Annotated in this window: 56 protein-coding genes and 3 pseudogenes (1 of these 59 running past the window's edge); 18 read left to right on the forward strand and 41 right to left on the reverse strand. The window is 65.3% G+C overall.

Annotation, left to right across the window (positions count from 1 at the left end; translation table 11 throughout):
* A partial coding sequence (locus BKN37_RS29700) for a class I SAM-dependent methyltransferase (protein ID WP_341271923.1) occupies positions 1–209 on the reverse strand: 209 nt, incomplete at its 3' end.
* A 302-nt stretch (positions 210–511) separates the two neighbouring features.
* Positions 512–1,558 (reverse strand): annotated as a pseudogene (locus BKN37_RS27540) (RNA-guided endonuclease InsQ/TnpB family protein); the annotation flags it as partial.
* A 22-nt stretch (positions 1,559–1,580) separates the two neighbouring features.
* Between BKN37_RS27540 and BKN37_RS02795 the strand changes: the two are divergent.
* Complete coding sequence (locus tag BKN37_RS02795; protein ID WP_071021066.1) at positions 1,581–2,621, forward strand: MFS transporter; 1,041 nt, start codon at positions 1,581–1,583, stop codon at positions 2,619–2,621.
* 424 nt (positions 2,622–3,045) lie between these two features.
* Here the strand turns inward: BKN37_RS02795 and BKN37_RS02800 are convergent, their stop codons facing one another.
* On the reverse strand, positions 3,046–3,612 hold the full coding sequence (locus tag BKN37_RS02800) for a hypothetical protein (RefSeq protein WP_242657057.1): 567 nt from the start codon (positions 3,610–3,612) through the stop codon (positions 3,046–3,048).
* Positions 3,613–4,259: 647 nt separating this feature from the next.
* On the opposite strand from BKN37_RS02800, the gene BKN37_RS02805 reads away from it, so the two are divergent.
* On the forward strand, positions 4,260–5,141 hold the full coding sequence (locus BKN37_RS02805; protein WP_242657058.1) for an SDR family NAD(P)-dependent oxidoreductase: 882 nt from the start codon (positions 4,260–4,262) through the stop codon (positions 5,139–5,141).
* Positions 5,142–5,267: 126 nt separating this feature from the next.
* Here the strand turns inward: BKN37_RS02805 and BKN37_RS02810 are convergent, their stop codons facing one another.
* The 8 genes from BKN37_RS02810 to BKN37_RS02845 form a co-directional block, all read right to left on the reverse strand.
* Entirely contained in the window at positions 5,268–6,761 is a 1,494-nt protein-coding gene (locus tag BKN37_RS02810; protein ID WP_071021074.1) for an amidohydrolase family protein, read from the reverse strand.
* Between the two features lie 189 nt (positions 6,762–6,950).
* Positions 6,951–7,862 (reverse strand): LLM class flavin-dependent oxidoreductase, encoded by a 912-nt coding sequence (locus tag BKN37_RS02815; protein ID WP_131823512.1) that lies wholly within the window; start codon positions 7,860–7,862, stop codon positions 6,951–6,953.
* A 23-nt stretch (positions 7,863–7,885) separates the two neighbouring features.
* On the reverse strand, positions 7,886–8,722 hold the full coding sequence (locus BKN37_RS02820) for an enoyl-CoA hydratase (protein ID WP_071021080.1): 837 nt from the start codon (positions 8,720–8,722) through the stop codon (positions 7,886–7,888).
* Between the two features lie 2 nt (positions 8,723–8,724).
* Positions 8,725–10,221 carry an aldehyde dehydrogenase family protein gene (locus BKN37_RS02825; protein WP_071021084.1) on the reverse strand — a complete coding sequence of 499 codons (1,497 nt, stop codon included), beginning with the start codon at positions 10,219–10,221 and terminating at the stop codon, positions 8,725–8,727.
* Entirely contained in the window at positions 10,218–11,888 is a 1,671-nt protein-coding gene (locus BKN37_RS02830; RefSeq protein ID WP_071021087.1) for an AMP-binding protein, read from the reverse strand. Before BKN37_RS02830 ends, BKN37_RS02825 begins: the two co-directional genes overlap by 4 nt.
* A complete protein-coding gene (locus BKN37_RS02835; RefSeq protein WP_071021091.1) occupies positions 11,888–13,585 on the reverse strand; it encodes a thiamine pyrophosphate-requiring protein in 1,698 nt (565 codons plus the stop codon). Before BKN37_RS02835 ends, BKN37_RS02830 begins: the two co-directional genes overlap by 1 nt.
* A 21-nt stretch (positions 13,586–13,606) precedes the next feature.
* On the reverse strand, positions 13,607–14,554 hold the full coding sequence (locus BKN37_RS02840; RefSeq protein ID WP_242657059.1) for a TIGR03620 family F420-dependent LLM class oxidoreductase: 948 nt from the start codon (positions 14,552–14,554) through the stop codon (positions 13,607–13,609).
* Positions 14,551–15,705 (reverse strand): amidohydrolase family protein, encoded by a 1,155-nt coding sequence (locus BKN37_RS02845; protein WP_165618284.1) that lies wholly within the window; start codon positions 15,703–15,705, stop codon positions 14,551–14,553. The genes BKN37_RS02840 and BKN37_RS02845 overlap by 4 nt, the downstream gene beginning before the upstream one ends.
* Before the next feature lie 250 nt (positions 15,706–15,955).
* On the opposite strand from BKN37_RS02845, the gene BKN37_RS02850 reads away from it, so the two are divergent.
* Positions 15,956–16,345 carry a PPOX class F420-dependent oxidoreductase gene (locus tag BKN37_RS02850; RefSeq protein WP_071021097.1) on the forward strand — a complete coding sequence of 130 codons (390 nt, stop codon included), beginning with the start codon at positions 15,956–15,958 and terminating at the stop codon, positions 16,343–16,345.
* Positions 16,346–16,351: 6 nt separating this feature from the next.
* Here BKN37_RS02850 and BKN37_RS02855 read toward each other — a convergent pair whose 3' ends face one another.
* Entirely contained in the window at positions 16,352–16,960 is a 609-nt protein-coding gene (locus BKN37_RS02855; RefSeq protein WP_083341538.1) for a TetR/AcrR family transcriptional regulator, read from the reverse strand.
* Positions 16,961–17,112: 152 nt separating this feature from the next.
* On the opposite strand from BKN37_RS02855, the gene BKN37_RS02860 reads away from it, so the two are divergent.
* The 3 genes from BKN37_RS02860 to BKN37_RS02870 all read left to right on the forward strand — a co-directional run bounded on the left by BKN37_RS02860 (position 17,113) and on the right by BKN37_RS02870 (position 19,049).
* Positions 17,113–17,448: an NIPSNAP family protein gene (locus BKN37_RS02860; RefSeq protein ID WP_071021101.1), complete on the forward strand. Its 336-nt coding sequence runs from the start codon at positions 17,113–17,115 to the stop codon at positions 17,446–17,448.
* 120 nt (positions 17,449–17,568) lie between these two features.
* Entirely contained in the window at positions 17,569–18,336 is a 768-nt protein-coding gene (locus BKN37_RS02865; protein ID WP_071021104.1) for an SDR family NAD(P)-dependent oxidoreductase, read from the forward strand.
* Positions 18,337–18,527: 191 nt separating this feature from the next.
* The gene (locus tag BKN37_RS02870; RefSeq protein WP_071021106.1) at positions 18,528–19,049 is read left to right on the forward strand and encodes a VOC family protein; all 522 of its coding nucleotides are present in this window, start codon (positions 18,528–18,530) and stop codon (positions 19,047–19,049) included.
* A gap of 78 nt (positions 19,050–19,127) precedes the next feature.
* On the opposite strand, the gene BKN37_RS02875 is transcribed toward BKN37_RS02870, so the two are convergent.
* The 4 genes from BKN37_RS02875 to BKN37_RS02890 form a co-directional block, all read right to left on the reverse strand.
* Positions 19,128–19,664 carry a flavin reductase family protein gene (locus BKN37_RS02875; protein WP_071021109.1) on the reverse strand — a complete coding sequence of 179 codons (537 nt, stop codon included), beginning with the start codon at positions 19,662–19,664 and terminating at the stop codon, positions 19,128–19,130.
* The gene (locus BKN37_RS02880; RefSeq protein ID WP_083341539.1) at positions 19,661–20,740 is read right to left on the reverse strand and encodes an NADP-dependent oxidoreductase; all 1,080 of its coding nucleotides are present in this window, start codon (positions 20,738–20,740) and stop codon (positions 19,661–19,663) included. Before BKN37_RS02880 ends, BKN37_RS02875 begins: the two co-directional genes overlap by 4 nt.
* A gap of 66 nt (positions 20,741–20,806) precedes the next feature.
* Complete coding sequence (locus BKN37_RS02885) at positions 20,807–21,682, reverse strand: SDR family NAD(P)-dependent oxidoreductase (protein WP_071021115.1); 876 nt, start codon at positions 21,680–21,682, stop codon at positions 20,807–20,809.
* 89 nt (positions 21,683–21,771) lie between these two features.
* Positions 21,772–22,311 carry a VOC family protein gene (locus BKN37_RS02890; RefSeq protein WP_071021118.1) on the reverse strand — a complete coding sequence of 180 codons (540 nt, stop codon included), beginning with the start codon at positions 22,309–22,311 and terminating at the stop codon, positions 21,772–21,774.
* Between the two features lie 174 nt (positions 22,312–22,485).
* Here BKN37_RS02890 and BKN37_RS02895 point away from each other — a divergent pair, with 174 nt between their 5' ends.
* The 6 genes from BKN37_RS02895 to BKN37_RS02920 all read left to right on the forward strand — a co-directional run bounded on the left by BKN37_RS02895 (position 22,486) and on the right by BKN37_RS02920 (position 28,251).
* Positions 22,486–23,682, forward strand: a complete 1,197-nt coding sequence (locus BKN37_RS02895; RefSeq protein WP_071021232.1) for an acyl-CoA dehydrogenase family protein — start codon at positions 22,486–22,488, stop codon at positions 23,680–23,682.
* Positions 23,675–24,862, forward strand: a complete 1,188-nt coding sequence (locus BKN37_RS02900) for an acyl-CoA dehydrogenase family protein (protein WP_071021121.1) — start codon at positions 23,675–23,677, stop codon at positions 24,860–24,862. Before BKN37_RS02895 ends, BKN37_RS02900 begins: the two co-directional genes overlap by 8 nt.
* A gap of 112 nt (positions 24,863–24,974) precedes the next feature.
* Entirely contained in the window at positions 24,975–26,027 is a 1,053-nt protein-coding gene (locus tag BKN37_RS02905) for an alcohol dehydrogenase catalytic domain-containing protein (RefSeq protein WP_071021124.1), read from the forward strand.
* 22 nt (positions 26,028–26,049) lie between these two features.
* Positions 26,050–26,850, forward strand: coding sequence for an SDR family NAD(P)-dependent oxidoreductase (locus tag BKN37_RS02910; protein ID WP_207547204.1), 801 nt, complete (start codon positions 26,050–26,052; stop codon positions 26,848–26,850).
* A 67-nt stretch (positions 26,851–26,917) separates the two neighbouring features.
* A complete protein-coding gene (locus tag BKN37_RS02915; RefSeq protein WP_071021127.1) occupies positions 26,918–27,853 on the forward strand; it encodes a quinone oxidoreductase family protein in 936 nt (311 codons plus the stop codon).
* A complete protein-coding gene (locus BKN37_RS02920; protein WP_071021131.1) occupies positions 27,853–28,251 on the forward strand; it encodes a nuclear transport factor 2 family protein in 399 nt (132 codons plus the stop codon). The genes BKN37_RS02915 and BKN37_RS02920 overlap by 1 nt, the downstream gene beginning before the upstream one ends.
* A gap of 75 nt (positions 28,252–28,326) precedes the next feature.
* Here BKN37_RS02920 and BKN37_RS02925 read toward each other — a convergent pair whose 3' ends face one another.
* Positions 28,327–28,845, reverse strand: coding sequence for a hypothetical protein (locus tag BKN37_RS02925; protein ID WP_071021134.1), 519 nt, complete (start codon positions 28,843–28,845; stop codon positions 28,327–28,329).
* A 470-nt stretch (positions 28,846–29,315) separates the two neighbouring features.
* On the opposite strand from BKN37_RS02925, the gene BKN37_RS02930 reads away from it, so the two are divergent.
* A complete protein-coding gene (locus BKN37_RS02930) occupies positions 29,316–30,308 on the forward strand; it encodes an acrylyl-CoA reductase family protein (protein WP_071021137.1) in 993 nt (330 codons plus the stop codon).
* 131 nt (positions 30,309–30,439) lie between these two features.
* Positions 30,440–30,961 (forward strand): nuclear transport factor 2-like protein, encoded by a 522-nt coding sequence (locus BKN37_RS02935; RefSeq protein ID WP_131823513.1) that lies wholly within the window; start codon positions 30,440–30,442, stop codon positions 30,959–30,961.
* A gap of 195 nt (positions 30,962–31,156) precedes the next feature.
* Here BKN37_RS02935 and BKN37_RS02940 read toward each other — a convergent pair whose 3' ends face one another.
* The 3 genes from BKN37_RS02940 to BKN37_RS02950 all read right to left on the reverse strand — a co-directional run bounded on the left by BKN37_RS02940 (position 31,157) and on the right by BKN37_RS02950 (position 34,092).
* A complete protein-coding gene (locus BKN37_RS02940; RefSeq protein WP_083341541.1) occupies positions 31,157–31,783 on the reverse strand; it encodes a TetR/AcrR family transcriptional regulator in 627 nt (208 codons plus the stop codon).
* 348 nt (positions 31,784–32,131) lie between these two features.
* A complete protein-coding gene (locus BKN37_RS02945) occupies positions 32,132–33,127 on the reverse strand; it encodes a hypothetical protein (protein WP_071021238.1) in 996 nt (331 codons plus the stop codon).
* Between the two features lie 56 nt (positions 33,128–33,183).
* Positions 33,184–34,092 (reverse strand): alpha/beta hydrolase fold domain-containing protein, encoded by a 909-nt coding sequence (locus tag BKN37_RS02950; protein WP_242657060.1) that lies wholly within the window; start codon positions 34,090–34,092, stop codon positions 33,184–33,186.
* 268 nt (positions 34,093–34,360) lie between these two features.
* On the opposite strand from BKN37_RS02950, the gene BKN37_RS02955 reads away from it, so the two are divergent.
* Together BKN37_RS02955 and BKN37_RS02960 are read left to right on the forward strand one after the other, a co-directional pair.
* Complete coding sequence (locus BKN37_RS02955; protein ID WP_071021152.1) at positions 34,361–34,897, forward strand: glutathione peroxidase; 537 nt, start codon at positions 34,361–34,363, stop codon at positions 34,895–34,897.
* 19 nt (positions 34,898–34,916) lie between these two features.
* Positions 34,917–36,044, forward strand: a complete 1,128-nt coding sequence (locus tag BKN37_RS02960) for an epoxide hydrolase family protein (protein ID WP_083341545.1) — start codon at positions 34,917–34,919, stop codon at positions 36,042–36,044.
* Between the two features lie 156 nt (positions 36,045–36,200).
* Here BKN37_RS02960 and BKN37_RS02965 read toward each other — a convergent pair whose 3' ends face one another.
* The 15 genes and pseudogenes from BKN37_RS02965 to BKN37_RS28780 form a co-directional block, all read right to left on the reverse strand.
* Positions 36,201–37,142 (reverse strand): alpha/beta hydrolase, encoded by a 942-nt coding sequence (locus BKN37_RS02965; RefSeq protein ID WP_242657061.1) that lies wholly within the window; start codon positions 37,140–37,142, stop codon positions 36,201–36,203.
* Between the two features lie 241 nt (positions 37,143–37,383).
* A complete protein-coding gene (locus BKN37_RS02970) occupies positions 37,384–37,725 on the reverse strand; it encodes a DUF732 domain-containing protein (protein ID WP_071021162.1) in 342 nt (113 codons plus the stop codon).
* Between the two features lie 26 nt (positions 37,726–37,751).
* Complete coding sequence (locus tag BKN37_RS02975; protein WP_071021165.1) at positions 37,752–38,423, reverse strand: hypothetical protein; 672 nt, start codon at positions 38,421–38,423, stop codon at positions 37,752–37,754.
* A gap of 42 nt (positions 38,424–38,465) precedes the next feature.
* Entirely contained in the window at positions 38,466–39,329 is an 864-nt protein-coding gene (locus BKN37_RS02980; RefSeq protein WP_242657062.1) for an MlaD family protein, read from the reverse strand.
* A gap of 116 nt (positions 39,330–39,445) precedes the next feature.
* Complete coding sequence (locus tag BKN37_RS02985; RefSeq protein ID WP_083341543.1) at positions 39,446–40,450, reverse strand: MlaD family protein; 1,005 nt, start codon at positions 40,448–40,450, stop codon at positions 39,446–39,448.
* A complete protein-coding gene (locus BKN37_RS02990) occupies positions 40,447–41,541 on the reverse strand; it encodes an MCE family protein (RefSeq protein ID WP_095406986.1) in 1,095 nt (364 codons plus the stop codon). The genes BKN37_RS02985 and BKN37_RS02990 overlap by 4 nt, the downstream gene beginning before the upstream one ends.
* Positions 41,542–41,573: 32 nt before the next feature.
* On the reverse strand, positions 41,574–42,518 hold the full coding sequence (locus tag BKN37_RS02995; protein WP_242657063.1) for an MlaD family protein: 945 nt from the start codon (positions 42,516–42,518) through the stop codon (positions 41,574–41,576).
* Between the two features lie 20 nt (positions 42,519–42,538).
* A complete protein-coding gene (locus tag BKN37_RS03000; protein WP_071021176.1) occupies positions 42,539–43,570 on the reverse strand; it encodes an MlaD family protein in 1,032 nt (343 codons plus the stop codon).
* On the reverse strand, positions 43,567–44,688 hold the full coding sequence (locus tag BKN37_RS03005) for an MlaD family protein (RefSeq protein WP_242657064.1): 1,122 nt from the start codon (positions 44,686–44,688) through the stop codon (positions 43,567–43,569). Before BKN37_RS03005 ends, BKN37_RS03000 begins: the two co-directional genes overlap by 4 nt.
* 29 nt (positions 44,689–44,717) lie before the next feature.
* Positions 44,718–45,515 carry an ABC transporter permease gene (locus BKN37_RS03010; protein ID WP_083341546.1) on the reverse strand — a complete coding sequence of 266 codons (798 nt, stop codon included), beginning with the start codon at positions 45,513–45,515 and terminating at the stop codon, positions 44,718–44,720.
* A gap of 71 nt (positions 45,516–45,586) precedes the next feature.
* The gene (locus tag BKN37_RS03015; RefSeq protein WP_071021179.1) at positions 45,587–46,507 is read right to left on the reverse strand and encodes an MlaE family ABC transporter permease; all 921 of its coding nucleotides are present in this window, start codon (positions 46,505–46,507) and stop codon (positions 45,587–45,589) included.
* A 259-nt stretch (positions 46,508–46,766) separates the two neighbouring features.
* A complete protein-coding gene (locus tag BKN37_RS03020; RefSeq protein ID WP_071021184.1) occupies positions 46,767–47,210 on the reverse strand; it encodes a hypothetical protein in 444 nt (147 codons plus the stop codon).
* Between the two features lie 394 nt (positions 47,211–47,604).
* Positions 47,605–48,591, reverse strand: a pseudogene (locus BKN37_RS03025) (alpha/beta hydrolase); the annotation flags it as partial.
* Between the two features lie 14 nt (positions 48,592–48,605).
* Positions 48,606–48,929 carry a hypothetical protein gene (locus tag BKN37_RS03030; RefSeq protein ID WP_071021187.1) on the reverse strand — a complete coding sequence of 108 codons (324 nt, stop codon included), beginning with the start codon at positions 48,927–48,929 and terminating at the stop codon, positions 48,606–48,608.
* Positions 48,930–49,178: 249 nt separating this feature from the next.
* On the reverse strand, positions 49,179–49,385 hold the full coding sequence (locus BKN37_RS28780) for a hypothetical protein (protein WP_105368909.1): 207 nt from the start codon (positions 49,383–49,385) through the stop codon (positions 49,179–49,181).
* A 525-nt stretch (positions 49,386–49,910) separates the two neighbouring features.
* Here BKN37_RS28780 and BKN37_RS03040 point away from each other — a divergent pair.
* Positions 49,911–50,486, forward strand: a complete 576-nt coding sequence (locus tag BKN37_RS03040) for a TetR/AcrR family transcriptional regulator (protein WP_158260295.1) — start codon at positions 49,911–49,913, stop codon at positions 50,484–50,486.
* A 12-nt stretch (positions 50,487–50,498) separates the two neighbouring features.
* On the opposite strand, the pseudogene BKN37_RS29495 reads toward BKN37_RS03040, so the two are convergent.
* Positions 50,499–50,609 (reverse strand): annotated as a pseudogene (locus tag BKN37_RS29495) (VapC toxin family PIN domain ribonuclease); the annotation flags it as partial.
* Positions 50,610–50,662: 53 nt separating this feature from the next.
* The gene (locus BKN37_RS03045) at positions 50,663–50,839 is read right to left on the reverse strand and encodes a type II toxin-antitoxin system VapB family antitoxin (protein ID WP_071021197.1); all 177 of its coding nucleotides are present in this window, start codon (positions 50,837–50,839) and stop codon (positions 50,663–50,665) included.
* Positions 50,840–50,907: 68 nt separating this feature from the next.
* Here BKN37_RS03045 and modA point away from each other — a divergent pair, with 68 nt between their 5' ends.
* The gene (gene modA / locus BKN37_RS03050) at positions 50,908–51,666 is read left to right on the forward strand and encodes a molybdate ABC transporter substrate-binding protein (protein ID WP_071021200.1); all 759 of its coding nucleotides are present in this window, start codon (positions 50,908–50,910) and stop codon (positions 51,664–51,666) included.
* A gap of 3 nt (positions 51,667–51,669) precedes the next feature.
* Here modA and narI read toward each other — a convergent pair whose 3' ends face one another.
* The 4 genes in view from narI to BKN37_RS03070 are tightly spaced (at most 2 nt apart) and all read right to left on the reverse strand, a layout consistent with a single transcriptional unit that may run on beyond the window.
* A complete protein-coding gene (gene narI / locus BKN37_RS03055) occupies positions 51,670–52,410 on the reverse strand; it encodes a respiratory nitrate reductase subunit gamma (RefSeq protein ID WP_071021204.1) in 741 nt (246 codons plus the stop codon).
* A gap of 1 nt (position 52,411) precedes the next feature.
* Complete coding sequence (narJ, locus tag BKN37_RS03060) at positions 52,412–53,065, reverse strand: nitrate reductase molybdenum cofactor assembly chaperone (protein ID WP_071021207.1); 654 nt, start codon at positions 53,063–53,065, stop codon at positions 52,412–52,414.
* Entirely contained in the window at positions 53,062–54,696 is a 1,635-nt protein-coding gene (narH, locus tag BKN37_RS03065; RefSeq protein WP_071021210.1) for a nitrate reductase subunit beta, read from the reverse strand. The genes narJ and narH overlap by 4 nt, the downstream gene beginning before the upstream one ends.
* A 2-nt stretch (positions 54,697–54,698) precedes the next feature.
* Positions 54,699–57,671, reverse strand: partial view of a nitrate reductase subunit alpha gene (locus tag BKN37_RS03070; protein ID WP_071021213.1) — the 3' portion only. It continues 714 nt past the right edge of the window; 2,973 of the gene's 3,687 nt are visible here — the last part of the coding sequence; its start codon lies beyond the right edge, outside the window — the gene reads right to left on this strand; its stop codon occupies positions 54,699–54,701.

Raw genomic sequence — 57,671 nt, forward strand, 5'->3', positions numbered from 1 at the left:
TCCCAGAACCGGGTGCGGACCACGATTTGCAGTGTGGATCGTTCACCGGTTTCGGCGATGGCCGCGGCAAGCATCCGGCGGCCCGGCTCCCCCGCCAGTTTGGCGGCGAACGGATCGCTGAACAGCCGGTCGTCGCGGGCCGATTCCCGCGCCCGGATCGCCGCGACCAGGATTCCGGTGCCGGCCACCGCGTCTGGTGTCGTGTCCATTCCGCCATGATGCGGGACCAGGCCCACGGCTGGCTTGGATATTTTTGCCGCCGCTTACCGCGTTGCGTCGGCCGCAAGTCCGACGCAGGAATCCTTGACGTGCTCCCCGCCGTGAATGGCGGGGATTCCCGTGCGGCTATGCCGCTGTTGGGGGCGCTTCCTGCTTCATCGCCCTGTGCCTCCCGAGTGGTGGGAGGACTTAGCGGGGCTCCACAGGCGTTTCGTCTCTCCGCCCGCCCGGCGGCGAGAATGACTTTGGCGGCGTTGTGGTCGCGGTCGTGGACGGCCCGGCACGCCGGGCACGTCCACTGCCGGATTTGCAGCGGCAGTTCGTCGAGCCGATTCCCGCATGCTGAGCATGTTTTGCTCGACGCCAACCACCGCGACACCGTGTGCATGGTGCGCCCGTAGCGGTTGGCTTTCTCGCCGATGATCCGCACGAACTGGCCCCACCCCGCATCTGAAATCGCCCGAGCGAGGCGACGGTTTTTGACCATGCCCACAATGTTGAGGTCTTCGACGTGGATTACTTGGTTCTCGCGCACCAACGTCAAAGCCTGCTTGTGGTGGTAGTCCCGCCGGGCTCGGGCGACCTTGCCGCGCGCAATGGCGACCTTGCGCCGCGTTTTGTTCCTGTTGTTCGATCCTTTCTGCCGGCGGGACTTCTCCCGCTCCAACCGTGCGAGTTTTCGCTGTTTGCGGCCCAAGTGCTTCGGGTTCGCAACGTCGGCTCGTTGCTCGTCGGTGGTGGCGATTGTCGCCAGGCGGGTAATCCCCACATCCACCCCAGCCTCCCGGCCGATTGCCGGCAGCGGCATGGCGGGCACTTCGACGACGAAGCTCGCGTAGTGGTGGCCGTCGGGTTCGCGGATGATCGTGACCGACGATGGTGTGCTGGGCAGCTCGCGTGACCAGCGCACCCGGACCTCGCCGACCTTGGCCACAAACAACCGGCCGTTGGGCTTCAGGCTGAATCCGTTGCGGGTGAGCCGAAACGACTGCCGGTGATCCTTGCGCGATTTGAACCGTGGCCGGCCGACCTTGCGCCCCCGCCGCTTGCCGGACCGGGAGTCGAAGAAGTTGCGCCAGGCCCGCCGGGAGTCGTTGACCGACTGCACCAACGCCACACTGGGCACCTCGCATAACCAGCCTCGCTCCTCGGTGGTCTTCGCCTGGGTGGTCACCCGGCGCTGGATCTCGCTGTCCGACAACTTCACCCCCGCCCGATAGGCCTCGGCGCGCACCCGCAGCGCGTCGTTGAACACCACCCGGCAGCATCCGAACACCCGCGCCAGCATCGACTGCTGGGCCGGTGTCGGATCGATGCGATACCGGTAACGCATCTGCATGACCCGACCGTAAGGCCTGCCTATGACAACCCCGAGCTATCGCCGCGCCCGGCACCGCGTGTTGCTGCTGCACGCCCACCTCGTATTCGTGACCTGGGCCGCGACGATCCTGGGGCCGCCGCTGGGTGGTGCCGCCATCGCCGTGCTCGGCCCGGCCTGCACGGTGCTGACCAATGCGGTCAGCTTCCTGGTGTCGGCGGTCGGAATCGGCGCGATCGGCGGCACCGAAGCGCGCCCGCCGCGCGCGGGTGGGCACCGGGCCCGCGACCTGCTGGAGGGGTGGCGCATCATCGCGGCCCACCCCACCCTGCGACCGCTGTTCGTCAACACCGTGGCGGTCAACGGCCTGATCATGGCGCCCGCCCCGCCGCTGGCGGCGCTGATGCTCGGGCCGCTGAGCTTCCCGCCCTGGCAGTACGCGCTCGCGTTTGCGCTGCCCTGCCTGGGCGGCATCGTCGGTTCCCGGCTGGCCCACCCGCTGGTGGCGCGTTTCGGCCAGTCCACCGTGCTGCGCAGCACCGGCGTCCTGCGGACATGCTGGCCGCTGGGTCTGGCCGCGGTGGTACCGGGGTTGCCCGGACTCGTCCTGGTCATCGTTGTGCAGCTGGGCCTGGTGACCTGCTGCGGCATCTTCAATCCGGTCCTCGCCACCCACCGGCTTGAGCAGCTGCCGACCACCCACGCCACCCGCGCCCTGTCGGCGTGGTCGATCAGCACCAAGGTCAGCATTGCGGCGCTGACCGCCGCGTGGGCCGGGCTCGCCGCGCTGGCGGGGCCACGCCTCGCCATCGCTGCGGCGGGTTATTGCTGCTGGCAACACCGCTGCTACTTCCGCAACGATCCCCATCCCGGGACTCCGAGAAGACGCTCACGAAAGCGCGCGCCGGTTGAAGCGGCGAGCGCCACACCGGGCCAGCCGTTAGGCGACCTGCCAGTGGCCCGCACCATCTCGGTAGAAAAAGTAGGACGGGCAATACTGCGCGTTGGTTTCCCCGGGACAGGGCGTGCCGTTATAGGTAACGGTGGTGGTGTGGACAAAGCTGCTGGGCGGCAATGCACTTGACTCCAGGCCTTGCGTGGTCGTGACCGACACGAGCGCCTCCACGGGGTACATCGGGCTCGCGCCCTGGTCGGGGCGAGCACAGCGAACGCACCACGGCTGCGGTGGAGGATTCGGGTGCACCTCCGGGTGGCCGACAAGGATCGGACCCACGAATTGGACATCGACCGTCGAGTCCGGTGGATGCCCGGCGTTGTAGAAATCCATCAGGGCCTGCTTGATCTCCGACTCGACGGGAGGCGGCCCCAGTTCGCCGACGTCGGCATGAGACTCGCCTACACCGAACGCCGTCATGGCGACGACGCACGCGGCCAGCAAGTCCCCCACCAGCGAAAGTCGGCCGACCAAACGAGGCGCCGACTGCGCAAACCCACGCCTGGATAGCTGACGTGCGGCACCCACTACGCCTCCTCTGAGGATTTGGCCGTTAGTCACAAACGTGCGATCGCTCGATCTGGCTGGCCCAGCGTTTGACGCGCTGCTGTGACGGGCCGTACACCCACGCGGTGTTGCGCGCCCGGATCCCAACTCCAACATTGGACAACTCTTGCCAGAGCCGATAAAAGGGTTCCGCCTGGTAGAGCGGAAAGTACATGTCACCGGCGAAGTCCTGGCTTATCGTGAACGCCTCGGCGCGCGGCGCGAGGAAAGCCACGGCCTGTTCGACGTTCGAAGCCACGTTGTCCGCCTGCGCCTGGATCGTGCCGACCGTCCAATCATTGTTGGCCTGCAGCAGGTTGAATCCGAATTTGTCCATCTGGCGCCGCAATTCGAGATACTGCGCGTTGAACCACTGACACATCTCCCGCTCCGCGTTGATGTCGGCATCGGTGACGTTCTTGCGCGTTTGGTCATAGGGATACGGGAACTGGGGGGCCCAATTGCTCACGTGCGGGGTGAACTCCGGCATCAGCGGGGGCGGCGGATCCGATGGATCAGCGCTTGCTGGACCTCCCGCCATACCGACCGCCACCACGACCATCAGCCAAGTCACGACCGCGTATGCACGGCGCCTTACCGCGGTCGACGACGATCCGGCTGCGGCATGCGATCGTCGACCACTATGAAGGGCGCGTGTGGCTACCATCCTCGTTCGACCAGCCGACGCGCCACGTAGGTCCGAGAACCGCCGAGGACCATGGGTAGTGCCTCAGAGGTGGGCAACGCGAGCCCTAGCCCGCTGCCTTCGACACAATGGGCCTGCGCGCCATACGGTCCCACCGCCAACGCGAGTGTGCCGCCGGTGCGCTCACGCCGCTCGAGAGGATCGCGAAAGCACCACGTCCACGAGCCCTCATCCGTCGCGAAGCACAGCTCGATGTAATCGGCCCGGGCGGGACACCGGCGGACAGATTCGAGGGCAGCCGGAATGAACCACTTGTCCTCCAAATGCGAACTGCAGCACAGGGGCTTCGGCATGCCTGACTCCCTCGTCTTAAAGGCCAGCAGACCGGACACCGAACCTCCTCGTATCCAAAGTCACCCCGGGTCGCGCTTGTGATCTATCTGACACTTGCATATGTCAGTTTGCCGCGGGCGGCCGCCCCCGTCAAGGGTCGAATTTGGCCGACTCCCCCTGCACTTGTGGCCAACGGCCGAATTCTGACATTGCCACATGTCAGACTGAGCTATCCTGCTGTCATGACTATGAACTGGCCTGCAGGACAGGCGGCATTCGTTACCGGGGCGGCGTCGGGAATCGGACTTGGCATCGCCCGGGCGCTCGTCGCCGCGGGCGCCAAGGTGGCACTTGCCGACATCGACGACGCGCGTCTCGCCGACGTAACCGAGGAGTTGACTGCTGCCGGCGGCACCGTGGTGGGCGTGCAGCTCGACGTGAGCGATGCCGACCAGTGGTCGGCCGCGGCCGATCGGGCCGAGGAAGCCCTCGGCCCGATCTCGATTCTGTGCAACAACGCAGGCGTAAACGGGGGCGGACTGATCGATGAGACTCCGCTGAAGGTGTGGCGCTGGATCTACAGAATCAATATCGAGGCGCAGTTCATCGGGGTATCGACGTTCCTGCCACGATTCAAGGAGCGCGCGGGTCGTGCCCAGATCGTGAACACAGCCTCCATGGCGGGCCTGGTGCCGATGGCTCGCGCCGGCGCCTACTCATCGTCGAAGTTCGCCAGCGTCGGTTTCTCGATGGTGCTGCGCGATGAGCTGGCGGGCACCGATATCGGGGTATCGGTGCTATGCCCTGGCACGGTGGCCACCCGAATCAACGCGACCGCCGGAGCGGCAGAGGCCCAGCTGCTTGGACAGGCGATAAACACCGCCGCAGTCGAGGGCAACGGCGCACTATTGGCGCAGGGAGCGGATCCGGACCGCGTTGGCGAGCAGGTCGTGGAAGCCATGCAGCATCGCCAGTTCCTGATCATCACCCACCGCGACTGGGAGCCCCTCGTCACCCGCGTGCACACCGAGATCGCGCGCACCTTCCGGGAGTTCGACAACCGCCACGGCCCCGATCACACCGCGCAGATCCTGGCCCAGGGCACCAGCCCGGTGGTGACGTAGCTGCGAGCCCGATGGACGCTGTTTGGGCGTCCGCAGTGGCTGAGTCACTGCGGACGCCCAAACATACTGTGGTGGCGGCGTTTTCATCGGCATTGTCGCTCCACCTGGACCGCCACCCGGGCTGCGTTACGCACTCTTCCCGGCGGCCAGCGCCTGGGTCGCCCCGGCCCGGTCCGCCTCAAACGCCTGGTTCATTTGATCGACATCAAAATTGACCGGCTTGTTGATCCCGGCCCGGAATTCGAAGTGCCTGATCAACTTCGGATCCACCGGCTGGCCGTTGAACAGCTGGCCCGGCAGCGGGCCAACACGCTTGGCCGTCTTCTCCAACAACGCCCGGTCCAACCCGTAGAAATCGATGGCGTTCTCCCCCAGGATCGCGCGCGCCTCAACCTCGGGAACCGAGCCCAACGTGGTCCGGATCCAATCGTGCGTGTTCGGCCAGGTCCCCTCGAAATGTGGGAAATCGCTGCCGAACATCATCTTGTCCAAGCCGACCTCATGGCGCACCGCCACATCGCCATACCGCATCAACGACGTCCCGACCGCGCAGTGGCGGGCCCAGTATTCACTCGGTGTCAGCTTCATCGGACCTGGATTGGCCGCATGCGCACGATCCAAGTACGCCAGCGTCGCCGGCACCCAATCGGCGTGGATCTCCTGGAAGGCCACCTTGAGCTTCGGGAAACGGTCGAACACCCCACCCCACATCAACTGCCACAGCGGCCGCCGCTCTCCGAACGTCTCGAACAACTCGCTCAAAAACGAGTTCGTGCCGCCCGCGTCAGCGCTGGCGTCCGGGTCGAACTTGGGCAGGAGGTTAGGGTCGATCGCCGCCAAGCCTTCCTTGCCGGCGGTGTCGGCCGAGTCCCCTTCGGTACGGCTGAACACGCTGCGCACCATCTCGACAACACCGCCCTGCGGGTTGCCGAAACCGGCGTGGATGTGCACGACCATGCCCAGGTCCTGGCACGCCGCCCACATCGGGTCCCACCACCCGTCGTACAACGCCGGCAAATCGTCTGGCGTCCCCGGCATCATCGGCGGGAAAATCGCGTGGAAACCCGCTTGCCGGGCGCGCGCGATGTCGGCCACCCCGGCATCCCAGTCCGGCCACGGATAGATCAGCGGCACCCCCAACAAGCGGCCCGGAGCCTCCGAGCAGAACTCCTCCAAGAACCGGTTGTGTGCACGGGCGCCCGCTACCCGTAACTCGTGCGAACACCGGGAATTCTGCACATCGTTGAACGGCACGAAACCGAGCGGGCCGAACGGATGCAAAAACTCGGCCGCAATGCCCTCGGCCTCGACCTGTCGAAGCCGCCATACCGGATCGAAATAGCCGACCTCACCCGCCGCGGACACCACACCGCGCTTGTCGTAAATCTTCAGCGCGTCAGCGGGGGCCGGATACCCGGTCAGTTCGACGACCTTGTTGATAACCGCGACATCGTCGAGGTAGCCGCCCCACGAGTCGTGGTATTGCGGATCGAGATAGTTCTTGTACATCTTCGGCGGCAAACACACATGCGAGTCCGCCGACACCATCGTCAGCGGCCGCAACTCCGGGCGTGACAGGGTGTCCGCGTCGGCGTCCCGCACATCAAAACTGACCCGCATCCTGAGTCGCCTTTCCTTGTTGTGATTTATCTGACATTTGTATATGTCAGTTTGTTGCATTGAACAAGGCCTGTCAAGCGTTATCCGTGGTGTAGCCCACTCATTCGTCAAATACCGCCGCACAACACAAGATTCGGCGGGCCTACACCGCAGCAGGATTCAGATGTTGTCCATGCCAGGCGGCAGCAGTCATGCGAGCATCCGGGTAGCTTCGGCGAGCAACTCAACCTGCCGAGACCAGTTACCCACCAACGTGACAGTCACCCGTTCAACTCCGGCCTCGCGTAGGGCGGCCAGCTCCTTGGCGATTTCAGCCGGAGATCCCGTCACCACCATCGCGTCAGCGACCTCGTACGGGAACCCGTACATGCCGGCCGGGTCTGCCACGGCTTCCACCGCGGCCCGGCGGTCAGGCATCGCCGGGTCGCCGGAGATGGAAGCCATCACGAACCCGGTGATGGTCGGCGTCGGCCGGCCGCTCGCCGCGGCCAGTTCCGTTAGCATGCCGCGGACCCGAGCGATCTCGGCCGGCGGTAACGGCAGGCCGAACCAGCCGCCAGCCTCGACGGCCCGGTTGAGGGCCGGTTGCGACAGCCCGCCCACCAGAATGGGTGGGACGGTGGCGCCGGGCAACAACCGGAACTCGATACCATCCGGCCCCTGCGAACGACGGCCCGAGATCAGATCAGGAAGCGCACGTAAGGCCGTATCCGTCAACCGTCCCCGCTCGCGTCGGGAAATTCCTACCGCCCCCCAGGAACCCGGATGTCGGTCCTCACCGATGCCGACACCGAGGATCACCCGGTTACCGGACAGATGCTGCAGCGAGGCGATCTGCTTGGCTACCCAGACCACCGGCCGCAGGGGAAGCACCATGACGCCGAAGCCCAGCTTGACCCGTTCGGTGGCCGCGGCTACCGAAGCCAGAACCGTGGTGCTCTCGAGGAAGGCCATCTGGCTGCCGACAACCAGTTGGTCGATCACCCATACCGACTCGAAACCAAGGTCCTCAGCCTGTCGGGCGGCCGCGACGACATCCTGGGGCACTGTCGTGGCCGGACTCATGCTGGGCAGGAAAACCCCGATGGTCGGTCCAGACACGCTGTGTTCCTTGCTTTCCAGAGTCAGAAACGAAACGTCTTCGCCATGAAGTCTGGATCGATCAGCATCCCGTGCACCTGCTGATTGTGGCTGTGGCAGAGCTGGTGGTACGCGAACGATGTCTGCATAGCGTTGACGCGCCCCTGGTTGTCCTGGGCGACGTTGACCGCCTCCTTCGCCAGCTTGAGCGCAAACAGGGGCTTGTCGGCGATCCGCGACGCCAATTCCAGCGTGAACGATTCCAGCTCGCCAAGCGGGACAACATGGTTCACCATGCCGAGGCGGTGGACCTCCGCGGCGGTGAGGAAGTCCGAGGTAAACAACATCTCCTTGGCCTTCCGGACACCGACCTCGAAGGGGTGATTGAAGAACTCAGCGCCGGATACGCCCATCGACACCGTGTTGTCCTGGAACAGTGCATCGTCGGTGGCGACGATCAGGTCGCAGGGCCACACGAGCATGAGGCCACCGGCGATCACCTTGCCCTGCACGGCGGCGATCGTCGGCTTGGGGAGGTTGCGCCAGCGCTCGGACAGCCCGAGGTACATCTCCTTCTCGACAGCCATCTGCGACTCGGCGCCGGCGCAACCGAAGCCGCACCAGGTGCCGATCCGCTGGTGGTCGGTCACCACCTGCAGCGCGTCATGCTCGCGCAAATCATGTCCCGCTGAGAAGTGCGGACCGTTCGCAGCAAGGATGACAACGCTGATTGAATCATCCTGCGCAGCATGGTCGAACGCGTCGTTGAGTTCGTACAACATGCGCATGCTCTGCGCGTTCCGCGCCTCAGGTCGATTGAGCACGATCCGGGCGACCTTCTCGGCCGGCCGCTCGTAGACGATGGTCTCGAACTCGCCCACGGTCAGCCGGCCCCGCCCTGATCCTGAAGTTGGGCGGTGGTGCCGGCCAAAACGGCGGCCGCGGTGGCAGCAACGCCGTCGGCGCGCTCGGGTGTCAGTGGTGGAACGAAGGCGCTGGCCAAGACGTTCGGCAAGTCGTGCTGGGCGACGGGGCGCTGGTGGGAGAACGTGTCGAAACCGGCCTTGCCGTGGTAGGCGCCCGAACCGCTCATCCCGACACCGCCGAACGGCACCGCGTCATTGACATACGCCAGCCCAAAGTCGTTGCGTGAGACGGCACCCGACGTGGTCTTCAGCAGGAATCGCTGAAAGTCATCGGTGTCGCCGCCGTACCAGTACGACGACAGCGGGTGTTCGCCGACGGCCGCGTAGCCGATGGCCTCATCGACGTGGGAGTAGGTGTGCAGCACCAGCACCGGGCCGAAGATCTCCTCGGCGTTGATCTCGGCGTCCGCCGGGGTGTCGAGCAGCAGGGTGGGTGGGAAACGGCGCGACCCGGCGTCGGGCAGCCGATCCTTCTCCGCCTCCGGCACGATCACGATCTCCGCGGCGCCCTTGGCTTTGGCGTCCTCGACGAGTCCGGTGACCCGGGCGTAGTTCGCGTCGTTGATGATCGACACCACGTCGGGGTTGTCGAGGAAGGTCGGGAGGTAGCTGAGTACCGCCTTCTGGTAGGCCTCGATGAAGGCCTGCTTGTTCGATTCGGGGACAAAGGCGTAGTCCGGGCTCAGGCACACCTGGCCGCTGTTGACCAACCGGGCGGCGGCGATCCGCGCCGCGGCATCGGCGATGTCGGCATCGGGAGCGACGATCGCGGGGTTCTTCCCGCCGAGCTCAAGCGTCACCGGCACCAGGTTTCGGCCCGCGGCGGCGGCGACGAGGCGTCCCACCTTCGGTGAGCCGGTGAAGAAGAGGTGGTCAAACCGCAGGTCGGAGAACGCCGTCGCGGTCTGTAGCCCGCCGTTGATGACCGCCACCTCGTCGGGGCTCATCCGGGAGGCCACCGCGCGGGCGAACACCGCCCCGGTGCGCGGCGTCATGTCGGAGAACTTGATCATCACCCGATTGCCGGCGGCGAGTGCTTCGACGGCCGGCAAAAACACCAGCACGACCGGGAAGTTCCACGGGCCGATGATGCCGACCACACCCTTGGGGCGATTCTGGACGAAGGTCGGGATGGCGCCGCCCATCGCGGCCGGCACCGCGGTCGGGGCCATCCACGCCTCGAGCTGTTCCCGGTCGTGTGCAATCGTCTGCAGCCCGCCCAGGATGTCGAGCTCCATCGAGGTCGTCGCGGGCCGGCCGCCGAAGTCGGCGTCGAGCGCCTCGGCGAGTTCGGAGGCGTGCTCCAAAACGGCGGCGACGAGGCGGTCTATGCGGTCGCGCCGGGTCGCTGCGTCGGGGATCGGATCGGCGGCCTGGGCGGCCCGCTGGATGTCGAGGAGACGCTGCAGCTCCGCCGGCGCGACGTCGACGATCGATTCGGTGGCCATGGTCATCGGCTCAGCTCCTTTTGTGCGGACAACTCGTGTGCGGCGATCTCGGTGGCCCACCGGTAGTCGGCCTTGCCCGCCGGGCCGCGGACCACCGCGTCCACCCGGACAATGGCTTTCGGCAACTTGTACCGGGCCAGCCGCCGTTGGGCGTCAACCAACAGATCCTGGTCAGTCGGGTCATGCCCAGGGAGTAGCTGGACGACCGCAACGACCTCATTTCCCCATCGCTCGCTCGGCCGTCCCACGACGAGAACATCGCGGATCGCGGGGTGGCCGATCAGCGCGTCCTCGACCTCCTCGGCGAAGATCTTCTCTCCGCCGGAGTTGATCGTCACCGAGTCGCGCCCTAGGAGTGCAATGGTGCCGTCGGCCAGGTGACGCGCCCGATCGCCGGGCAGTGCCATGCGACGCCCAGCGATGGTGGGAAACGTGCGCTCGGTCTTGGCGCGGTCGCCGAGGTACCCGAACGGAATGGGTCCGGATCGGGCCAACCATCCGGTCGCGGGGTCGCCCGGCGCGAGGATCCGACGACACTCCTCATCGACCACGCAAGTGCCCGCCGCCGGGGTAAAGACACCCGAGGTCGCCGGCGCCGCGCTGGTGCTCAGGTTCGTCAGCTGGGAGCCGGTCTCCGAGGAGCCGGCGATGTCCGCGATCCCGACGTGCGGCAGGAGTCGCAAAATGCGGTCCTTGACCGACGCGCTGGTGACCGCACCGCCCACGCCGACCAGCTGCAGGGAACGCCCGTGGTGACCGCCGCGCTCGAACTCGTCGCACAGCGGGGTCGCAAACGAGTTCCCGACGAGGTTCACGATCTGCACACCTTCACGGTCGATCACCTCCCACACCGCTGCGGGGTCGAGCCGATCCACCACGTCGGGGAACACGACGGTGCCCCCGGACAGAACACCCGATAGCGCGAGCCATTGGGCGGCGCCGTGCATGAGCGGAGGCAACGGCAGCACGACTCGCCGGTCGCTAGCCAGGATTCGGCCGACGCCCTCGGGAAGCGACGTCACGTCGAAGATGCCATCCGGAAGGAACCCGGCCAAGGCGCTCTCGACAATCTCTCCCTGGGCCCACATCGTTCCCTTGGGCATCCCGGTCGTGCCGCCGGTGTACAGCAGGTAGAGGTCGTCGGGCTCCGGTGCCGTCGCCGGGGCCGCGGCGCTGGAGGCCGACAGCGCGTCCTCGTAGTCGAGGGCACCGGGCAGCAATGCATTGCCGGATTCGTCGGCCACCTGGAGCAGAAGTTCCGGCCGCTGGTCCAGCGAGTCGAGGACCGACGCGAGCGTCGGGGCAAACCGGGCGTGGTAGATGACGACGCGTGCCGCGGCGTCATTGAGCAGGTAGGTGAGCTCGGCCTCGACGTAGCGGTAGTTGACGTTCAGCGAGGCCGCGCGGGCCGCCGCGGCGCCCAACATCCCTTCCAAATACTCGTTGCCGTTGTGCAGGTACAGCGCTACATGATCCTGGCCGGACTCCCAGGGCTGCAGCTCGGGGCGCTCCCGGTGAACGGTGATCCCATGGGAGAGCAGAAGGTTCGCCAGGCGGTTGATTCGCTCCGCGACGTGGCGATAGCTGAAGCGCCGATCCCGGAACACGATGCAGTCGCGCTCGGGTAACGCCGCAGCGACACCGGCGAACAACGCAGCATGGTTGTATCGCATCACTTGCACCGGATGTCGACGAGTGCCTGACGCCGCTCGTCGCGCACGACGCGCAGCGCCTCCTTCAGCGCACCCACGAGCTCACTGCGGTGACGGACGGTCGCGCCGTAACCGCCCGACGCGGTGCAGTAGGCCGCGAGGTCCGGCGAGGGCGAGAGGTCTGAGAAGCGTCCCTCGCCGGTGGCGACCGCTTCGCCCTCCGGATAGACGAGCTGCGTCGCCATGTCGACGGCCCACCAGTTGATGTTGTTGGCGATGATCGTCAGCACCGGCAGGTTGTGCTTGGCGGCCGCATGGTGGCACGCCGCGGGGTTGGCGAACATGTAGGCGCCATCGCCGAGCGTGGCGACCACGGTGCGCTCCGGCGCGGCGTACTGGGCGCCGAGTGCTGCCGGCAGGCCCCAGCCCAACCCGCCCGATGCGGGCAGGAAGTAGTACGTACCGGGCTTCGTGCGGTTGAGGAGGCAGGCGGTTGCCACGTACTCGTTGAAGACGATGTCGTCCTCGTCGAGCAGCTCACCGAGGACGGCCGAGATCGCCGCCGCGGTGATCGGCTCATCTGCATCGCGGCCGTTCTCGTCGCGCCGCTGGGCGTCGATGCGGCCCTGACGTGCCGCGGCCGTAGCACGGATCTCCTCGGCGCGACTCTGGTCGATACGGTCGGCGCGGGCCTCCAAGGCCCCGGACAGCCGGGTGAGGAATGCGGCCGGCGTCGCGCTGATGTTCAGATCGGAGCGATGCGACCGGATCGGGTAGGTGGCGTACAGCGGATCGACCCCGACCTGAGCGATGTAGGTGTCGGCGGGGGGCGGCGTGTGTGTCTCCATCCACGGCACGTCGCTCTCGAGGAAGACGATCACATCGGCCCGGGCGAACACGGTGGCCGCTACGTCCATGTTTGCGACGCGGTGCGGATGGTTGTACGGGATGTTCAGGTACCGGGCCCACGGATCGGCGATACCGATGCCGAACCGGGTGGCGAGGTCACCGAGCAGCTCGACGGATTCGGGCTCGATCCCGTTCGCCGTGGCCACGATGACCGGGAATTCTGCGGCGGCAATACGATCGGCGAGCGCCTCGATGGCGTCGGGATCGGGTTGCACGGTAGCCGGAACGGGGGTGCGCGCGACCGGCACCGCCGGGGCCTGCGCCGGCTCGGCCAGAACCTCACGGGGCAACGCAAGGTACACCGGCCCCTGCGGGTGGGCGATAGCAACGCTCAGAGCGCGATCGACAACGGACTCGACCTGGCGGGGGTCGCGCAGTTCGTAGTCCCATTTGACGAATTCACGGACCAAACTCGCCTGGTCGAACATCTCCTGCGACCAGTGGATGGGCAGGTCGCGGGCTCCGATAGCGCCACCTTCGAGGATCGGTGACCGACCGGCGGTGACCAGCAGTGGAATCCGGTCCCGGGCGGCGTTGGCAACCGAGCATGCGGCGTTCGCCGTACCGACGTTGACGTGCAACATCAGGGCCTGGGGCCGTCCGGTCACGAGCGCGGCACCGTGGGCCATGCCGCCGGCCAGGTTCTCATGCGCGCACAGCACGGGCGTCGGCAGCGCCGGGTTGTTGTCCTTGTTGAGCGCATAGGCTTCGACGATCGGTGCGAAGTCGGTCCCCGCATTGACGAAGAAGTATTCGATGCCGTGCTCGACGAGCGCGTTGAGGTAGCGGGTAGCAGCGGTCTGCGACATGGTTATCTCTCTGTTTCGTGCTTAGGACGTGTATTGGGCGATACCTGATCTGGTGCGCAGCGAGGGGATGACCGACGCGAGTTCGCGCCACTCGGCCATCGGCAGATACTGCAGGTCTCTTGTTCGCACCTGTACGCACACGTGGTCGGCACCGGCGTCGAGGTGCTCCTGCACCCGGGCGGCGATCCGATCGAGGGAGCCCCAGGCGACGAGCGCGTCGACCAGCCGGTCGCTTCCTCCCCCGCCGAGATCGTCGTCACCCCAACCCAACCGGCGCAGGTTGTTGGTGTAGTTCGGCAACGTCAGGAACCGCTTCATGAACTGGCGGGCGACCTGGCGGGCCGCGGTCGGGTCGGTCTCGAACACGACGGTCTGCGCGGGGGCGAGCAGCGCGTCGTCGCCAAGCACCTCGCGGGCGACCGCGGTGTGCTCGACCGGGACGAAGTACGTATGCGCACCCACCCCACGCTCGGCGGCCAGCCGCAGCATCCGCGGCCCGAGTGCGGCCAGCATCCGCTGGGGTGCGACTGACGCTGGCGCGCCCCAGAATTCGCTGGCATCCATCGTGTCGAGGTAGTCGACCATCATGCTGTAAGGCTTGGTGCCGTACCGGCCTTGATGTGCCCCGTCGACCACCGGCTGATGGCTGACCCCCACGCCCAGCAGAAACCGTGCCGGGAACGCCTCGCTCAGGGTGCGCCAACCGGCGTTCATGGTCATCGCGGTGCGGGCGTGCAGGCTGGCAACGCCGGTGGCCACCGTCATCCGAGCGGTGGCCCCCAGCAACAGCGCAGCGTTGGCGAACGGCTCCCGAGCGACCGCCTCCGGCACCCACAGCGCGCCGAAGCCTAGGTCGTCGAGCTCGGCGGCCACCTGCCCGGCGCGGGCCATCGGCTGCACATCGAGCAGAAATGACCAGATTCCGAGCGGACCGAGCTGTGGGATGGAAGCCTGGTCAGCGATATTCACGGCAAGAGCCACTCGGCATTCGTCCGGAAGAACTTCGCCGTGATCTCCTCGCCCAACGGCTCGACCTTCGCCAACATCTTGTTCATCGAGTCCTTGGTGCCCTCGACATGCGGGTAATCGGTGGAGTAACAGAAGACGTCGACCAGGTTCGGGTCGTCCTGGATGTAGCGGTGGACGGGTTCGAAGTTGAACGGCGACACCCGCACGTTGCGCGCGACGTACTCCGACGGCTTCATCGGGTATTTGGCGGCCGCGGAACCGGGGAACACCTCGCAGTACATGTCCATGCGGCGGGCGGCCGGTCCGACCCAGTGGCCACCGACCTCGAAGAGTCCGAGGCGAAGCCGCGGAAACCGCTCGAACACGCCGCCGAGGACGAGGGCGTTCAGGTAATTGTCGATCGCCATGTGGCAGGTCGCGAACATACCGATGTTCGTGTTCGGGATCTCCGGAGACTGGAACAGATCCTGGAAGGTCTCGGCGAACGTCCACCGCGGGTCCAGGAAGAAGAACTCGGTGCCGATGTGCAAAGTGGCGGTGACGTTGTTCTCCTCCAGTAACCGCCACAGCGGATCCATCACGGAGTGCGCTGGCGACACGCCGCCGGGCGGGACGTCGGCCTGCAGATAGACCCCCTTGACGCCACCGTCGATGAGCCGCTTGATCTCCCCGATCATGTCGTTGACGTCGTCGCTGGTGGGGATGATGCCGACCAGGCGGATCCGGCCGTCGGCGAGGTTCGCGTTCTCGATCGCCCAGTCGTTATATGCCCGCAGGAACATTTTGGAGAATTCCGGCCGCGACAGACCCTCGAGCATCGAAGTGTCGCCACCGAAGCGCTGCTCGAAACCGAAGTCGGTCATGCCACCGACCATCATCGCGGCGATCGCCGTGGTCGGAAACACCAGCTGCTTCTCGATCCCCATCGCGTCGAGAACCTCGACCCGCCGGTTCAAGTCGATGGCGCTGGGCGCCTTGGGCCCCTTGACCTTCCAGATGGAGTCCGAGTCGATCTCCATGACGTCGTCGGCCTCGACGTGCATGTTGGTGTCGGTGGGATCGGGGCGCAGCCGGTCGGTGGCCTCGAAGAGCGCGCCCATGATTCGGCCGGGCTGGCCGAAATAATCTCCGAGCCGAGTGCTCGGGATCATCTCGTGAGCGTCAACATCATGCGCCAGGAGCTTCATTGCAACCTCTCCAACTTGGGGTTTCGCGGGTAAGGGCTGGGACGGGCTCGAGTCGGTCGTGGCGATACCCACGTGCGTCGCGCCAGTCCGACGGACTTGATAGATTGCTCTAGTGCGATCAGACAATCACAATTGTCTGACCTCGTCAACCCTCTGCGGGCGTTCTGACGAGGCCCGCCGACACCTGATGCGATATCCGATCGGAAAGGGAGCCATGCCGACCATCCCCGACACCCACCGCGACCTTGTCGAGGCGCCGCTGATCGCGTCATTGGCCACCGTGGGCCCCGACGGGACTCCTCAGGTGACCGCGATTTGGTTCGTGGCCGAGGGCAATACGATCGAACTATCCCTGTTGGCCACACGGCAGAAGTACAAGAACATGGTTGCCCGGCCGCAGGCGACGCTGTTCCTCATCGACCCGAAGAATCCGTTCCGGACCCTCGAGATCCGCGGAACGGCGGAGGCGGGCGAAGACCCGGACCTGGCGCTTTTCGAAAAGGTCGTCCGGCATTACGGCCACGAGCCGGCCAGCTTCCCCGTGCCCAACGAAGGCCGGGTCGCCATCACCTTGCGACCGACGCGCGTGGTGGCCCAGGGTTGAGCGGGCTTACTTCTTGTCGGAGAGCCCGGCGGCGACGGCGCGCGTGGCGGCCCGCCCGGCAGTGCGCATCGGCGCAGACGACCGCGTGGTGCGTGAGAGCAGCACCGAGCCCTCGATCAGGCAGAAAACTTCCTCCGCGACCTCGCGGGCACGCTCGGCGGTCATCCCTGCCGTCGTGAAGCGCTCCTGGAGCACCTCGAGCCACGACTCGAACGCGTCGGCGGCGGCCTTCCGCATCAGCTCGTCATTATTGGCCACTTCCAACGCGATGGTCGCGACCGGGCAGGCATAGCCGTAGTCGGTTTCCTCGAGCAACTTCGCCGCCCGAACGAAGGAGTCCGCGGTCGCTTCCACCACGTCCGCCCCGACCGGGTACACCGACTCGAGCAGTTCCCGGTAACGCCCACCGCCATACGTAAGGGCGGCGGCACCTAACTCCTGCTTACCGCCGGGAAAGAAGTGGTACAGCGAACCGTAAGGAGCCTCGGCCGCCGTCAGGACAGCTTTGATGCCTGTTGCCCCGAAACCCTGCCGACTGAACAGATCCATGGCGGATTCGAGCAACCGAACCTTGGTTTCGGCCGGCTTACCGTTGGTCGTCGCGGTAGTAGACACCTGGCCAGACTACCTCTAGATCAATCTGTTGTCCTGCCTGACCTGGCCAATTCCATGTGACATCTACCGTAGCGGCCGGCGTGAGTGAGCTAAGCGACCTCCCCCGGCACGCGAACGTTGACGCCCGCTCGACCCGAAGATAGATTGATCTAATGGCAGACACGCGTGTTTTTGAACTCCGTACCTACGAAGCAGTACCGGGCAAGATCGACGCGCTCGTGGCTCGCATTGGCGATCACGCCGCGGCGCTATTCGAGAAGCACGGCATGACCAATATCGGCTTCTGGGTGCAAACCGACGACGATGGCAAGGCCACCGACACCCTGACCTACATCGTGGCCCACGCCAGCCGTGAAGCCGCCGCCAAGTCGTGGGAAGCCTTCTGGGCCGATCCCGAATGGGCAGCCGCGAGGGCCAACGGCGAACAGGTCACCGCCGGCGCCACCTCGGTTTTCATCGAGCCCACGGAATACTCGAAAATCCGTTGATCCCAATGCGAGATCCCCACCGCCGGCGGTGGGGATCTCGCATTGTTCGCACCCGTCGCAGTCCCGCGGCGCGGAAACCTGACAACCTTCCGGTCCGCCCGGACGACTCCGAGGATTTGCATGTCTTCCCTCTTTGATCTCACCGGACACGTCGCCCTGGTCACCGGGGCCAACTCCGGCATCGGCTTGGGCATGGCGCACGGGCTGGCCCACAGCGGCGCCGACGTTTGCGTCTGGGGCACCAACGTCGAACGCAACAAGTCCGCCGCGGAGGAGCTGGCCAAGCACGGCACGCGGGTACGGGCAATCCGCTCCGACGTGGGTGACGAGGACGCGGTCGCGACCGCCTTCGCCGAGACGCTCGATCACTTCGGCAGGGTCGACTCCTGCTTCGCGAACGCGGGCGTGCGCGCACCCGACATCTCCTTCCTCGACACGACTCTCGCCGATTTTCAGGGAGTCACCCGGGTGAATCTCGACGGGGCATTCCTGACGCTGCGCACCGCCGCGCAGCACATGGTCGAGCGCGGCGGCGGGGGCGTGCTGGTGGGTACCTCGAGCGTCTCGGCGCACCATGGAACTCCACGCGGTCATGCCTATGCGGCGAGCAAGGCCGGTTTGGCGGCGATGATGCGCAGTTGCGCCATCGAGTTGGCGCGGTACCGGATCAACGCGCATTCACTGGTGGTCGGGTGGACCGAAACCCCACTCATCTCTCGGGAATTGAGCAATCCGGCATTCGAAGAGAACGTGATGAAGCGCATGCCGCAGCGCCGCTGGGGCGAACCCAACGATTTCGCGCGGGTCGCGGTCTACCTGGCCAGCGGGATCGGCGGCTTCCAGACCGGCGACGAGGTCGTCGTCGATGGCGGGTACATGGTTTTTTGACCAGACCCAGTACCAGGACGTTCGACAACCGTGCTGTCGCGCCGTCCTCGGCCAATCCGACAGCGCTGGTGCTTGAGCTTGATAGATTGATCTAGTAGCCTGGTTCCTGCTACTCGGCCGCCGGCTGCCTGATGAGAACTCGCCCATCGTCGCCGCATCAAGCGGCATCGGAATATCGAGAGGTTTGACCAATGATCAAGATCGACAGGATCGCGCACGTCGTCATCAAAGTCCGCGACATGGAGAAGTCGCTGGACTTCTACACGCGCGTACTCGGGCTGAAGGTGATGGGCGAAATCCCCCCGGTGGTCAAGTTTTTGTCAACCGGACGCGACCACCATGAGTTGGGCCTCGCCGAAGTCGGCGCCGAAGCTGTTCCCGTCGGGCCGTTCCACCAGATCGGGATGGAGCATTTCTCCTTCCGGCTGGCCAACGAAGATGATCTGCGCGAGGCCTACGACACTCTGGTGCGCGAGAATGCCAAGATCGCCTATACCGTGAATCACGGCGTGGCGAAGAGTGTCTACTTCTACGACCCCGACGGCAACCAGCTCGAGGTATACGCGGACAACTCCCCGGAGGAGGTCGCGTCCTTCGAGAATCCCTACGGTGGCATGGAGAAGCTCGACTTTGCCCAGGACCAACCGTCGTTGATGGATTCGATCGTGGCGGCACAGCAGGAAATGGCTGCGGCGGCAGCACCCAAGGACTGATAGGCCCAGCTGGGGCACCGTTAAGTAATTCACCAGGACTGGCTCGACGCTAAGCGTCGAGCCAGTCTCGTTTCTGCGCTATTCGGGGTTGACGAAGTCGGCGACGTCCCCGCCGAACGCGATGGCCGCGAGTCGACGGAACCGGCTGCCGTGGAAGACCAGCGGTGCGGCGTCGGGATTGGCCCGCAGGCCGTGGATCTCAAGCAGGGCGACCGCATGGTCGCCGGCCGAAACCTCACCATGAACGGAACATTCCAGCCACGCGGTGGCGCCGCGTACAAATACCGCGCCCTCGGGCGTGCGATCCCACGCGACGCCGGCGAAACGGTCCGCGCTCTGCCGCGCGAGGCTCATACAGATTTCGTCTTGGCCCTGCGCCAACACGCTGATGCCCAATCGCGGCAGGTCGCGAAGGCTGCGCCAGGTGCCCGAAGTCGCCTGGAAGCACACCGATACCAGTGGCGGTGCGAGCGACACCGAGGTGAAGGAACTGGCGGCCATGCCGACCGGCTTGTCGTCGACCAACGCGGCCACCGCGGTCACCCCGGACGGGAAGCACCCGAACGCCCGACGCAGCAGACCCGGGTCGGCGCCCAGTGATTCGATGGCGATCATTGCCTGGCCCCAACCTGCTGGTGGGTGACCGTGCTGTCTGTTTGCGCCACGACAGGACGTGGTTCGTCTGCGATCTGCACCATGAGCTTTCCGTCGTGTTCGCCGGTGAAGAGCCTGTTCATGGCCTCGGGCGCGGAAGCCAATCCGTGGACCACGTGATCCTTCCAGCGCAGCTGTCCGGTTTCGATCCAGGCCGCCAGGTCGCCGTAGGCTTCACGGGCACGCGAGAGGTGATCCAGGACAACGAATCCCTGAATGGTCAGTCGGTTCATCAGCACGCGACCGAAGTCCTTCGGACCGGCCATCGGCGCGTCGGAGTTGTACGACGAGATCAACCCGCACACCGCCATCCGACCATTGACGTTGAGCCGCGAGTACACCGCGTCCATGATGGACCCGCCCACATTCTCGAAGTCCATATCCACCCCGTCCGGGCACAACCGGTCGAGCGCATCTCCGACATCCTCGGACTTGTAGTCGATCGCACCGTCGAACCCCAGATCGTCGACGATCCATTTGCACTTGTCGGGGCCGCCGGCGATGCCGATCACTCGGCACCCCTTGATCTTCGCGATCTGCCCGACGATCGATCCGACCGCGCCGGCGGCCGCCGACACGACAAGCGTCTCACCGGGGTTGGGACGGCACACGTCAAGCAGGCCGCAGTATGCAGTGAGCCCGGTCGTGCCCAGAACGGAGAGCGACGCGGTGAGCGGGATGTTCGCCCGCCGCCGGATCCGGCTTGCCGCCGACGCGTCATACGTCGAGTACAGCTGCCAGCCGCCCTGACCAAGAAGCACGGTGTCACCGGGCTGGAATCGTGCCGATGAACTGTCCTCGACGACACCGACCGATACACCGCGCACGACCTCGCCGATACCGACGGGCGGCAGATACTGGTCACGGCTGCTCAGCCACACCCGGTTGGTTGGATCTATCGAAAGATAGATGTTCTTCACCAGGATCTGGTCGTGTTCGAGGCCGGCGACGGGTGATTCGACCAATTCCAGGTCGGTGCTCCGAACTTCGCGCTCGGGCCGTTGTTTGAGGACCCATCCTCGGTTCATCCGCACCATGTCGAATACCCATTCTTTCCGCGGTTTTGGCTGGCACAGGTTCCACCGGCCGGCGTGCGATGCACGTTACGTCGCGACGGGATTCACGCCGCCGAGCATCATCTGCACCGACAGGTCGGTGCCATACCGGCCGTCGAAGTCCGCGAGCGTTCCCTCGATTTCCCGGTGCAGCCCGATGACGAGCGATTCCCAATCACGGTGGGTGACGATCAGGAACTGCCTGTCCTGCATCGCCTGGACGACCTGCTCGCCCACCCGATCGGGGTCGGCGCCCTGGGCTTGCAGTGCGCCGTTCTGCTCGATGACCGCGGCATTGGGCTCTCGACCAAGCAGTTTCGCCTGCCCCTCCTCGGCGGTCCTGCTCAGTCGGGAGGCCACGGTGCCCGGACACAGCAGGGAGACGCCGACGTCGGTGCCGCGGAGTTCCTCCCGCAGTACCAGGGTGAAGCCCACGCTGGCGAACTTCGAGGCAACGTAGGCGCCGACGGTGGCCATCGGCACCAGACCCGCCATCGAGGCGGTGTTCATGATGTGCGCGCGCCCGCCACGTCTCTTGAAACGCGGCAAGAACGCCGAGACGCCGAGGAACTGCGCGTCGACGTTGATCCGCTGCACCCAGCGCCAGACTGCGAACGGGGTGTCGTCGATCGCGCCGCCACCGTTGACACCGGCGTTGTTACACAGGATCGAGATCGGGCCGAGCGCGCCCTCGGCGCGATCCGCCGCGGCCTCCCAGCCGTCGGCGTCGCTGACATCGAGTTCCACGGTGGTCACCGCTCCCCCGGCCTCCGACAATTCTGTGGCGACATCGGCAAGCCGTGGCCCGTCGATGTCGGCGAGGGCGACCTTCGCCTGGGCCGCGACGAGTGCCCGGGCGATGCCGAGTCCGATACCCGATGCGGCGCCGGTGACAAAGGCAGCTTCCCCTGCCGGCCAAACCATAATGTGCTCCCATCTCTCTGGCGGTTATTGTGTGGCGTGTCCGGGTCGCGATGCGTGAGGCGTTGGCGATCGGCGAACTGCACCTACGCCTACGCCATGAGTGTCGCGAGGTCGCGGATGGGATCGGTACCGTCCCAGTCGGCGGCGACCGCCGCGGCGGCGGCGAACATCTCCACCACGAGGCCGTGGCGCCCCATCAGCTCGGTCATGCAGCCGAGCATCGGCCGGGTGTCCACGTAGGCAACCGGTGTCTGGCCCGCGACCACTCCCGTCATCACCACGTCGAAGCCCTGCTCCTGGTAGTTGCGGCATTCGGCCGCAACGTCATCGACGAAGCTGCAGATATGGTGCAGGCCGCTTTCGCCTTCGGCGAAGACGTCGCGGTACGGCGACGAAGCGGCACCGTGCTGCTTGATGAGTTCAACCTGAACCGGCCCGGCTTGGGCGATCGCGCAGCTGATGTCCACCTCGACCGGTTTGCCCCGATGCGTCGCTTCGGTGAAGATCCCGCCGACATGCGCACCCACGAAGAACGGCCCAATCCGAGCGGTCTGCTGCCACTGCTGCACTGCCGCGTCGAGATCGTCTACCACCCAAGCGATCTGGTTGTACTGCTTTGCTACGAGCAATTCCTCGCCTTCCGTATGCGTTGACGTACGCAGCTTCGATGGCCCGCCACACCCGGCTCACATTGACACGACGGGGGGCATCACCTAGCGTCACTGTATTAGATCGTTCTATTTATTGCTAGCCTGACTTTGTCCCGGCCTGACGCCGCCGCGCCGTGATCACTGGAGTTGAAGTTGAGCCCTGATGTCGAATCCGCACGGGTAGCGGACGCCGCACGCACGGTCGTGCGGGACCACGACCCCCGATCCGTTCCCGCCACCGAGTTCTTGGGAGCCTGTTACGACGCGGGCCTGTCGTGGGTGCATTTCCCGCAGGGCCTTGGTGGTCTGGGAATCTCGCGCGGATACCAGGGTGTCGCGGACGCGATCTTTCAGAAAGCCGGTGCGCCCTCGCCGTACGACCTGAACATCATCGGCTACGGCATGGCTGCGCCGACCCTGGTCGAGTACGCCCAGACCGAGGACCTCAAGCGGCAATGGCTGCGCCCTCTCGCTACCACCGAGGAGATCTGGTGCCAGCTGTTCTCGGAGCCGGGCGCTGGATCCGATCTGGCCGGGCTGGCCACCTCGGCCGTCCGCGACGGTGACGACTGGGTGGTCAATGGACAGAAGGTGTGGACCACGCTGGCGCATTGCGCCAGGTGGGGAATCCTATTGGCCCGCACCGATCCGGATGTGCCCAAACACAAGGGCCTCACCTACTTCGTCGTCGACATGCGCGATCCCGGTGTCGAGGTTCGCCCGCTGCGCCAGATGACCGGCCAGGCGGAATTCAACGAGGTCTACCTCACCGACGTCCGGGTTCCCGACGCACACCGCGTCGGCGCGGTGGGTGCCGGCTGGTCCGTCGCGATGACGACGCTGATGAACGAGCGCAGCTCGATCGGTGCGGCTGGTGTCCGCCGCGGCGATGGCACGATCGCCGACGCGCTCGCGCTGTGGGCGCAGCGCCCGGAGCGGCGCACCCCGGTGCGACGCGACCGGCTCGCCCAACTTTGGCTCCGCGCCGAGGCGCAGCGGCTCACGTCCGAGCGGGCCCGCGCCACCGCGACCGTCCGCGGTCCCGGGCCGGAAGGGTCGATCGACAAGCTCGTCGGTGCCGAACTCAACCAGCGGGTCTACGAGTTTTGTATGGATCTGCTGGGCCCGGAGGGCACCCTCTACGGCGACTACACGATGCGTGACGTCACGCCCGAGGAGGCCAATGCCGGCGGGCCAGTACAACAACGCTTTCTGCGCTCGCGCGCCAACACCATCGAAGGCGGTACCTCGGAGGTGCTGCGCAACATTCTCGGCGAACGGATCCTGGGGCTGCCCGGTGACCTGCGTGCCGACTCCGGACGACCCTGGCGTGAGGTGCCCCGTGGCTGACACTGATCAAAACCCGAACGCGAGCGCGCAATTCGCCTTCACGGCCGAGCAGCACGAGCTGCGCACGACGGTCCGCAGCTTCTGCGCCGAGCACTCCGACGAAGCCACCGTCCGGCAACTGATGGAGGCCAGGCCCGCCTTCGATCAAAAAGCCTGGATCCGGCTCGGCTCCGAGCTCGGCGTGCTCGGTCTCGGTGTCCCGGAAGAACTCGACGGTTCGGGGGGCGGGCTCGTCGACGCGGCGATCGTGGTCGAGGAGTTGGGCGCCGCGCTGTTCTGCGGTCCGGTGTTCGGCACCCTTGCGTTGTCGATCCCGGCGCTGCTCGCCGCACCCGATACACCGGTGCGGACCCAGGTACTGGGTCCGCTCGTGGCGGGGACCCGAACCGCCGCCTTCGCGGTCCCTGAACGGGCCGGACGGTTCGCCGCCGACGCCGTGACCGTGCAGGCCACCGGCTCCGCCGACGCGTGGACCCTCTCCGGGACCGTCGAGCGCGTCGTCGACGCCGACGCCGCGGACGATCTGCTGGTGGCCGCGGCTGGCCCCGACGGGGTGGCGCTGTTCGTCGTGGACGCCGCCGAGACCGGGGTGCAGCAGACCGTACTGTCCACGATGGATCTGACCCGGCCGCAGGCGACAGTCCGGTTCGTCGACGCTCCGGCCCGGCTGCTCGCCGGCCCGGAGCAAGCCAACCAGATCTGTCAGCGCGCGCTGCAGGTCGCCGCGGTGCTGCTGGCCGCCGAGCAGGTCGGCGGGGCCCAACACCTGCTCGACCTGAGCGTTGCGTATGCCAAGGACCGGCTGCAGTTCGGTCGACCCATCGGTTCGTTTCAGGCAGTCAAACACCGAATCGCCGACATGCTCGTCGATCAGGAACACGCCCGGTCCGCGGCCTACTACGGCGCTTGGGCGTTGCAGGACGGCAGCGACGACCCCGCGCTGGCGGCATCGATCGCGCAGGCGACCTGTTCGGCGGCCTTCACCCGCATCGCCACCGACACCGTCCAAGTTCACGGCGGCATCGGCTTCACGTGGGAGCACCAGACGCACCTGTACTTCAAGCGCGCCTTCACCGACGCCGCTCTGTTGGGTAGCCCCGAGGACCACCGAGATCGGATCGCCGCGTTCGTACTCGACGACATCACCGGCGATTACGAAGTTCCGGTCGCGACCGGATGAACTCCGAGGGCCGCGGGGCGGTGATGGGTCCCGTCCTGCGGCCCTCGATTCCACCCGAGACAACTGGAGAACCTCGCGCCATAGGGCGCCCCAGGAGAGAGGACCGACAACGATGAAGGCCGCGCGGTTGTATGGCAAGGAAGACCTCCGCATCGAGGAGGTGCCCGAACCCACCCCCGGGCCCGGCCAGGTGAAGTTACGTAATGAGTACACGGGCATCTGCGGATCCGACCTGCACTACTACTTTTTTCCGGAGGCGCTCCCGTGGGACGTCAACGAGCCTCATCCACTGACTGGCGCCGCGCTGCCCCAGATTCTCGGCCATGAGTTCGCCGGCACGGTGGTCGAAGTTGGCGACGGTGTGGAGGACGTCGAGGTCGGCGATCGCGCTGCCGTGTACCCGCTGATCGTGTCCTGTGGTAAGTGCGCGGCGTGTCAGCGCGGGCTGTACTTCTCGTGCAAGTTGATGGCAGCACTGGGCTCGAACGCTCCCGGCGGCGGCCTGTCTGAGTTCACGGTCGCTCCCGCGTCAGCGTTGCATCTACTGCCCGAGAATGTGGACCTTCGGCTGGGTGCGCTCGTTGAGCCGATGGCGGTCGGTTGGCATGCCGTCGCGCGCAGCGGCGTGAAGGCCGGCGGCACAGCGCTTATCGCGGGTGCGGGCCCGATCGGCATCGGGGCGTGGTTCGCGTTCAAGGCCCAAGGCGTGGACAAGGTCCTGGTTTCCGAGCCGAGCGCCGACCGCCGGGCCATCATGACCTCGCTGGGCGCCACCGTCGTCGATCCGGTGAACGACGACCTGGCCACTGTAATCGCCGAATTCACTGACGGTGCCGGCGTGGACGTCGCCGTGGACGCCGCCGGGGCCGGAGCGGCGATCACCTCGGCCTTGGCAGGTCTAGTCGCCGGAGGCCGCGTCGTCGTGGTTTCCCTGCACGAGCACCCGATGGAATTCCAGCCCACCATGCTCATGATGGGCGAGACCGAAATCGTGGGCGCAGTCGGGTACGAGCCAGAGGAATTCGACGCCGTCATCGCCGCCATGGCGAGCGGCTTCTACGACACCACCGGCTGGGTCCAGGAAATGCCGTTGACCGACATCGTTGACGCGCTCCACGCCCTGCGCCAGGGCACCGGCGCGAAGATTCTCATCAAAACCGGATAGCGACCGGAGCCGGGTACATGAATTGCCCCACAACAGTTTCACGCAGAAATTCCATCACTATGAGGAGACGAAAGTTCTGATGGCGAATCTAAAAGGCAAGGTTGCGGTCGTTACCGGATCGTCGCGCGGGATCGGCGCTGCAATTGCACAACGGTTGGCGGCCGACGGGGCGGCCGTCGTGGTGAATTATGTTGCTTCTGCGGACAAAGCGCAGGCAGTTGTCGAGCGTATCCGGCAGGCGGGCGGGAAGGCCGTCGCGATCCAGGCCGACATGGGTGACTGGTCGCAGGCTCAGATGCTCGTGCAGAAGGCGGTTCCGGAGTACGGGCGACTTGACATCCTGGTCAACAACGCCGTCCAAGAGGTGGGCCGAGAGCCCATCGAGGACCTCACCGAAGAGTTCACCCACAAGCAGTTCGCGGTCAACGTGATCGGGCCGATCGCGGCTATGCAGGCCGCTGCGCCGCTGCTGCCCGAAGGCGGCCGCATCATCAACATCAGCTCGTGCGTCACCGTTCACCCGGTCCCATGGAGCACCGTCTACTCGGCGACCAAGGCCGGGATTGAAGCCGCGACCAGGTCGCTTGCCGCCGAACTCGGGCCGCGGAATATCACCGTCAACACGATCGGGGTGGGGTTCACCAAAACGGACCTAATCGGCACGAACACCAAAGAACAGGACGATGCCCTGATCGCCCGGACGCCGCTCGGCCGCATCGGAGAGCCGGAGGACATCGCCGACGCCGTGTCGCTGCTGGCATCGTCGGATTCACGGTGGATCACCGGGCAACTGGTGCTCGCGAGCGGGGGAATCGTTCCCTGACCCGACGTAGAACTGCCTTGTCAGCTGTGCCGCTCTGGTGAGCCCGGCCCGATCCGAAGGAGTAGTCATGAAGGCCATTGGCGTAATGGACTTCGGAGGCCCCGAGACCCTTGAAGTATTGGACCTTCCGAACCCACCCGATGCCGAGAAGGGCTGGGTTCGCATCCGGGTCCGCTGCGCCGCAGTGAATCCCGCCGACATCGCGATGCGCCGCCAGCGCGGTCCCGCGCAACCCCCATCACCGCCGTACGTGTTCGGGATGGATGCCGCTGGGATAGTCGAGCAGATCGGCGAGGGCACTCACACCCCGCTGAAAGTCGGCGATCAAGTGATGGCCATCGTGATTCCACAGGGTTCCTACGGGGCGTACTCCGAACAGATCGTGGTTCCAGTGGACTCGGTTGCCCCGGTCCCGGCCGGCACGACGCTCCCGGAGTCGGCGACGCTGCCAATGAACGGACTGACTGCTCGTCTGGCGCTTGACGAGCTGGGGCTGAAGCCGGGCGACACACTGGCGGTAACCGGGGCAGCCGGGACGCTCGGCGGCTATGCCATCCAGCTGGCCAAGGCTGACGGGCTCGCAGTCATCGCCGATGCGGCCGACGCCGACGAGAAGCTCGTCCGGGAACTGGGCGCCGACCATGTCATTCGACGCGGCCAGGACTTTAGCAGCCAGGTCCGGGAGATCGTTCCGCCTGGAGCCGACGCTGTACTCGACTGTGCGCTGCTGAATGATGCAGTCGTACCGGCGGTTCGGGACGGCGGCGGTGTCGCCACGGTGCGCGGCTTTCAGGGCGAAGTACAGCGTGGGGTCACCTTCCACCCCGTGTATGTCCCCCACTACGCCCGCGAAGTCGAAAAGCTCGACCGGCTTCGCCAACAGGTCGTAGAAGGACAGTTGACGCTCCGTGTCGCGAAGACCTTCCCCGCCGAGCAGGCGGCCGATGCCCACAGGATGCTTGAAGCGGGCGGTGTCCGCGGCCGTTTGGTTCTGGAGTTCTGATGCCCGGGAAGGCATCCGCGGAGTCCGTGGTGCGCGGATTCATGGCGGCGTGGCCGCGCTGGCAGGTCGACGAACTCGCCGGTTTCTTTGGCGATCGCGCGGCCTGGGTGGACGGCCACAACCAGCCCAGCATCGGTATCGATGCCATCAAGGCCCGCCTTGCAACGATCGGGCGGTTACTTCCCGGCCCCACGGTCGAAGTCAAGAATCTTCTCGCAAGCGGCAGCACCGTAATGGTTGAGCGCATCGATGTCATCCGGCTCAAGGGTGAAACATTCAACGTCGAGGTCACCGGTGTGTTCGATGTTGACGGCGGCGGGCGGATCGTGCGATGGCGCGACTACTACGACTCCCGCGCGCTCGAGGAGAGCATCATCGCGCTCCTCAGCACAGCGTAAGTCGAGCGGCTCTCGCGGCGGCCCCACTGTCGGCGGGCTACCGCGAGTTGCCGTCACCACACGTTGCGCCGAAGGTTAATTGATTGTGATTCCGTGACGTTCGGCCACCTCGTAGGCGTCATGCCTGTCGATCATCGGGGCGGCATCGCTCAGTTTCTTCACCCCGGGCACGCTGGCAAAGTCCGGGCCGAGGTTTTCGGCCATCATCGCGGCGAAGTTGGTGTCCATGTACATCCGCTCACCGGAAATCAGCTTCTGCTCGGGATCGAAGGACATCACGACGATGTATCCGCCGGTAACGCGCTCGCCAGCTGACGTGGTGAACGACACGTGTGCCTCGCGGACCAGCGTGTTACGGGAGATGGCATGCACACGCATCTGGGCCGCGACATTTCGCTCGCGAGTTCCGGGCAGGATGCGGCTGTAGGCCTCACGAACGGCGGCGTAGCCATCGAAGGCATATCCCAGGGTTGGAAGCTCGTAGTGCGGGTTGTCAACCAAGGTAGCCATCGTGGCGTCGAGGTCTTCTTCCAGCTCGCCCTTTTCGTGCGCGAGCAGGACGGCTTCCATTTCCTTCTTGGTCATTTCTTCCATGGCCGGCAGGGCCTCCTTTGATCCGTCACTGAAGTGAGATCGCATCGATCGCCGACCTGGGGCGCGTCGCGTCCGATGCCGAGGCTCCACGCGACACGGCATGCAGATTCGACCCACACGACGATCTAGATAGATTGATCTACGCCAGTATGAAGCTAGTCACAATCCCCTCGCCTCGTCAACGGGGACACAGGACCGCCGCCCGAGCGGCCCGCACACGGGAGCAACGGACCCGCCTGTTGACGAAGCCGCAATACGGTGACTACGCTCCGACTAGATCAATCTATCGACTGTGGCCTGGTGTCACACATGTGCCGCCCTTTGCGGGTTTCAGGACGCCGGTGGCCAGCGCACAGGCGATCGATCCGGTCTCCGTTGCAGTAACCAGTGAAGAAAGCGCTTGCCCGAGACCACACTCGCTGCGGCCTCCGCAGTTTGTTGTCGCCGGGTGCCCGATCTAGGAGAGTGTCATGTCCGATTCTTTTAACGCATTCGTCTTGAACAAGGACGGCGGCGGTTTCAGCGTCGGCGTGCAGCAGCTCACGCTTGATGACCTCCCCGCCGGCGACGTCACCGTGCGCGTGCAGTACTCCAGCGTCAACTACAAGGACGGCCTGGCCTGCCTGCCGGAGAGCCCCGTAGTGGCCACCTACCCGATGGTGCCGGGCATCGACCTGGCAGGCACCGTCGTGGAGTCGGCCGACCCGCGCTTTACCGCGGGCCAAGAGGTACTCGCGATCGGTCGCGCGCTGGGGATTTCGCAATTCGGCGGCTATGCCGAGTACGCCCGCCTGTCCAGCGATTGGGTCGAGCCGCTTCCGTCCGGCCTGACGCTCAAGGAGGCGATGGCGCTCGGCACGGCAGGCTTCACCGCGGGCCTGGCGATTCAGCGCCTGGAGGACAACGGCTTGAAGCCGGGCGATGGGCCCGTGCTGGTGACCGGGGCCACCGGCGGCGTGGGTAGCACGGCGGTGAACATGCTCGCCGGGCTTGGCTACGAGGTTGCCGCCAGCACCGGCAAGGCCGCCGAGCACGAGTACCTGCAGAAGCTGGGTGCCAGCAAGATCCTGAGCCGCGAGGACGTGTCGGGCCAGAGCGACAGCCCGCTGGAGGCCGAGCTGTGGGCCGGAGCGGTGGATCCGGTGGGTGCGGACACCACCGCATACCTGCTGCGCACCACACGTTACGGCGGCTCGGTGGCGACCTGCGGGCTCACCGGTGGTTTCGCGATCGGCACCACGGTGTTGCCCTTCATCCTGCGGGGGGTGAACCTGCTGGGCATCGACTCCGTTCAGTGCCCGCCGGATGTGCGCGCCGGAGTGTGGCGGCGACTCGGCACCGACCTCAAGCCGAAGAGTCTGGCGGAAAGCATTTCCCACGAAGTCGGTCTCGAGGAGATCCCGGCGGTGACCGGGAGCATCCTCGCAGGCTCGGTGAAGGGACGAACGATCGTCCGGCTGTAGCGACGCGCATGGGCGCCGTCCTCCCGACGGCGCCCATGCTCCTCTAAGGCCAAGCACCACGAGTTCGGCGATTTTGCCCCTATCTGACAGCGTGACATGTCAGAATTAAATTTCGGAGAAAGGAAGTGTAGATGGCAACAACAACAACACTCACGCTGGAGCAGATGGAAGAGTTGCTTAGGCTCCACGAGGAGGCCGAGTTCAATCTCGACCTCGACGCAACGATGGCAACGCTGGTCGAGAATCCCGTTTACGAGTTGCCCTCACTCAACTTGTACATCGAGGGCCGAGACGCCGTCGAGGAGCTCTATCGGCGGATGCTCCACGGCGGAGACGTGCGGAATTTCTGGGCGGATAAGCGCACCCACGCAGTCTCCTCGAGCAGCCTTATTCGCGAGGCGTGGGTGTACTTCGACACCGATGACGGGGTCCGCGTTACCGGATGTTACAACACCGTGATGGATTTCGAAGGCGACAAGATCGCGGGCGAGCGAATGTTCATGGACGCCATCTACACTAAGACGATGGCCTCGGTTTTAGGCCCCGATTTCGGCGATGTCCCAGGCGTTTTCCCGTTGGACCAGAAGCAGCCGCCGCCAGTCCCCCGTATCGACGACCGCGCGGCAGCGCACGCAGCCAACTCGAATCACTGATCCAGCAAGCACCATGAACATGGCCCGATCGGCCTGCCACCAATCCGCGGCGGGCCGATCGGCGTCGCAGTCGGCTCGAACCTGGGTGGACATGGGTCCGCAACCACAGCAGCCCGCCAAACACCGCGAGCAGGTGTGGAAATACGCTCGTATAGCGGGTGATTCACCCGGTATCCACCCAATATGCCGGCAGTATCAGGGCAGGTTGGTTCGCCAGTACATTCCGACCAAGAAATCGGCGAGCTCAGCCGGAGTGATGTCAAGAAGTCCGTCCGCCCACGAGATCAGCAGCTCGGAAGCGGCCCCAGATAGGGCGATAGCCTTCATGCGGGCGTCAACAGGGGTGCTAGTAAACGGTTGGACGCCGGCTCCTGACCACCTGACGAAGTTCTCGGCGGCGCGCATAAGAATCTCATTTCGGCGCGTGCCGGCGCGTCCACCCCTGCCGAGCGCCTCGACAAAAAAGATCCGGATCATCCGGGGATCGCCGGCCAGCGTATCCACGACCGTTCGGAGTGCGACCGATATCCTCGAAAAGGCGTCATCAGGCGCGGTGGCGACAGCGGCATCCGCCTCGCCTTCGATCGCGTCCATGGTGAGGTCGAGGACCACGTCGAACAGTGCATCCAGATCGCTGAAGCTCTCGTAGAAGTACCGTTCGGTCAACCCGGCTTCAGCCACCACGTCTTTGACCCGGACAGATCCGGAAGCGTTGGAACCGAACAGGTTGGTGCCGGCCTCGATCAGCTTCCGACGCCGCTCAGCGACGCGTTCTTCACCTGTTACTCCGCCGTACACGCGGCCTGCGCCCGCAGTTGACACCCTTGCTCCTACCAATTGCGTTGTGTGGCCCAAGGACATAGTGCTGAGAGTTGGGCTGTCCCGACCAAAGACACTCGGTCCGGCCCACTTACGACTCGGTGGTCTTGCGCAGTGCGGCGGGCGCGGGGCTGGACGCGCTTGTTCTCCCGCCGTCGGACGAACTCGTCCGAGGGGTACCGGGCTTCTCAATCGGGTCAGCATGTGGGGGTCAGCATGCAGGATCGCGGCATTAATTGCAATACGTCATTGTCAGAACGGCCCAGCGACTGCCACCCACTCTGCTGGCAGGACGCCGAAAATCAACACGGCGTGACCAAGACATGCGCAATCGACGAGGAATACGAGCTTTCAGTCGCCTCCCGGTTCGAGCGCGGCGGTGTCGGCGGTCACGCGCAATAAGAATGCAGCCGCGATGTAGCGCATGCGGCCCGCGGTGGTCCGTGGATCGTATCCAAGTTGCTGTGTGAACATCTCGTGCCGGTTCTGCAGCGTGGAGTGGTGCATCCTCAGCTCCGCGGCAGCGCCGCGGATACTGTCGGCCCCGACGAGCACTCGAAGGATTTCGGCCGAGCGGTCATCGAGGCGAGCCAGGGCTCGGACGTCGTCATGCGGCGCCGCCGGGTCGTACGCCCGGGCAAGCATCAGCATCGCGCCGAGGTCGGTCGCGTTGACGACGGGCGTGGTCCGGTCGGTGAGACGGAACGCGATCTGCGCGCCCTCCCACGACTCCGGCGCGCGATCGGCACGCATGCACGGCCCGAGCCCCGCTCTGCCGGATGGACGCGTATTCCTGGCGATATCGACGCTTGCTCGCAGGATGCCGTATTTCGTTGGTACGACCACCGACGGCATCCCCGGGATCGTCACCTCCGGACTGGTGGCGACGATCCTGACCTTCGTGCCCGGATCTAGCCCCAGCTTCGCGAGCGCAGCACCGCGCTCATCGTTCGAACGCGCCGAGTCGATGGCGATCTCGATGCCACTCGCCGGGGCCCGCCGGGCCTCCAGCACCTCGACGGCGAGCGTGAGCCGCTCGATGATCATCTCATCGTTGGCGTGCGGTACGCCGTCCCGCTCGAGCCACACCCTCCCGCTCGATGTGGCCCGTTCTGAGGATCTCGGGCCATCGCCGGTCTCGGGCAGCCGGTGACCCTCGGGATCGCGCCGACTGATCCGCCACCGCACCTCGGCCCCCGCACAAACCCCGGAGAGCGCGGCCGCCCCGCGCAGCAGCCCGTCGAGCCCTACGCCACCGGCGACCAAGGCATCGAAATAGGCGACCACCTTGAGGCTCGCGCCCGCCGCCGGGTCGAGGGCTGTCAGTCGACCAGCGAGCTCCTGCATCTGCACTCCTCGGGTACGTGGTTCACCCTAGCTCGCCGTCGGGCAGTCGAACCCCATTACGAGTCGAGGAGCCGTGCGACCCAGGCGTTACGTGCAGCCGCAGCGGCGTGCGCCAGGGCGGTGTGCGGCGCGATCAGGTCGAACCCGTGGAACCCGCCGGGCCACACGTGGAGTTCGGCCTGGACGCCAGCGCACCACAAGCGCGTCGCGTACGCGACGTCTTCGTCGCGGAACACCTCCGCCGAGCCGCAGTCGATGAAGGCCGGCGGCAGCCCGGAAAGGTCGGTCGCGCGCGCGGGCGCGGCATAAATCGACACGTCGTCGGTGCCGCGACGATCGCCCAGCAGGGCGGTCCATCCCGTCCGGTTGCTCGACCTGATCCAGATCCCTTTGTCATCGCACTGCGCGCTGGACGCGGTCCGGTCGCGGTCGTCGAGCATCGGGCACATCAGTACCTGTCCCGCCAGCCGGGGCCCCTTGCGGTCGCGCGCCATCAGCGCATTGCCGGCCGCGAGGCCTCCGCCGGCGCTAGTGCCGGCGATGATGAGCCGGTCGAGGTCGATGCCGAGTTCGGCGGCGTGCTCGGCCGTCCACAGCAGTCCGGCGTAGCAGTCCTCGACCGGGTAGGGATCCGGGAACTCCGGCGCTATCCGGTATTCGACGGTGACGGCGACGGCATCGTGCTCGATGATCCAGGGCATGATTTGCCCGACGCCCGCCATGCGGTTGCCGACGATCATGCCGCCGCCATGGGCGTGGTAAATGCCGGGGCCGACGCCGGACTTGTCGGTCCGGGCCACGACGGAGGCGACGAGCTCGGCACCCTGGTAGCCGCGGATGGTGACGTCGCGCCGCGCCAGGCCAGCGGCGGCCAGCTCGGCGTCCGTAACGATCCCCGGCGCCGGCGCCTTCCGCAGCTCCCCGATCGTCTCGGCGGTGACCTCCGGTATCTGGTCGCCGATCACGGCGAGGACTGCCTCCAGCTCGGGGTCGAATGGCGGTCGCGGACCAGCCCTGTGCATTGCCGACTCCTACAGATGTCTTGGCGGCGCGTCGGTTACCGACTGCACCATGGTCATGCCGTACTGACCGCAAGAAAACCGCCATACGCGGCAGATTTCGACCAACACATCCGCCATTCGCTCAGCCCGGACTAACGTACATCTGCGGGTACTCGGCGATTTCCGCCACGCAGCGTTGTATAATTTCTGGAAGTCAAATAGCCTCGGTGCCATGACTATTCACGAGTTCTCGGCCACCACTGCCGACGGTGTCAGCCGTTCACTGGACGTCTACGCCGGTCGCGTGGTGCTCATCGTCAATGTCGCCAGCAAGTGTGGTTTTACGCCGCAATACGAAGGTCTTGAAGCGCTGTACCAGGAAACCCGTGACCGGGGCTTGGAGATCCTGGGCTTCCCGTGCAATCAGTTCGGAGCTCAAGAACCCGGCACCGACGCCGAGATCCAGGATTTCTGCGCCACGAATTTCGGTGTCACCTTTCCGGTCTTCGGCAAGATCGAGGTCAACGGTCCCGATGCGCACCCGCTGTTTGTTCACCTGCGGGCGGAGGCACCGGGCGACCTCGGTCCCTCGAGTGGACCGCTGTACGAGCACATCAAGGCCACACGCCCGGAAGCACTCGGCACCGACGAGGTGAAATGGAACTTCACCAAGTTCCTGGTCGGCCGGGACGGCAAGGTGATCCGCCGTTTCGAGCCGACCGTGACACCCGAACAGATCAAGTCCGAGATGGTCGAACTGCTGGTCTGATCATTCGCAGATGGCTGATATCCAACGGTTTCGGATCGATGTACCCGACCATGTGCTCATCGACCTGCGCCGGCGGCTGGCCAACACCCGCTGGCCCGAGGCCGAATGCGTCGACGACTGGAGCCAGGGCATCCCGCTCGCCTACACCCGCGACCTGGCCGACTACTGGGCCAGCGGCTACGACTGGCGGGCACGCGAGGCCGCACTGAACCGGTTCGACCAGTTCGTCACCGAGATCGACGGGCTGCCCATCCATTTCGTGCACCAACGCTCCCCGCATCCGAATGCGTTCCCGCTGATCATCACCCACGGCTGGCCCGGCTCGATCGTGGAGTTCCACAAGGTGATCGAGCCGCTCACCGACCCGACCGCCCATGGCGGGCGCGCCGAGGACGCCTTCCACGTGGTGTGCCCGTCGCTGCCCGGCTACGGCTTTTCCGGCAAGCCATCGCGTTCCGGCTGGGGCGTCGAGCGGATCGCGGCGACCTGGGAGACGTTGATGACGCGGCTGGGCTACGAGCGCTACGGCGCGCAGGGCGGCGACTGGGGTGCGGCAGTCACCACGCAGATCGGCCGCAACGGTGACCACTGCGTCGGCATTCACACCAACATGCCGATCGCCACCCCGACCGAGGCGGCGTTGGCCAACCCCGATGAGGCCGATCGCGCCGCGCTGGCCGCGATGAAGCACTACCGGCGGTGGGATTCCGGCTACGCCAAGCAGCAGTCCACCCGACCGCAGACGCTGGGCTACGGGCTGGTGGATTCCCCGGTCGCGCAGTTGGCCTGGATCGTGGAGAAGTTCTGGGCGTGGACCGACTGCGCCGGGCACCCCGAGAACGCGTTGACCCGGGACGAGTTGCTGGACAACGTGATGCTGTACTGGGTGACCGCCAGCGGGGCGTCCTCGGCGCGGCTGTACTGGGAAGCCATGGCGGCGTTCGGGCGCGGCGGTCGCGTCGAACTACCGACTGGAGTGGCGGCGTTTCCTAAGGAGGTGTCGCGTGCGCCGCGGTCGTGGTGCGAGGCCAGCTACAACATCACCCACTGGACGACCATGCCGCGCGGCGGGCACTTCGCCGCGTTCGAGCAGCCGGAACTCTTCGTCGACGACGTCCGGGTCTTCTTCGCCACCGTGCGCCACTGAAATCGACGTCCATACGGCGCAAACCCCCCGATCTGAGGGCTATGTGTCAATCTGGACGTCGATTTCAGCAGCGCCCCGAATGAGCCCACGCGAAAGCCCCCAATGCGCCGTTGAATTGGGGGCTTTCGCGTGGGCTCGCGGAGGAGTCGCCTGCTATCAAGATCCGAGAAGCTTTGCAACCCAGGCGTTGCGCGCCGCGGCTGCGGCGTGCCCCAGCGCCGTGTGCGGTGCGACCATGTCGAATCCGTGGAACCCGCCGGGCCATACATGCAGCTCGGCCTGGACTCCAGCACACCACAAACTCGTTGCGTAGGCGACGTCCTCGTCACGGAAAAGTTCCGCAGAGCCGCAATCGATGAAGGCTGGCGGCAGCCCGGAAAGGTCGGTTGCGCGCGCGGGCGCTGCGTAAATCGACACGTTGTCGGTGCCGCGGCGATCACCCAGGAGGGCATTCCAACCCACCAAATTGCTGGACCGGATCCAGATCCCCACGCTGTCGAACTGCACGGTCGAGGTCGTGTGGTCCCGGTCGTCGAGCATCGGGCAAATCAGCACCTGCCCGGCGAGCCTGGGCCCCTTGCGATCGCGGGCCAGCAGGGCCGTGCCCGCCGCAATACCTCCGCCGGCGCTCGCGCCGGCGATGATCAGCCGGTCGGGATCGATACCGAGCTCGCTGGCATGTTCGGCCGTCCAGACCAGCCCGGCGTAGCTGTCCTCGACCGGGTAGGGATCCGGGAATTCTGGTGCCAGCCGGTACTCCACGGTGACCGCAACCGCGTCGTGGTCGACGATCCACGGCAGCAGCTGGCTGACCCCGACCATGCGGTTGCCGGCGACCATGCCGCCACCGTGGACATGGTAGATCCCGGGGCCGACGCCGGACTTGTCGGCCCGCGCGATGACCGAGGCAACTAGGTCGACGCCCTCATAGCCCTGAACGGTGATCTCGCGACGCGTGACACCGGCGGCCGTCAAGTCGTCATCGGTAACCACCCCCGGCAGCGGGGCCTCACGCAACTCGGTGATTGTCTCGGATGTCACCGTCGGGATCTGGTCGGCGATCATGTCGAGGACTGCTTCTAACTCGGGGTCGAACACCGGCCGCGGAACGGTACTGTACATCGGGGCTCCTAAGTGTCTCCTTGCGGCGCCTCATCGCGCCAACTCCACCATGTTCACGCCGCGACGGCAGCGGATAAACCGCCATCCGCGCCAGGTTCCGAGCAACGGGTCCGCCATTCGCTCGTCTCACCTAGTCCATAGCGAAAGCTCCTTCGCCACAGTGCGTTTGAATCCGCCAGCTATGGGTCGCCAGCGCCGCCGGCCCGGCATCGCGGCCCTAGGGAAGCGGCTCGTACGGCGGTCGCCCGTCGCGCTCGTCGCACAACTCGCTCACTGCAAGGTCAACGATCGTGTTGGCTTGCTGTTCGGTCAGTCCATAGGGTGGATGCAGGCTGGACGAGTACACGGCTTGCTCCACCCATTGCCGCGGCGGCTTGCCCCTGAGCCGGAGAGCGCACACTTCCCAACCCCACTCTTTCAGCTCGTACTCGCCGCGTGGGGTGTTGATGCCCGCGTCGTGCAGCTTCTGCAGATAGGACTTATCGTCCGCGCTGGCCATGCCACTTCCGACAACCCCGGCCAGCGCGGTCAGCCCCGCCGCCACCGCCAGGCTCAGCACAGCCGACCTTCGCGTGCCGCGAAGCACTACTTGTCTCCGACCACTTGCCCGATACCGCCGACGTCGGTGATGGTCCAGCCGTTGGCGGAATCGACGGTCACGGCGTAAGTGGCGGTGGATTGCAGGTTTTGCGCGGCCTGCACTGTCTTGGTCATCACGCTGACGAAGGCGTCGACAACGTAGACGCTCTTGTCGTGCGATCGCACTTTGGCGGCGATGGGTTTTGCCACCGAAGACCACTCCAGGGGAAGCAGGATCTGCTCCATGGCGTTGGCCGCGTCCGTGAGCTTCTTGCTCAGTTCGGGCGTGGTGCCCTCGACCAAGGCGCGCTTCCACGGCCCTAAATCCTTGTGATCCATGATCGCGGCTCGCACGGCGTAGTCGAGTGCCACCTGCTCGGCTCGTGCGTAATCGTGTTCCTGCTGGACGTGGGCGTCCATTCTTCGGTTGGCGCCGATGTACAGCCAGGTCATCACACTCAGCGCCGCGACCAGGGCGGTGATGAGTACCGCTAGCGATAAGCCGCGCACGGATACGGAGATGCGCCGCCCCGTCCCCGTCGCGGAATCTTTGTGCGCGACATCGGTCTCCTGATCGTCGCAGGCCTGCTCGTCCGGCTGCGCGGCGTCCGAATCGTCGGCCTCCGAGTCGTCGGCGTCGGTTAACTTGGTGTCCTCGACAGTCTCGGTGATGTTCACATCCTCACCAGCTTCCTGTTGCTATTTTTCGTGCCCAACACATCACTCACCAGCCTCCGGGGGTGGTTGACCGGTCTGCGGGAGAGTGACGTGCAGTTCGATGGCGCCATCCGGGGGTGTTGCCGCCAGCAGATTGGTAAGGATCCGGCTGCTGTCGACGTTGCCCAGCGCGCTCGCGATCGCCTGGATGTTGGGGGTGAGTGGTTCGGTGAGCACGCGGAGATCGGCGCCCCGATCATCCAGAAACTGCTGGATGCGCTGCATGAACCTACCGAAGATGTACACGGTCCCGGGCATGTCCACACGCAGGCTTCCGTTTACCCCCCAGTTCCACATGTCGACCAGCAATGGGCCCATGCGTTTGACGTCCGGGGCGGACTGGGCGAGCAGCGAGCCGACGAATCCGGCGTTCTCCAGCAGACTCTGGAGGTTTTCCAGCGCTTGTCTGCCTCGGCCGTTGAGTCCGGCGGTGGTGTTGTTGAGGACGTGGCTCGCGCGCTCCAGGTTGGGCAGGACGGTGTAGGGATCGGGCAGGGCGGCGTCGGCCTGGCCGACCACATTCTGGAGTTGACCGGGGTCCAACTGGTTCAGCGTCCGGACCACGCTAGCTCCCAGGTCCGAGATCGACTTCGGCGCGACAATCGATTCACTGGGGATCGTCTGCCCGTCTTTGAACGCCGGCCCCCCGGATGTCTTCGGCTCCAGTTCGAGGTAGGACTCGCCGAGCGCAGACAGGTTCTCGAGCCGGACAACGGTGTCCCGGGGAATTTTGAACTTGTTGTCGATGTAGAAGCGGATGGTGGCGTTCGAGGTGGACGTCTCGATGGTGTCGACCTTGCCGACCGGAACCCCGCGCAGCAAGACGTTGGATCCGACAACCAGGTTGTTCACGTCGGCGACGTCCATGGCCAGGTTGGTCCGATTCTCCGGCGGCCGGACTCGAACGCCCAGGTGTGCAACGTAGACCAGGAATGTGGCGATCATCGCCGCGAATGCGACGAACACCGCTGTGGCTCTGAGGATCACGGGACAGCTCCTAGCATCCGCAACACCTGTTCGACATCGTTTGACAGTTCCCGCCCATCCGGCCCGACGATGGAGGTGATGTTGATTGCCGGATACTTGTCTACCGGCAGGACGAATTCGTTCAGCAAGGTCCGCCAGCGTGGGTACTCCCCCTCCACAACCTGCTTGGCTCCCTGTATCGCCGTCATGGCGTCCGCGAGGGAAGAGAAGGCCGGCACCATCCAGTACCCGCTGCTATAGATCGTCCCAACCGACGGGAGCAAGTACCCGAACTCCCGAGCGATTACCGTGGATCGTTCGAATCCCCGCACGCCCTGCGGGGTGAACCAGAAGCTCATTTGCGGCGCCCAGCCGCCCACCACATTCGACGTTTGTTCCAAGCTGGTGATCATGGCGTCGACGGTTTCGAGGTTGTCGGAGACTTGGTTGAGGTCGGTGGTCACTTGCGATACCACCCTGCGCACTTCGTCCTTGGGTGGGGTGATCCGGTTGAGCCGAACCAGGGTGTGCTGCGCACGTTGTATCGACCCGCTGCCGATGAAGTTCGCCAAATTGGCGATGGTGTCCTCCAGTTGCGGTGGCGATATTGTCTGCTGCAGCGGGATTCGCCCCCCGGCCGCCACCGGAGCTGCCGGGGCTGCGCCATCGGCCGGCGGTTCTAGGGCCAGATAGATGTCACCGAGGACCGTGGCCTGTTGCAGCACCGCGGTCGTGTTGGACGGAACCGCGATCCCTTCCTGGATGCGCGCCGTCACATCGACGTGGGTGCCGACTTCGGCGACCTTGCTCACCGCCCCGACGGTGATGCCGTCCATGACGACCTTCGCCCGGTCGGGCAGGTTGAGGACGTTGGCGAACTCGACGACGATGTCGTAGCCGTCCGTATAACTGTGGCCCGGCATCGGGATCGCGTCGACGGATAGCGCGGCCAGCGACGAGCACCCGCTGAGGCCCAGCCCACACGCCGCCGCGCAGATCAGCGACAGTATCCGATTTTTCATCGCCGCTGAGCCTCCGTAAGCACGTATTGCAACAGTGCGACGTCCACCGCGTAGGGCCGACCCTCGACATCTGCGCAGCTACCGGGCGCGGACGCGTTCATCGCCCCGCACGCCAGCAGCCCGTTCGGGGTCGGGATCCGGTACAGTGCCGGGCGCCAGGTCAGCACGCTGAACATGTGGTTGTTGAGGCGCTTCGCCAGCCCTCCCGACGTCGCGCCCGCCGGCTCGCCGTTGATGCCGCTGATGAACCGTGGCAACGGATTGAGCATGTCGGCGATGCCTTTGTAATGCGGGCTGGCGATGCGGACCAATTCGCTGGTCGCATCCAATGCCGACTGGAATTCTTCGCCCAGCTCCAGCTCGATGTCGGCGACAATGGGCAAGACCTGGCCCATCGCCCCGGCAAACTGGAGGGCTCCATGCTCGGCCTGCACCAAGTCGGGAACTATCGGCGGTAGGTCGGTGACGATCTGCTTGATCGGCGCACGGTTGGCCTGCACCATTGACGTCAACTCGGCAATGTTGCGGGTGATTTCGCCCATCTGGGAGATCGCCTGATCCGGGTTGTCCAGCAGTCGCGAAGACCGGGTCAGCAACTGGTTGGCACGATCGCCCTGCCCGCCCATCGCTTCGTCGATGCCGCGCAGCGAATCGGCGATGGTGGTCGAGCCGTCCGGATTGATCGCGTTCACGAAGTCGGTAGCCGATCCGATGATCTTCGCGATGCTGAGCGGGGTGGAGGTTCGATTTATGGGAATGCACTCGGCTGGCTTGAGTTTCGCTCCGCCGGTGTAATTTCCTACCAGTTCCAGTGCGCGGTCCGCCAGAATGGATGGCGAGCGGGTGACCGCCCGCACCTCTGCTGGAATCGGACGTCCTTCGTCGATGGAGAACGCAACTTTCACGTCGGTAGGGTGCGGCTCAATCCGACGAACGGTGCCGATCGGATAGCCCATCTGGGTGACATGGTTGCCCACATACAGACCGACGCTGTCGGACATGACAGCGCAGTACTCATTCGCCGCCGATGCGGATGACGTCGCACACGAGGTGGCGCCGAAGATGGATGCGATCGCCACCACCGTTGCCATGACCGGACGGTTTCTTGACCTAAGGCCGCGCATCAACAGCGACTCCCCTCGATCGGGAAACACAGATCTGTTGCGAGGAGTTCTGGCGGCGTTCCGGCGTTTTGCGCGTCGAGCGTCGTTTGCATCCGTCCGCGGACGCGCCGCAACCAGCGCACCAGCGCACCATTGCGGTCGGCGACCGTCTGGAACTCGGCGAGTACTCCGCGAACCCTGTCGATAAAGTCCTGCCGGTGCTCAAAGTAGAAGGGAACGAGTGGGTAGATGTCGTCGACGATCTTGCCTAGGCCTTCGATCGACGAGCCGAATCCCTTGCTGTAGAGGATAAGTGTTTCCTCGAGTATGGCGATGCGGGAGATCAGGTGCTCGAGCAGTTCCCGGTTTCCGTTCATCGTCCCGATGTATTCATTCGACATTTCGAGAATCTTGGTCAGCTGGCCGCGCTGGCGTTCGAGGACCTCGCTGACACCGTTGCCGGCGTCGATAATCTTGGCCAGGATTTCGGTGTTGCTGCCCGCCAGACCCTGTTGAATCTGGCTCAGCGATTCGTTGATCGGCCGAGGTGCGACTTGGTCGGTGATCTTCGTTGCGTCTGACAGGGTGCGAACCAGGCTGTAGGGCATCGTGACCCGGTCTGCCGGGATGGGATGTTGACCTAGTCGCCGATCACCGAGCGGCACGAGGGTGACGAAATAGCCGCCGACGACCGTAAGCATCCGGACATCGACCTGGGTTTGGTCTCCGATGAACACGTCGTCTTTCAGCGAGAGCTGCACACGAACGTGCTGGGGCTCAAGTGAGACGTGCTTGACCGTTCCTACGTTGATACCCGCTACGCGAACCGAATCGCCCGCCCGCACCGAGGCCGCGTCGTCGGTATAGAACGTGACAAGCTGCTGGTGCGGCGGTGAGATGTATACCCAGCCCACCACCAGCGTGACGATCGCGGTCAGTGCGATCGTGGTGACACCCCAAAACATCGGGTTACGCCAAGATCTCCTCACTGATTGCATATGACCACCTTGCGTCCGTTGAGGAGCACATCCATCGGAAGGGGTAGCTGCGCTGGGCCCTTCGAACACGGAGCAGGGGCTCCCGCGACCGGCGGCTCCGGAATGTTCTCCCAGACCACCGGTATTCTTTTGACGCCGTCCATCTCGTTGTAGAGATTGGTGATTGCTTTGTCGATCGCTTTTTCCGGATCCCACCCAGGCTTGTAGTTCGGGACCGTCCACTCCCCCGAGTCGAGTCCCATCGCCCGAAGCAGGCGATCCACCTCGGACGTGAAAGCTGGGCCGTAGATCTGCGACTTCCGGAACTCGTCCAGAACCAACATGGCCGAATCGGCAACTATCTTGACCTGGTCCAGGATCTTGGGTAGTGCATCAGATTTCCCCCGCACCCCTTCAGCGACGCGTCCCAGATTGCGCACGATCGTGGCGATGACCGCTTCTCGATCCGAGACCAGGGCTGTCAACCTCTTGATGCTGTCGAGCATCGGGCCGAGGCCATCGCCGTCGCCGGCAAGGAACGTGGCCACGTTGTCGGTGAAGGTGTTGATCTCGCTGGGATCCAGCGTCGCCAGAACAGGTTGGAGTCCGTTGAACAGCACGGTGACGTCGAAGGAGGGGACCGTCATCGACGTCGGGACGCTGGTGATCTGATTGGCCGCTGCACCTTCGGCCGCGCCGGCCACGTCGATGTAGCGTAGTCCGGTGAGGGCCTGAAACTTCACCGCTAGCCGCGTCTCGGGCACGATGCTGTAGCGGCGCTCCATCGTGAACTTGATGTTCGAAACAGTTTGCTCGCCCTCCCTTTTGAGTGCGAGCTCTTGCACCTTGCCGACCCGCACACCGCGGACCCGTACATCGGCGCCCTCGTGTAAGCCGGAGACGTCGGTGAAGTCTGCGCTGAAGATCCGGGTTTCGCCTGAAACCGGTTGCCGGATCACATTCGAGATGACGATGAGCAGCACCGTGCTGACCGCCACCGCTAGAACGAATTTCCACAGCGCTCCGAGGTGTTTTCTCATCCAGCCCCTCCCAGCATCAGCTGGAGCGGTGCGGCGACCCCAGGCAACTCATCGAGCACGATGCGTACCTGTAAGGCACGTTGGTCCCCAGAACCCGCATACATGCGTTCCAGTCGCGAGCGCAGTTCGCCCAGCTTGTCGGCGAGGTCGGCCGGGTTCACCAGCCGTGGTACGACGTCGGCCATGACCCGCGTCTGATCCAGCAGCGGGAATAGGTCATACATGTGCGACGCCTCCAGATCGCCGAACCTGGAGAACAGGTCCAACCGAGCGCCTTTGAAATATTCTCTGAACCGGCCGAACACGAACTTATCCGGATCGGTGGCCAGCAGCTGACTTGTCTCGTTGTAGTACTTCAACATCTGGTCGTCGTAGTACCGGAGAAGGGTATTGTTCTCCCGGTTCTTGGCCGGGTCGAAACCCACGCCGGCGTCGTTCATCAGGTAGGCGTTTCCGGTGCTGATCGCCGCGTCCAGGAAAGGCGGCAGACCCACGCTGATCGCGGCCGTGTTTCGTAACAGCTGCTCGGTGCTAACCGTCTGGATATCCGCGACCGTCGTTGAGACCAGAATCATCGTTTCAAACAACGGATTGAGTGCATCGGTGTAGCGGGTGGCGCGGTCCATGACGCTGACCAACTGTGGCGTGACCACGTCGTGCGACAACTCACCCAGGCGATACAGCAGCGTCTGCAGTGTCAGGTTTCCCGCCGGCGTAACGCTGATCGACGCACCGTTACGCAGGGCCTGGCCGTGGTCGGCGGGTAGCAGATTCACGCCGGTCACGCCGAAGTAGTTGGCCGGACGGAAATCAATGCCGACGGCATCGGTCAAACCCTTGGTGGCACCGCTTTCCAACTCGACGTCCATGCGCACGCGACTGCCGGTGAGTTTGGATATTCTCGTGACCTCGCCCATCTTCACGCCGTGCAAGATGACCGCGGTGCCGTTGTCGACGCCCTGCCCCACGTACGGCGTCTCGATGGCCACAGCAATAGTGTTCTTGGCCACCCGCCCGCTCGGAGTGATCACGGCGTAGGCCAGCAGCACCATCAGAAGTACCGCAAAAAACCCTGCACCGATCAAGGTGAGAATGCGCGCATGCCGTTGTTCGTCCACCCGAAGTAGCATCGTCATCGTCGCAACACCTACCCCGTGAACAGATACGTCGGCTTGAGACCCCACAACGCCACGGTGAGGACAAAGTCCAGGACCATGATCGCTACCAGGCTTGCGCGAACCGCGCGTCCAGAAGCCAAGCCCACCCCGACTGGGCCGCCAGACGCGAAATAGCCGTAGTAACAGTGAATTATCGTCACTGCGGCGCAGAAGACCGCCGCCTTCAACGTGGAGTACATGAGGTCGGTCGGCGACAGGAATTGCACGAAGTAGTGCTGGTAAGTCCCCTTCGGCGATCCGTAGATCGCGGTGATCATCGTGTTGGAAACGAAGAAGCTCACCAGCAGCGTGAGCGCATACCCCGGGATCACGATTAGCAAGGCGCCGAGGAAACGCGTACCCACCACGTACGGAAGCGCGCGTAACCCCATCGCCTCGGTGGCGTCGATCTCCTCGGCGATGCGCATCGCACCAATCTCGGCGGTCATTCTGCAGCCGGCCTGCGCGGCAAAGGCGATCCCGGCGACCAGCGGCGACATTTCCCGAACGTTGGCCAGTCCGCCCACGATTCCCGAGAGCGCACCGAAACCCAGCAAGTTCAACGTGGCCCACGCCTCGATGGCGATCGACGCGCCGATCGCAATGCCGAGGATCGTCAAAATGCTGATGACGCCGCCGTCGACGACCAGCGAACCACGGCCAAAAGACAGGCTGATCATGCGGGCCAGGATCTCTTTGCGGTAATGCTTGATGGTTACCGGCGCGAGGTAGAGGACTTGGCCGACGAACAGCACAGCGCCGCCGACCGTGTGCAGGGGCGTCTGCATAGCCGCCAGGGGCCGTTCGACGAAGCGAAACTGGTCGAGGTATCGCGACGGGGCCGCTACCCTATCGGTCACTAGGCCACCGCCATGGGGAAGAACATCGCCTGGACCTGCGTGATCACCAGATTCGCGATGACGATCCCGACCACGTTCACAACGACGGCCGCGTTCACCGCATCGGCAACACCGCGGGGCCCGCCCTTGGCTTCGATACCTTTCAGCGACGACGCGATCCCCACGATCGCCGCGAACACCACCGCTTTACCGATGGCGAACCAAACATCGACCATCTTGGCGAACGCACCGAACGACGCCCAGAAGCTCCCACTCGTCACGTCGCTGACCGTGATCGCCAGGATGAATGACGCGATCACCGCCGAGGCGATGATGACGGCCATCAGCACCGGAGCAAGGATCACCAACGCGACGACCCGTGGCACCACCAGGTTTCGGACCGGGTCGACTCCCATGACCCGCAGCGCGTCGAGTTCTTCACGAATCGCCCGTGCACCGAAGTCGGAGGCGATGGCCGACGCGGCGGCGCCGCCCATCAGCAAGCCCGCCGTAAGCGGCGCGCCTTGGCGGACGACACCAACCCCGCTTGCCGCGCCCACGATCGACGCGGCCCCGACCTGGTTGATCAAACCCGATGTCTGAACGGCCACCATCCCGCCGAAGGGAATGGCCATCAACAGGGCCGGCAGCGCGGTCACCTTATAGAGCGACCAACATTGGTTTGTGGTTTCGCCGACTGGGAACCGCAGCGATATAACGTCCTGGACGATGTAGCGAATAACCGCCGCTGCCATGAGAACGGCGCGACCCACGGTTTTCGTACTCTCCACCGGCACCGTCGTCAGGCGCGGGAAAAGCGCCCGAGGGCGCCCGAGGATCGAACTCGCCGTTGTGACGCCCCGATGCAGTCCGGCACTGCCGCGTGGCGCACGGTCCACGTCAGCTGTGGCGTGACGTTCACCGGTGTTCGTGACTGTCATGTGTTTGCTGGCTCGTTCCCTATCGCGTACTGACGGAGATCGAGCTGCCGGCAGATACGCCCGCAGCGAGGTCCGACGACTGTGGTACCCGCCTCAGTCGTCGGGGGAATGTTACTTGGCCCACAACTATCTGGCAAGCCGAATTGTCGGACGTGGTGATCCCGCCCTGTTCGCCATCGCGATCCGACTCGGCGACTCGGTTTCCGTTTCCTGCAACACTTTCCGCGGTCCAGGTGCGGGTTGCCGTCAGCGTGGTCATTTAGTCGCCGGCCAATACGATGGCGGCCGTGGAGTTGCCCGAGCTGGCGTTGGTCATCACGTCGGCGCCGTATCGGGTGTAGGTGCAGTCGGGAATGGTGTCCCAACCAAATAGCGCGGCCCCGTAGATCGCCTTTTGCTGAGTGTCTGCGAAACCGGCTAGCAGTTTGGCCTTGCCCGCGGGGTACGACAGGTGGCGCAACATCGGCATCGGATCTTCCAGCGGCTGGAACCGCGCCGTGTGGCCAGCGTAATTCTGCGTCTCGAGGTTGGCGCGCTGAGCAACCCCGTCGAGCACCGGATCGGATTGCAGCGCCGGACAGCCGCCACGTTTCGCTTGTACCGCCGATCTCAAGTCGGCAGTCGGGTCTGCCGACGCCACAGGCGCCAGCACCGTTGCCGTCACTGCGATGGTCGCCGCCGCCACAACCACACGCCAGATCACCGGACAACCTCGACGCCAGGGGCTCGACCGCTTCCCACGGACCGCAGTAGCCAAAGACATAGTCGTCCTGGAAATCCTTTGCGTGAGAGCGGCATACCCCATCCGGCACTACCGCCGTCGAACTGTATAGAACGATCTAATCGGCAGATGTTACGGGACGCCCCCAGCCGTGTCAATGCCCGTCGGCCCGTCGCTGCCTCATGTGAAACGAACCGGTGTCCGAATTTGCGCTGCGTGGACACCTCCGCGGTGGGCGCCCCGGCGACGGCACCGGTGGGCCCGTTTGGCGTGGTGAGTTCCATCAGTGGGCCTCGGCCACCAAACGTGGCAGCGGCCGCAGTAACCGATGACCTGCCTGACGCTGAACGTTGGCCGGTGGCTCCATGGGCCGTGACGTGACCGCACGGATGTACTCACCAATCTGCTTTAGTGAGCGGGTGGCCTCGGGGACCACTGGTGCCAAGAGCTGGAAGTCGTGGATCTGACCTGGCCAGATGCACACCTCGGCAGGCACACCCGCCGCCGTCAGCTTGGCGGCGGCCAACTGAGCGTCGTGCAGCAGCGCCTCCGACCCGGACACGTGAATCAACGTTGGCGGCAGGCCGGGTTCGATGTGCTCGAGTGGTTCGTAGGCTTCTTCGGTCTTGCCGTCATTGGTGTGCTTGGCGGTGGCGTCCGCGACCAGCGCGACCAGCGCGTCGAACGCCTTGGGCGGAAACATCGCGTCGATCTTGATGTTGGGATGCGCCCGCTTGGGTTCTTGCGCCAGCTGCAGCAACGGTGAGATCGCGACCAGGGCCGCTGGTGTTTCGCCCTCGGCCTGTAGCCGCTGGGCCAATGCAAGTGCGAGGTACCCACCTGCGGAATCACCGGCTAGCACAATCTGTTCCGGCTCGTAGCCGCGTCCGCGTAGCCAACGGTAGGCGTCATGACAGTCGTCGAGGGCCATGTCGATCGAGTGCTTGGGGATCAGCCGATAGTTGGGCACCAGTACCGCTGCGTCGGCATATCGCGAGATCGCGGTGACCAGCCGACCGTGCGAGTGCGCCCCACCAGCCAGGAACGCGCCGCCGTGCAAGTAGAGCACCACTCGCCGGCTGCCGTCCGCCGGCACGACGCCGGGGGCGCGGACAAGCTGCGCAGTTGCCGTCGGCAACGCCACGGTCGTCCGGACGGCATCGGGGGTCGGAACTGCGACGCTGCAGGCGAATTCAACGACACCAAACGGCCACGGAAGGGTGGGCACATAGCTGCCGAGCGCCAGCGCGGGCCTAATCGTCAGGCGCGACATCAGTGCCACCAACCGCCCGGCCACACTCGGCTCGGACTGGCTCGCGGCGCCTGCCTCATACCTCGGGTGGGTAGTCGGTGGTAGCGGCATCGACACGGCGGTGGTCATTGGCTCGCCGCCCTCGTGTACAGGCCGGCGATGAGTTCGAGCCACTGGTAGACGTCTCGTAGTGTCGGTAGTGGAATGCGGCGCGGGATTCGGTTGGGCTGGGACCGGTCAACGCCATCGACGATCCTGGTAGTGACGTACATCAACCAGTAGGGCCGGTCGACAGGTTGGAACGCGCCGCAGATTTCTGCCCGGTCAGGGCCGAATACACTGATCCGCCGACGGCCGTCCTCGTCGACGGTGCTGACTACGGTCGGCGCCCCCGTGGGTGTGCTGACCGCAGCCAGGTTTGCGTCTTCTACATTCGGCATTGCGGTCACTGCTCCTGGATGTTGCGGTCTTGCGCTGCGTCGGAACTGGGCCCGTCGTGACAGGCGCGCAACCTGACAAGTTCCCACGGGCAGACCATCCGCGAAGCGCCCATCGTTGTCTTGACTTGGATGAGTATGGTGCCTACGTCGGTGACCGTGCCGACCCGCCGACCTTCGCGAACCTGGTCGCCTATGCAGAATTGCATTGTGTTGCCTCCCAGGGCCTCTCGTGCGGGAAACTTCGATACCACCCGTGCGTCATGGCCGTCCCGGTTCGTAGTCGAGTCGCGGAACGGTCAATTCATGACGCGTGTGCCAGCGCAGGGTGTCGGTGCCGTCGCGCCAGTAGACCTTGTACCGGATCGCATCGGAGTCAACGATGATGCCGACGCCGCGGCGGTGATCAGCTCGCGCCAGTACGGTGTCGCCCATCACCGGAGTACTCGGGTTGCGTCCGACGATCATGGCCGAGGCCGTTCCCTGCGATGCCTGATCTCGGCGACGAAGCGGCACCCGTCGTCGTCGACCACATCCCACGACGACGGCCCACGCCACTGGGTCGTTCCCAGCGCATGGACGGTACGGCGCGCATCCTCCTCCGAACGGATATTCGCTAGCCGTCGTCCGTCACTAGTGATCACCGTCCACATGGCTACGGCCGATCGTGGGTGCTGCCGGAACTAGATACTGCCCGCTCCCTGGGGAGCTGCGCACTAGTGCGCCGACCACCGGAGTCCGCCCCATGTGGCGTGATCGTCATGGTGTCGGCTCCCTTCACTGATGCCCCGGCGAGCCAATCCGCCCGAGTGTGACATGCTGACAATTTTCGTAATATGTCATTTGACGCGCCTATCCCCGAGTTGTCAAGACCGTTGACCTGGTAAATCTCCACGATGGACATGAGATGGACATATTGACGAAAAATGTCCAACGTATGGGTACGATGAGCACATGCCCCGAGCACGCCGTAACCCGCCGACCACACCTGCGGTGAAGGACGATCCGCGGGATCGCATCTTGGCGGCCGCCGAGCGCTGTATTGATCGCCACGGCGTCCGCAAGACCACCATGGAGGACATCGCCGCCGAGGTGGGCATGTCACGGCCGGGCGTCTACCGCTATTTCAGCGATCGCGACGACCTGCTCGTCGAGTTGATCACTCGGCACGGACGGGTGATGCGCGACCGCGCCCACAAGGTCATCGCCCGACAGGACGGCCTTCAGAACCAGATCATCGAAGGGCTGCTCTTCGCCGTGAGCGAGGGGCGGCTCGATCCCGTGATGCGACACGTCGTCGCACCTGAAGGCTCCAGCCTCGGTCGACGCATTACCGAATCACGGATGTTGGAGACGCTGACGGCCGAATTCTTCGACCCATTCCTTGACGTCGCCTACGTCAACAATGAACTGCCACGTGACCTACCACGATCGGACGTCTATCTCTGGTTGAACAGCCTCGGGCTGATGCTGATGCGAGGGCTCGAGGATGGTGACGCTGACCTAGCGCGCTATCGGTCGATATTCCACCGCTTCGTCGCCCCGGCGTTCGCCGGCCCACAACAGTAGGCTGACGACTCACTACTGGTGGGCGCTAACAACGCGGCGTACGTTCACGTCCGGAAGGTGGCACTCGGCGAGTTCGTAATCGGCGTCGTCATGCAGGACCACCAGGCCCCGCACCGCCGCAGATCAGCAGGTCGATGACCGACGGACTTCTCGTCGGCCCGCGCGGCCAGCCAGCCCTAGTAGTCGCAATCCTTCGCATGCTCGCGGGACCGGGCCAGCGCCTCGATGCGCCGGAATTGCTCGACGTAATCACGCATCGCGAGGTTCACGGCTTCCCTCTTGATTCGCACCCCAGCGATCCGCATCACCTCGGCCAGCACGTCGTCATCGAGGTCGATCTGTGTCACCGCCATGCCAGCCTCCTCATGTCGCCAACGTATGCCAGGGTAGCGATGCGTACCAATGCGAGGAGACATGTTCGATGAACCGCCGCGCCGGGGCACTTACCGCCGTGCTGACCGCACTCGTCGCCGCGGCGGTACCGGGTTGTAGCTCCACTCCCCCGGCGCTGTCACTGACGGTGCTCGCCGCCGCCTCGCTGCAGCCGACCTTCACCGAGCTCGGCGACCAGTTCCGCGCCGAGCATCCCGGCACCAGCGTGCGGTTCGATTTCGCCAGTTCGTCGGACCTGGCCGCCCAGCTGACCCAGGGCGCCACCGGCGACGTCTTCGCCTCGGCCGACACCACCCAAATGGACACCGTCGCCGCCGCCGGGCTGCTGGCCGGCCGCCCGGTCCAATTCGCCTCCAACACGTTGGTGATCGTCACCGCGCCGGGCAATCCCAACCGGATCGCGTCGTTCGCCGACCTGGCCCGGCCGGGGCTGCGGGTGGTGGTGTCGCCGCCGCCGATGCCGTGCGGGGTGGCCACCCGCCGCGTCGAGGACGCCACCGGGGTGCACCTGGCCCCGGTCAGCGAGGAACCCGACGTCGAAGATGTGCTCAACAAGGTCACCACCGGGGAGGCCGACGCCGGCGTCGTCAACCGCACCGACGCACTGGTCGCCGGTGACCGGGTGGCCACGGTCACCTTCCCCCAGGCCACCGACGCGGTGAGCAGCTATCCCATTGCGGCGCTGAAGAAGTCGCCGCACCCCGAGCTGGCGCGCCAGTTCGTCGACCTGGTCGTCGGTGCGACCGGTCAACGGCTGCTGAGCCAAGCCGGGTTCGGCAAACCGTAGCCGCTACCAGCCCCGGCGCGGGGGCGCCGACCCGACCCACTCGTTGTTGGCCGCCACATCGCGGCTGCGGTAGACGATGTAGGGCCGGAACAGGTAGGCCACCGGCGCGCTGAACGCGTGCACCAACCGGGTGAACGGCCACAACGAAATCAGCACCAGCGCGATCGTCACATGCACCTGGAAATACACCGGCGCCTGGATCATCAAGTCGCCGCGCGGGTCCAGGATCCAGATCGAGCGGAACCACACCGACACGTTCTGCCGGTAGTCGTGCACCTCGCCGTAGTGGGTGGTGCCCATCAGCGTGCAGCCCATCCCCGCCAGCAGTGCGCACACCAGCACCGCATACATCAACTTGTCGTTTCTGGTGGTGGCCTTGAACACCGCCGCCTGAGTGCGCCGCCGGTAGATCAGCAAACCGATCCCGACCAGGGTGGCGATCCCGGCGGGCAGGCCGAGGATCAGCGCCTGCAGGTGATAGACGTGGTCGCTTAGCCCCAGCTTCTCGGTCAGCCATTCCGGCACCATCAACCCGACGACGTGCCCGAAGATGACGACCAGGCTGCCGAAGTGGAACATCGGGCTACCGATCTGCAGCAGCCGCGACTCGTACAGCTGCGACGATCGGGTGGTCCAACCGAACTTGTCGTAACGGTAGCGCCACCAGCTGCCCACCGCGGCGATCGCCAACGCGACATAGGGCACGTCGTCCCAGTAGATCTGAGCCAGGTTCAGCTCGGCCACATCATTCTCCCTCGGTACGCCGGGGTGGCACGGTCAAGGTAAACGGTTGCAGCCCAACGGCTTCCGCAGGAGGTCCGGCCTCGGCGAGCCGGCGGGCCCGCTGCAGCTCCTGATCGGTCACCGGCGGCAGCGTCGCACAGACGGCGGCGATGACGTGCGCGTACGGCGAACCCGCCTCCCTCAGCGCGCCGAGCAGCACATCGATCGGCACCCGGTGCGCATTCAACAACTTACGGCCCGCCTCGGGGTCGACGGTCGCGGCGAACTCAAGTACCACCGGCAGATAGTCGGGCCCCTCTTTGGCCGGAGGTGCGACCCCGGCCTCCCGGTAGGCGGTGGCGAACGCCAGGATCTCCATGCCGCGGTTGCGGGTATCCCCGGCGGTCCAATACGTCAGGTACATCGTCGAGCGCCGACGCATATCGAAGGTTTCGACGTAGTCGGTGGCGGCGCGCAGCGGGTCGGTGCCGCGCAGCGCGGTCACGGTGCGCCGCAACAGGTCCGCCGGCTCCCCGTCGAGGTGGGCCAGCAGGCTTTCCACGGTGTCCAGGCGCTCGTTGTGCTGGTCGTCGGGGTAGGCCAGCAGCAGCGACGCCGCCTGCCACACCACCCGATCACGCAGCCCGGACGGCCGGGACCGGGTCAGCAGCCTCACGGCCGGCGCTCCCCGGGGAACATGCCTGGCGGCACGTCACCGCCGTCCCAGGTCAGCAGGTTCACCCGTGAGGCACCGCCGCCGGCCATCGTCTGGCGCTGTTTGGTGGCGTGGAAGGTTTCCACCGCCACGGGCACCGGCTCGCCGCTGCCCGATCCGAACGGGCCGGATTCGTACATGCCCGGTCCGCCGTCGAAGTCCAGCGAGCAGCCCATGTGCTCCAGATCGTGCGCCTGCGCCCGGTACGCGGTCGGGATCACGTACCGCTCCTCGTATTTCGCGATCGCCAGCAAGCGGTACATCTCGTAGATGTCTTCCTCGGTCATCCCGACCGCGGCCGGGATGTGCGGCTGGGTCTCGCGTCCGAGGTTGATATCGCGCATGTAGGACCGCATCGCCGCCAGCCGGCGCAGTACGTGCTCGACGGTGTCGGTGTCGCCGGCGGTGAACAGCTCGGCCAGGTACTGCATCGGGATGCGCAGCGCCTCCAAGGCGCCGAACAGGTTGCCCAGGTCTTCGCCGTCGTGGCCGTCGCGGCTGACCGCGTCGACCACCGGGGACAGCGGCGGGATGTACCAGACCATGGGCATGGTGCGGTATTCCGGGTGCAGCGGCAGCGCCACCTTGTAGCGGTTGATCAACGCGTAGACCGGGGAGCGTTGCGCGGCGTCGATCCATTCCTCGGAGATGCCTTCGGCGCGCGCACCGGCGATCACCTTGGGGTCATTGGGATCTAAGAACACCCCGCACTGCGCCTCGTAGAGGTCGGCGTCGTTTTCCACCGAGGCCGCCTCCAGCACCTTGTCGGCGTCGTAGAGCACCAAGCCGATGTAGCGCAACCGTCCCACGCAGGTCTCGGAGCAGATCGTCGGCAGGCCGACCTCGACGCGCGGGTAGCAGAACGTGCACTTCTCGGCCTTGCCGGTCTTGTGGTTGAAGTACACCTTCTTGTACGGACACCCGGACACGCACATCCGCCAGCCGCGGCACTTGTCCTGGTCGACCAACACGATGCCGTCCTCGGTGCGCTTGTACATCGCGCCCGACGGGCAGCTCGCCACACAGGACGGGTTGAGGCAGTGCTCGCAGATCCGGGGCAGGTAGAACATGAAGGTTTCTTCGAGCTTGCTGGTGACCTCGGCGCTGACCTTCTTCAGGATCGGGTCATTGGCCAGGGTGTTGGCCGACCCGGCCAGGTTGTCGTCCCAGTTCGGCCCCCACTCGATCTTCATCGGCTCGCCGCTGATCTGGCTGCGCGGCGCCGCGACCGGCAGGGTGTCCCCCAACGGTGCGGACGTCAGGTTCTCGTAGTCGTAGGTCCACGGCTCGTAGTAGTCGTTGATGGTGGGCAGCTTGGGGTTGGCGAAGATGCGCGCCAGCTTGTGCAGGCGACCACCGTCGCGCAGCCGCAACCGGCCCTTCTTATCGCGCACCCAGCCGCCGCGCCAGCGGTCCTGGTCCTCGTAGGTGCGCGGATAGCCTTGTCCCGGACGGGTTTCGACGTTGTTGAACCACACATACTCGGTGCCGGAACGGTTGGTCCAGGCTTGCTTGCAGGTGACCGAACAGGTGTGACACCCGATGCACTTGTCGAGGTTCATCACCATCGCGATTTGGGCCATTACCTTCATCGTCAGTACCTGACCTCCTGGCTGCGGCGGCGCACCACCGTCACCTCATCGCGCTGGTTGCCGGTCGGGCCCATGTAGTTGAACGCGAACGCGTGCTGGCCGTACCCGCCGGCCAAATGGGACGGCTTGACCCGCACCCGGGTCAGGGCGTTGTGGTTGCCGCCGCGTTTGCCGGTGGTTTCGGCACGCGGCGTGTCCACGGTGCGTTCCTGCACGTGGTAGACGAACACCACCCCGTCGGGCATCCGGTGGCTGACGATGGCCCGGCACACGAAGACACCGTTGGCGTTCACCGCCTCGACCCAATCATTGTCTTGGACTTTGATTTTCGCAGCGTCGCCGGGGCTCATCCACATGGTCGGGCCGCCGCGGGACAGCGACAGCATGTAGAGGTTGTCCTGATAGGTGGAGTGGAACGACCATTTGGAGTGCGGCGTCAGGTAGCGCACCGTGAGCCCGATGCCGTCGTCGGTGACCCCGAGTTCGGGCGCGTTGAACAGCCGCGCCATATCCAGCGGCGGGCGGAAGACCGGCAGATGCTCGCCCAGCTCCTCGACCCAGTCGTGCGCCAGGTAGAAATGCATCCGCCCGGTCAGCGTGTGGAACGGCTTGAGGTTCTCGATGTTGACGGTGAACGGGGCGTAGCGCCGCCCGCCGGTTTCGCTGCCCGACCATTCCGGGCTGGTGATCACCGGGACCGGGCGGGCTTGGGTATCGGCGTAGGTGATGCGCTTTTCCTCGCTGCCCTCGGCCAGGTGCGCCAGCCGCTGACCGGTGCGCTTCTCCAACTCGCGGAACCCCTCGACCGCCAGCCGGCCGTTGGTGGTCCCGGACAGCAGCAGGATCACGTCGCACATCCGCTGCGCCGAGGTGACCGCCGGGCGGCCTCGGCCGGCACCGGAATTCATCACCCCGAACTTCTTGCTGAGTTCGTCGACCTCCTGGAAGGGGTGCACGGTGTACCCCTTGACGGTCAACCCGAACTTGTCGACCAACGGCCCCAGCGTGCACCACTTGTCGTAGACCGCGGCGTAGTCGCGTTCCACCACCGTGAGTTTGGCCATCGTCTTACCGGGAACCGGTGTCTCCCCGGTGTGCAGCCAGTCGCGCTCGGTGCCGTCGGGATAGGCCATCGCATCCGGCGAATCGTGGCCGAGCGCGGTGAGCACCACATCGGTGCGGGTGCCTAGGTGCCGCTTGGCCATCGCGGAAAAGGCGCGGGCGATCGCGCCGAACGCGTCGTAGTCGCTGCGGGTTTCCCACGGCGGGTCGGTGGCCGCGGAAAACGAATGCACGTACGGGTGCATGTCGGTGGACGACAGGTCGGCTTTCTCGTACCAGGTGGCCGCCGGCAGCACCAGATCCGACACCAGCGTCGTCGAGGTCATCCGGAAGTCGATCGACATCAACAGATCGAGTTTGCCCTCGGGAATCTCGCCCTCGCAGACGACGTCGCTGGGCCGCACCCCCTCGGTGGGCGGGTCGCCGAGCACGTTGGAGTCGGTGCCCAGCAGGTGCTTGAGGAAATACTCGCCGCCCTTACCCGAGGAGCCGATCAGGTTGGCGCGCCACACGGTGAGCACCCGCGGCCAGTTGGCCGGATTGTCCGGATCGGTAACCGCCAGTTTGAGGTTGCGCTGCCCGAGCTGTTCGGCGACGTACTCGCTGATGTCGCGGTTCGCGGCCTTGGCCTCGTCGGCCACATCCAGACTGGACTTGTCGAACTGCGGGTAGAACGGGCTCCAGCCCATCGCGGTGGCCGACGCCAGCAGATCCATCGTGTGCTTGCCGTCGAAGCGCCCCCGACCCAGCGGGCTGGTCAACTTGTCGGCGCCGTAGGCGTCGTAACGCCACTGGTCGGTGTGCGCGTACCAGTACGAGGCGCCGGGCACCTGCCGAGGCGGGCGCACCCAGTCGGTGGCCATCGCCATCGTCTGCCATCCGGTCAACGGGCGCACCTTCTCCTGGCCGACGTAGTGCGCCCAGCCGCCGCCGTTGCGCCCCATCGACCCGGTCAACATCAACAAGGCCAGCACCGCGCGGTAGATGGCGTCGCCGTGGAACCACTGACAGATGCCGCTGCCCATGATGATCATCGAGCGGCCGCCGGATTCCTCGGCGCTACGGGCGAATTCCTTGGCGACCCGGATGGCCTGCGCCGCCGACACCCCGGTGATCGGCTCCTGCCAGGCCGGGGTGTTGGGCTGGGTGGGGTCGTCGTAGCCGGTGGGCCACTCCCCCGGCAACCCGGGCCGCGCCACCCCGTAACCGGCCAGCATCAGGTCGAAGACCGTGCACACCAGGTGGTCACCGACCCGGCGCACCGGGACGCCGCGGGCCACGGTCTTTCCTTCCCCGGTGATGGTGTCGAAGTCGGCGAGGTGGACCAGCGCGGTGTCGCTGTCGTGCCGACCCAGCATCGTCAGCGCCGGGTTGATCCCGCCGAGGTCCAGGTTCCATTTGCCGACGCCGTCCTCGCCGAAGCGGAAGCCCAGCGAGCCGGGCGGGATGACGACGCGGTCGGTGAAGTCGTCGTGCAGCGCCGGCTTGAGTGCCGCGTTTTCGACGGTCTGGCCGAGGTCGGCGGCGGTGAGGTTTTTCCCGGGCACCAGCATGTCGCCGCGCTGTTCCAGCTTGATCAAAAACGGCAGGTCGGTGTAGCGCCGCACATAGTCAACGAAGAACGGAACCTGTTGTTTGACATAGCATTCGGTGAGGATGACGTGGCCCATCGCCATGGCCAGCGCGCCGTCGGTGCCCGCCGCACACGGCATCCACTCGTCGGCGAACTTGGTGTTGTCGGCGTAGTCCGGGCTGACCGAGACCACCTTGGTGCCGCGGTAGCGCACCTCGGCCATCCAGTGCGCGTCCGGGGTGCGGGTGATCGGGACGTTGGAACCCCACATCATCAGATACGCGGCGTCCCACCAGTCGCCGGACTCCGGCACATCGGTCTGGTCGCCGAACACCTGCGG

Origin of the sequence: Mycobacterium talmoniae, from assembly GCF_001854525.1 — a bacterium.
Classification (GTDB): Bacteria; Actinomycetota; Actinomycetes; order Mycobacteriales; family Mycobacteriaceae; genus Mycobacterium; species Mycobacterium talmoniae.

Bases quoted from the DNA above. Each gene is read 5' to 3' on its own strand.
- BKN37_RS02795 (WP_071021066.1), top strand. From the start codon at position 1,581: ATGACAACCCCGAGCTATCGCCGCGCCCGGCACCGCGTGTTGCTGCTG.
- BKN37_RS02805 (WP_242657058.1), top strand. From the start codon at position 4,260: ATGACTATGAACTGGCCTGCAGGACAGGCGGCATTCGTTACCGGGGCG.
- BKN37_RS02810 (WP_071021074.1), bottom strand. From the start codon at position 6,761: ATGCGGGTCAGTTTTGATGTGCGGGACGCCGACGCGGACACCCTGTCA.
- BKN37_RS02825 (WP_071021084.1), bottom strand. From the start codon at position 10,221: ATGACCATGGCCACCGAATCGATCGTCGACGTCGCGCCGGCGGAGCTG.
- BKN37_RS02830 (WP_071021087.1), bottom strand. From the start codon at position 11,888: ATGCGATACAACCATGCTGCGTTGTTCGCCGGTGTCGCTGCGGCGTTA.
- BKN37_RS02835 (WP_071021091.1), bottom strand. From the start codon at position 13,585: ATGTCGCAGACCGCTGCTACCCGCTACCTCAACGCGCTCGTCGAGCAC.
- BKN37_RS02845 (WP_165618284.1), bottom strand. From the start codon at position 15,705: ATGATCCCGAGCACTCGGCTCGGAGATTATTTCGGCCAGCCCGGCCGA.
- BKN37_RS02850 (WP_071021097.1), top strand. From the start codon at position 15,956: ATGCCGACCATCCCCGACACCCACCGCGACCTTGTCGAGGCGCCGCTG.
- BKN37_RS02860 (WP_071021101.1), top strand. From the start codon at position 17,113: ATGGCAGACACGCGTGTTTTTGAACTCCGTACCTACGAAGCAGTACCG.
- BKN37_RS02865 (WP_071021104.1), top strand. From the start codon at position 17,569: ATGTCTTCCCTCTTTGATCTCACCGGACACGTCGCCCTGGTCACCGGG.
- BKN37_RS02870 (WP_071021106.1), top strand. From the start codon at position 18,528: ATGATCAAGATCGACAGGATCGCGCACGTCGTCATCAAAGTCCGCGAC.
- BKN37_RS02875 (WP_071021109.1), bottom strand. From the start codon at position 19,664: ATGATCGCCATCGAATCACTGGGCGCCGACCCGGGTCTGCTGCGTCGG.
- BKN37_RS02880 (WP_083341539.1), bottom strand. From the start codon at position 20,740: ATGGTGCGGATGAACCGAGGATGGGTCCTCAAACAACGGCCCGAGCGC.
- BKN37_RS02885 (WP_071021115.1), bottom strand. From the start codon at position 21,682: ATGGTTTGGCCGGCAGGGGAAGCTGCCTTTGTCACCGGCGCCGCATCG.
- BKN37_RS02905 (WP_071021124.1), top strand. From the start codon at position 24,975: ATGAAGGCCGCGCGGTTGTATGGCAAGGAAGACCTCCGCATCGAGGAG.
- BKN37_RS02915 (WP_071021127.1), top strand. From the start codon at position 26,918: ATGAAGGCCATTGGCGTAATGGACTTCGGAGGCCCCGAGACCCTTGAA.
- BKN37_RS02920 (WP_071021131.1), top strand. From the start codon at position 27,853: ATGCCCGGGAAGGCATCCGCGGAGTCCGTGGTGCGCGGATTCATGGCG.
- BKN37_RS02925 (WP_071021134.1), bottom strand. From the start codon at position 28,845: ATGGAAGAAATGACCAAGAAGGAAATGGAAGCCGTCCTGCTCGCGCAC.
- BKN37_RS02930 (WP_071021137.1), top strand. From the start codon at position 29,316: ATGTCCGATTCTTTTAACGCATTCGTCTTGAACAAGGACGGCGGCGGT.
- BKN37_RS02935 (WP_131823513.1), top strand. From the start codon at position 30,440: ATGGCAACAACAACAACACTCACGCTGGAGCAGATGGAAGAGTTGCTT.
- BKN37_RS02945 (WP_071021238.1), bottom strand. From the start codon at position 33,127: ATGCAGGAGCTCGCTGGTCGACTGACAGCCCTCGACCCGGCGGCGGGC.
- BKN37_RS02955 (WP_071021152.1), top strand. From the start codon at position 34,361: ATGACTATTCACGAGTTCTCGGCCACCACTGCCGACGGTGTCAGCCGT.
- BKN37_RS02980 (WP_242657062.1), bottom strand. From the start codon at position 39,329: ATGGACGTCGCCGACGTGAACAACCTGGTTGTCGGATCCAACGTCTTG.
- BKN37_RS02985 (WP_083341543.1), bottom strand. From the start codon at position 40,450: ATGAAAAATCGGATACTGTCGCTGATCTGCGCGGCGGCGTGTGGGCTG.
- BKN37_RS02990 (WP_095406986.1), bottom strand. From the start codon at position 41,541: ATGGCAACGGTGGTGGCGATCGCATCCATCTTCGGCGCCACCTCGTGT.
- BKN37_RS02995 (WP_242657063.1), bottom strand. From the start codon at position 42,518: ATGTTTTGGGGTGTCACCACGATCGCACTGACCGCGATCGTCACGCTG.
- BKN37_RS03000 (WP_071021176.1), bottom strand. From the start codon at position 43,570: ATGAGAAAACACCTCGGAGCGCTGTGGAAATTCGTTCTAGCGGTGGCG.
- BKN37_RS03010 (WP_083341546.1), bottom strand. From the start codon at position 45,515: ATGCAGACGCCCCTGCACACGGTCGGCGGCGCTGTGCTGTTCGTCGGC.
- BKN37_RS03015 (WP_071021179.1), bottom strand. From the start codon at position 46,507: ATGACAGTCACGAACACCGGTGAACGTCACGCCACAGCTGACGTGGAC.
- BKN37_RS28780 (WP_105368909.1), bottom strand. From the start codon at position 49,385: ATGATCGTCGGACGCAACCCGAGTACTCCGGTGATGGGCGACACCGTA.
- BKN37_RS03045 (WP_071021197.1), bottom strand. From the start codon at position 50,839: ATGGCGGTGACACAGATCGACCTCGATGACGACGTGCTGGCCGAGGTG.
- modA (WP_071021200.1), top strand. From the start codon at position 50,908: ATGAACCGCCGCGCCGGGGCACTTACCGCCGTGCTGACCGCACTCGTC.
- narH (WP_071021210.1), bottom strand. From the start codon at position 54,696: ATGAAGGTAATGGCCCAAATCGCGATGGTGATGAACCTCGACAAGTGC.